Here is a 57,671-nt window from a genome sequence, read left to right as displayed (position 1 = left end):
TCTCACCGTTTCCAAACAGCGTACCCTCTATCTCCTCAGCTCCTGCAAGCACACCAAGCTCTGATGTGGCAACACCGCAGCCTCTGTCATTATGAGGATGTAAGCAAAGCACTACTCCGTCTCTGTACTTGAGGTGCTTGTTGATATACTCTATCTGTGTGGCAAAAACATGTGGCATGGCATTCTCTACTGTGGTAGGGATATTGATGATGGCCTTATTATCAGCCTTTGGCTGCCATACATCAAGCACAGCGTTGCACACATCAACCGCATAATCCACCTCAGTGCCCGAAAAGCTCTCCGGTGAATACTGGAAACGGAAATTACCGTCAGTCTCTGCTGCAAGGTCTCTCAGTAAAATAGCTCCGTCAACTGCAAGCTGCTTTATCTCTTCCTTTGACTTCTTAAACACCTGCTCACGCTGTGCAACAGATGTGGAATTGTACAGATGTACAACTGCTCTCGGTGCTCCCTCAAGTGCCTTGAAGGTCTTCTTGATGATATGCTCTCTGGCCTGTGTCAGCACATGTATAGTGACGTCATCAGGAATCATATCCCTCTCAATAAGAGCTCTCGTGAAATTGAACTCTGTCTCAGAGGCTGCCGGGAAACCTACCTCGATTTCCTTAAAGCCTATATCTACAAGCATCTTAAAGAAGTCAAGCTTCTCCTCAAGACTCATCGGCTCGATTAGAGCCTGGTTGCCATCACGTAAATCAACCGAACACCACAGTGGTGCTTTATCTATATAATCCTTCTTAACCCAGTCATAAGTGCATTCAGGAGGCAGAAAATAACTGCGCTCGTATTTTTCATATCCTTTCATCTTAAAACCTCTTTTCGTTTGAACTGATATAATTGTAACACATAAGCACAGTTATTGGAATGATTATATTTAATCACTTTGATTGATGTAATTTATTTTTTTATAAAAATATAATCAACTTTATTGATTTTGATTATTCTAATCAGATATTTAGGCTAAAATATCCGGCTAATCCTCTCTCTTATTACCCCAGAAAAACAATGCAACTGTTCCCGGACCGGTATGGCTTCCTATAGTCGTACCGATATCATTTATCTCTACTTTGCCCTTCATATTAGGGAAGGCAGCCTCAATCAGATCAGCTACGGCTTTAGCATCCTCATAGCATGCAGAATTTGATATATAGACCTTATCCGAATAATCGGCACCATCCTTGCAGAGTGCCTGCATCTTCACAAGCATCTCCTTTATTGCCTTCTTTTTGGTGCGGATTTTCTCACGCACAATAAGCTTTCCCTCATTGCTCACATTCATGAAAGGACAGATATTAAGCACATTTCCCACGAATCCCGCGGTCTTTGAGATACGGCCGCCCCTGATAAAAAATGTAAGGTCTGATGAGAAGAACCAGTGATTCACCTCAAGTCTGTGCTCCATGGTCCAATCAGCCAGTGTATCAATATCCATGCCACTATCCCTAAGGTCAGCGAGCTTATCCATCAAAAGACCAAAGCCTGACGATGCTGCCAGCGAATCAATCACATATATCTTTCTGTCAGGGTATTCCTCCTCGAGAGCCTCCTTTGCAAGCCTCGCCGAGTTGACTGTACCTGATATACCTGAGCTTAGTGTACAATGAAGCACATCATATCCCTCATCCAGAAACTGCCTGAAGTACTCCATGTACTCCTCCTGATTGATCTGCGAGGTCTTTGTCATGGCACCTGCCTCCATTGCCTTGTAGAAATCAGGCAGTGGCATGGACTGTCCTAAATCATCCATATACTCTTTACCGTCAAGCTCATAGTGAAAGCATGCGTACTTAATATTTCTCTCGAGCATATGCTCCCTGGTAAGATCTGCTGTTGAACAGCAGCTAATCACATAATTTGACATATTATTTTCCTTTACCTTTTGACCCTTTATCATTATATGTAGTCAGATACATATGGTATCTCATGATATAAAATATCGTCAAGCTTTGCAACAGCTTCATACGTAGTCTGTATTTTGCCCATCTGCAAAAGCTTCTCAGCACTCTTGTAGCCTAAAAGCAGTGTGGTAAACGTGCCAATAGACATGCTTAAGTGATACTGTGGATTTTTGTCGGTGAGAGCACAGTGCCCTTTCTCAAAATCAATGACAAATGTGCCATTGTTCCACGGAAGCAGGTCATCTGCTATCTCAAAACTAAAGCAGCCGCCCGGGCCATCCGGGTCACAGTTATACTGTGACATAAACTGCGCCACATCAATGATTCTGCCCATGGCGTATGGTCTTATTGTCTCCTTTATATCACTGTCATCGAGCTCAAAAGCAATGGGCTCGCTGTAATAGTTGTTGCCTCTGACCTCATCAATCATGGAATCGTGCGCATGAATGTACTCCCACAGCCCAAGCTGCGCCTCACGGTTTAAGTAGATGAGCTCCTTGATGTGCATGACATCGGAGCTGATAAGATACACCATATAGCCACACGGTTCATCATCCTCGTTATAGTAGATGGCGACCATCGTATCGTCCTCATCCCAGCGGAAGTACTCCTCCCAAGCCAGATTATTTCTGTACAGACAGCCGTGAGTCTTTGCGGCAAAGTGAGTATGAAGCTTCTTAAACTGCTCATCATCCCACTGCACACGGCGCACATAGCCCGGCTCCTTAAGCTTTGTAGGGATCTGTCTGTCCTTTATCACATATGTCATCTTGTTTGAGATAATCTCCCAGCCAAGCCCTCTGTAAAGAGGTATAGAGTATGGATACAAAAGAGCAAACGACTTGTTGCTATCGCGCATCCTCGTAAGACTCTTTCTCATAAGCTTTTTCATGAGACCATGACCTGTGTACTCAGGATATGTGCACACACTTGTGACAAAGCCTACCTCGTAGCGCTCACCATATATATTCATATCGAGCGGATATACCGCAAACTGAGCCACAAGCTCCTCTTTTTTGTCTATGATATTGAAGCAGCCGAGCACATCAGCTCTCTCAAGCACCGGAAACTTCGACTGCTTGATTTCATCATCCTTCCAACCGGTCTCGGCAAGATCTGCCTCTGTTACCTGAAAAGCATAACGAAGCAGTGCATTGTATTCCTCCGCATCGTCCTTGGTCAATACTCTTATCTTAAATTCATCTGATTTAAAAGAATGCATAGTGTCCTTTCTCGCCTGTCTTTACTGTATACATCAGATCGTCCGCCTTCTTAATAAGCTCGGTAATCTGGCTCTCACTGGTGACATTTCTCTCATATGAAATACCAATAGAACAGGTGATATTCTTCTTCTCATTAAACTCTACGTCATGATTCAGATATTCCTTTATCTGCCGGCTGAAGCCATCAGCCTCTGCAATCCTCGCATAGATGTCCTTCGCAATATTCTCAAGCTCGTATCTGGCACAGGACTCAATAACTATGATAAACTCATCACCGCCATATCTGCTCACAAAACCTCTGCCCTTAGCAACCTTCCTGAACACAAGGGCCATCTCCTTAAGTATCAAATCTCCCACATCATGACCATATGTATCATTATAATGCTTGAAGTTGTCCAGGTCAATAAACATAAGTCCCACATCCATGCCAACGGACGTCACACTTATGCGCTTTTCAAGCTTCTCAATCTCCTGATACATACCTGCTCTGTTGTATATGCCGGTCAGCATGTCTGTGACTGCTGCCTGCTGCAGACGTCTGTTCATCTCATTTGCCTTCTCATTAGCCTCAATGCGGGCAATGGAATATTCCAGTTCTCTGAATAGCAGCTTGAAAATGCTCAAATCATCCTCATTAAGCATATATCGCTCGATGGAGCCATGCCAGTTGTCCTTCATGCGCACATATGCAATGAGCACACTTGAAAGCGCATCATTCTTGATAAAAGGCACCGCTACAAATGAACATACATCATCCACACCGAAGTACGAAATGATATTTTCATGCTCGTAGAAGCCTTCTCCGATCTTTGATGTAGCAAAGCCCTCCGGATATTCCATCATGATATCACATATGCCCTTTATAACCTCATCTGTCATATCACATTCTGTATCATTATAAAGCACCTGCGGCTCCTTAGCGTGCAAATCTATAATCAGCGCACAGTCCAGACTGAAATGATTTATGAAATTGCTCATGGCATTTTCAATCATAGTCTCCTTCTTCTGGTCATTTACATCTACAATAGTCTGCCATAATGAAATAAACTCTATCTGGCGCTTTGAGCTCTGATAGTCCTTAGCAAGTCCCTGCTGCTTTACAAGCAGATTAATCTGTCTCTCATTTATAAAGCCCTCACTCAGTGACTGCAGATTGATGTTTTTCAACATATCAAGCGGAGCTGTGTCAGCTATTTGATGCATCCTTTTATTGTGTGCATCTAAGAGCATTCTCTCATGCTCTATAAGCTCATTTCTACCGAGCTGTTCAAACAGCTTCATCCTGCTTTTCCTATATATCGAATATGCGAAAAACTCATTGCCCTCCGCATTAACGAGATATCTCTCAGCATCCTCAAACTGCAAAAAGGCTTCTTCCTTTTTATCATCGTGCCACAAGAGCATAGCCGATGCAAAGGAGTACAGAAACATCTCATCATCGCACCTGGAATAATCATGGACAGCCTCTGTTCTTGTGGTATCAATTACTTTGCAGATGACATAATTAAGAAACTGCTTGCTGCTGAGCAGATAGCGCTCACAGCTGAATCTGTCACCTGAAAATATAGATGCAAGTGCAAGAAGCGCATATACCTTACTCGTATTGCACACTCTTAAGCTGTTTAGATGAAGCTTTATAATAGTCTTCATGGTAACTAAAAGTGCATGGACAGCCCCCTTGTAATTGCCCTGCATGATATAGTTAAGAGACTTGTTATAATACACCTCAGCTATATCCTCCGGCAGCTTCAGATAATATAACATATTGATTGCAGCATTGTAATAATCGTCAACAAGCTCATTTTTACCCATGGCACTCAGATTGTAGCCTATAGCCATAAGTACTCTCGCAACATATATATTGCCATGTTCCTTCATGAACTCGTATGTACGTATAACATATAAAAAGGCTATCTCATTGAGACCGCTTGTGCTGGCAAGCATAATGGTCTTTTGATATGCATCATACACAAGCTGCTCATTTCCTATCTTCTTTGCAAGCTCAAGTCCCTTTGTAAAATGCTTTAGCAATGATTCATCATAAAAGGACTTTTTCACCACATCCCGGCTATTGTCATATGCGTAAATATATATATGTGCCAAATGATTCCTGTATCCGTGCTTTATGAGCTTTTCTATAAATTCATCACTGACAGGTATATCCTGCACACAGAAAAATATATTGTACCAGCCCGACATCTTTATCATAACGGACAAAAGCTCTGACTTGAATTCAAGCAATTCATCATCCGCCAAAAGTGCATAGTCATAGGCTTTCTTTGCGCAGCCTTCAGCCTTCTCAAGCTTGCCCTGATACATATAGCAGGTACCCTTCATAAAATAATACAAAGAAAGATAATGCTCACTGTCATTTTCCGGTATCAGCGCCTTGTACTCATTCGTAAGCTCAATCGCTTTGGACATCTCTCCAAGTAAAACAGATGTCCTGGCATAGACCAAATAAAAACGTCTCAGACTCTTTTCATCAATCCATGCATTCTCAAACTTAATCTTGTGCTCTATAATCCGGCAGCCTCTTTTTGCCTGCTCATAATCCAGAAACTCCATTGTATTGGACGTTTCCTGAATGCTCTGCTCAAAATTCGTAGTGACATACAGCTCATCATCATCCGTAGTTCTTGTGCTGTTTTTAAGTGGTCTGGCGCTGCCTATATAGTAAATGGCACTCCTGTCCTCAAGTGACTCAACTATACGGTCCCACACCTCAACAACGCTGTCAGCACCTTTAACATTGGCATTAACTCCGAGCACTATGCCTATATTGGTACACGGATGGTCTATCAGATACTTGATGGTTTCAATAGAACTCTTCGATGCCAGCTGGAATCTGTTTATCACAATCATCAAAGGCTTTACTTCTGAAAGTCTTTTAAGCATTTCAACTATGGCGATTGTCATACGTCTCTGCTCATATGACACCTCATTTAACAGCACTGTTTCATCCCTGAAACACTCTCCTGTCTCATAATAACTGTTTAACACCTGTCTGTGTAGATAGTATATACCGCACTCCTTCTGGAAATCATCAAAGCTTCCGCCTATAAAGTGTCTGTGCATATTGCATATGATGTCCAAAAAAGGCTCATAAGCCCCGACCAGGGTATTGTAAGAAAACTCACTGTACGCAAAAAAGACGTTATCCTCATTGCTTTGATAACGTCTTATAACCTCAAGATTTTCAATCGAAAAATCATTGCTATAATTTGCCATTACGATATTTCGAGTCTCTTTTCCTATGCGACTGTATATCTGCTCGATTACCCCGCAATAATACTTCTCTATCATATAATTACCCCATCATATTTAAGATCTGACACTGAATAAATTATCACATGTAATCAGACTTTTCCGAAATAATTCTAAAACAATGGTAGCCCAAAGCTCCCAAAAAGTCAATCTTTTGACTCAATAATGATGAATTTTCCCCTATGGATATCAATCACTGCATGGTCATCAATTATTTCATTGGATATGCCAAGCGATGTAAATCTGTCAAAGGAATAATCAGTAACAGGATACTTAAAGCCCTTAAGGCTCACCTCATTGTCATCTGTCAATGCTATAAGAGAGACAAACCTGCCATACTGTGCTGACTTTCCGATGGTTACCGGCTTATCTGCCATCCTAATACGATTGTTTGCATCAATAATCCTGATATCAATTCCACTTTCCAGTCCTATTCCAAGAAGCGAAATATTGCCAAGTACATGGTCTATTCTGCAGCCTGTTGCACCAATCACCACTATGCTTCGTGCACCATGCTTTATCGCAAGTCTTATGGCATACTCTGTGTCGGTATCATCTTTTACCGGATTAAGCCTGTGTATCTCGGTCTGTCCCCTGCCCTCAAAATACTCTAAAACCGTTTTCGTGGCTGAATCAAAATCACCTACAATTATATCAGGCGTGACACCGTTTTCGTATAAGAAATCCATTCCACTGTCAGCCGCAATTATGGCATCTATTCCGTCAGTCTTTATCTCATTTAAGCCGAATTCCTTATCTATTTTTCCACCACAGACAATCAAATAACGCACTTTATCTCCCCCTCTCCTGAATAATATATCTTTCTGTTCTTATCACGGTTTAACCGGCAACAGCTACATCATAATATTAAGAAAACCGGTTACATTTTCTTCTATATCTCCGCTAAACACTGCACTTCCTGCTACTATGATATTGGCACCTGCCGCAAGCAGTGTCTCTACATTCTCCAGATTCACGCCTCCATCAACCTCAATATCAGCCTTATTTCCTGATTTTTCGAGAAGAGCCTTTAGGTCACGCACCTTGTCTACAGTGTACGGAATTAACTTTTGTCCACCGAAGCCGGGATTCACCGTCATGATAAGCACCATGTCCACCTTAGGCAACACATACTCAATTGCCGAGAGCGAAGTAGCCGGATTTAATGCTACACCTGCCAATATGCCTTTTTCCTTTATTGCCTCGATTGTCCTGTCAAGATGCTTACATGCCTCCGCATGAACAGTGATGATATCAGCTCCTGCTGCCACAAAATCATCTATGTATCTGCCCGGCTCATCTATCATCAGATGCACATCAAACATACGCTCTGTGCACTTTCTGATTGTCTTTATGACAGGCAGCCCAATTGATATGCTGGGAACGAAGCTGCCGTCCATAACATCTATATGCACATACTGTGCTCCGGCCTCGTCAAGCAGCTTAAGCTGCTCTCCAAGTATTGAATAATCCGCTGATAAAATTGATGGTGATAAACAGTTCATGTTTCCCTCCGTTTGATTATGCTTTAGTTTTGATAATGCTCTATTTTGCTTTAGTTTTGATTATATTTTAGTTGAAATGTATTATCTTAGTATACTTTTAATTAATATCTTTGTCTGTTTTTCAGCTCCTCATACAGAAGTTTATAGTTATCATAGCGCACCTGCGATATTTTTCCATCTGAAAGAGCCTCCTTCACGCCACAGTCCGGCTCGTTTATATGACTACAGCCTTTAAACCTGCAATACGGTTCATATTCTACAAACTCCGGATAACAAGTCCACAAATCTTCCTTTTTAAAGCCCGGCACATCCATCGAACTAAATCCGGGTGTATCCATGATATATGTGCCATCCTTTATCGGGACAATCTCAGAATGTCTGGTCGTATGCTTTCCGCGCTCTATTTTCTCACTTATATGTCCGGTCTCCATCTGCACATCATCCTGCAGACAGTTGATGATGGATGACTTGCCAACTCCCGAGGGACCTGCAACCGTGGTCGTCCTTCCCTCTAAAATGTGCTTTATCTCATCTATGCACTCACCTGTTTTCGTGCTGGTAAACAGCACTCTATAGCCAGCCGGCTCGTATATGCTTTTAAGCTCCTGCTGCTTTTGGGGCGTGATAAGATCCTTTTTGTTGAAGCATATGGTGACCGGCACATGCTGATACTCCATCATACACAAAAACCTATCAAGCAGGTTGAAATTGGGATCCGGCTTTGCGGATGCAAAAATAACCAGGGCCATGTCTATATTGGACACAGCCGGCCTGATAAGTTCGTTTTTCCGTGGCAGTATACGCTCGACATTGCCTATATGCTTTTCCTCGTCGAGGACTGCTATGTCAACTGTATCTCCTACCAGTGGCTTTATCTTTTGTTTTCTGAAGGTGCCTTTTGCTTTGCACTCGTATAGGGTGCCGCCTGTGGCATTTTCTTTTGCCCATTTGGTTTCTTCTACGTAAACGTAGTAGAAGCCGGCAATTCCTTTAATAATTTTTCCTGTCATGGTTTTCCTTGTGTGCTTTTGTATTTGCGGGAGTCACGCTTTCGGCAGGGTGCATGCCACGCTTTAAGGTTGTGTGAGTGGCGGGGGCAGGCATATATTCCTCTTAAAAAATATGAAGCCGGCCCCGGGCTCTCCTACGGACAGGCTATGGCTTGCTCTGCCCTGTTTTTTCCCCGGTAGGTTTATGGCATCCCGGGGCAATTCATATTTTTTTCTCGGAACACATGCCTGCCCCCGCTTCCTTACTTCCTCTCCGCGAGTTCAGGTTCTCGTCCGCGGGTTGGTGTGGTAGTGGAGTGCGGATAGCACCACTTTGTGGGTGCTATCCGGTGGCTACAATAAAGACATGTATTGGGTTGCTGCTTTGTACGCTATATGTGTATTGTGTGTATTTACAAATATGATGGCGATACGGAAAACTTGACGTAGCTGCGCTACGGCTCGTTTTCCTTGTGCTGCCCCACGCTATGACAATATCTACCTCTTTTTTGCTATTCCGGTTTATAATAATTATTTAACGTCTCTTATGCTTATGGCACGCTATACGTTACTGGATCAAGTGTAACAGTTGCAGGATTTCCTGCTTCATCTGTTTCCCCTGTCTCAATTTTCCAAGTAACCACAATACTTCCTGTAGCTTCTTTCATTGTTCCAGAAACTGTAAATGATGACGTATTTTCATATGACCCCTTATCGTATACAGTTCCACTTTTACCTACAAGCTTATACTCTACTTTAGCTACAGTTCCCTCTCCACTATAACTAATTTCTTTACTTACATTAGTTGATATCTCCTGCTTACCCTTACTGAGTGTCAGTGTGATTGTGGTGCCTGCGGCTACGGTTTCACCGGATTTGGTCTGGCTGATTACGCTGCCGGCGGCTACTGTGTCGCTATACTGGGAGTCGGCGTAGGTGTACTTGAGACCTGCTCCTGCGAGGGCGCTTTCTGCCTGTGTCTGTGTGTAGCCTACTACATTTGGCACGGTGATTGGCTTCTGACCAGGTGAGAGTGTGACTGTTACTGTGCTGCCCTTTGCGGCCTGGTTTTTGGCTGATGGTGACTGTGCTGTTACTACGTCTGCTGCTACACTGTCATTGTAATCTCCGTACTCAAAGTTGACATTAAAGCCTGCTGACTCAAGTGTGCTCTTTGCTGAGCTCTTTGTCTTTCCTATTACACTAGGTATCTTTACCATCTCTGATGTGTTATCACCTTTTCCTGCGATAACTACATTAATCTGAGTGCCTCGCTTTACCACATCTCCGGCCTTTACGTCCTGCTCCAGAATAGTGCCGTCCTCCTCATCTGACTGCCTTGTCTCATATGCAAATACAGTAAGATCAAGCTTTAATCTGTCGACTCTCTCCTGAGCATCATCCACTGACATTCCTCTGATGTCAACCATCTGTCCTTCTTTCTCTGTTTCTGACTCGAACTCTGATTCTGACTCTGATTCAGACTCTGTCTGTGTCTCTGTCTGCTGTGACTCTGAGTTTTTCTTTCCGGAAAACTTGAACACACCAAATACTGAAAGAGCAAGATAAATAATAACAATAACTATTATTACCGCTGTGACAATTCCCATAATTGTAATAGCCTTATCCATTTTCGGATTTAACAGCTTACCGTCATTCTCCTCATCATCTTCTTCATCATCATAATCCTCATCGTCAAGGAGTGAATCGTCAATCTCATCACTGTCATCATCTTCTTCATCATCCGTATCGTCCAGATTTTCAGCGACACCTCTTCCCTCTTTTATCTGTTCGAGCTCCTGTGGGCTTATAACTTTAGTTTTTCCATTATCAACCAATGGGGCAATTGTCACAAAATCCTCATCAGGATGTGCAAGCGAACGTCTTATATCCGCCAAAAGCTCTTCTATTGTCTGATATCTTCTGTCCGGAGTTTTCTGTGTACATTTCAGTATAATCTTTTCAAAGCTGATTGGCAGATCGGGTGCATATTTGCTTGGTCTGGCGATTTCCTCCTGTAAGTGCTGTAACGCAACCGCAACTGTCGTCTCTCCATCAAACGGTACACGACCTGTCACCATCTCAAACATCACAATACCGAGTGAATAAATGTCACTTCTTCCGTCAACAAATCCATTTCTTGCCTGCTCCGGTGATGCATAATGTACTGATCCCATCACGTCAGAGCTTATAGTATTTGATGATGTCGCCTTGGCAATTCCAAAGTCTGTTACCTTTACCTTGCCTTCTGTTGAAATAATAATATTCTGTGGCTTTATATCTCGATGAATGATATTTTTATTGTGTGCTGACTCAATTCCTCTTGCAACCTGAATTGCTATGCTCGCTGACTCTTTGAATGAAAGCTGTCCTTTCTTCTCAATATAAGTCTTGAGTGTGATTCCCTCCACATATTCCATAACAATGTAGTACAAACCATTTTCGCTGCCCACATCATATATGTTAACAATATTTGGGTGCTCCAGTCCTGCTGCTGACTGTGCCTCTGCACGAAACTTCGTCACAAATGAACTGTCCTCAGAAAACTCCTGCTTCAAAACTTTAATGGCAACAAAACGACTGAGGATATGATCCTTTGCTTTGTACACATCACTCATTCCGCCTGCGCCGACTTTACTTAGAATTTCATATCTATCCGACAAAAAACTTCCTACTTCTAACATTCCTTTACCTCGTTTTAAAATGGTTTAATAATCATTACTGTGATATTGTCACGGCCGCCATTTGCATTGGCCATTCCAACAAGCTGCGATGCTGCATCCTCAATATTGTCATTTTTTCTGATAATATCAAGTATTTCCTCATCCCTTACCATATTGGTAAGTCCATCCGTGCACAGAAGTATTTTGTCATCATCCGAAAGCTCAACCTCAAAAAAGTCTGCCTCCACATGTTCTGCTGCACCGACTGCTCTCGTGATAATATTCTTGTCTGGATGCACTCTAGCCTCATCAGCATTGATTTCACCCATTCTGACCATCTCGTCAACCAACGAATGATCCCTTGTTATCTGTCTAATAGGTTCTGTACTTCCCACAATATACAGCCTGCTGTCTCCGATATTAGCCACAAAAAGCTTATTTCCTATTATAGTTCCAATAACCAAAGTGGTACCCATACCACTTTTTGTTTCATCCTCTCGTGATTCCGCCACCAAAATCTCATTGGCCTTATTTATGGCCTCTTTTATGATGGAAACAGGCTCATCCCCACCATTTCTGGATACTGATGCCACTACACGCTCTATAGTATGTCTTGATGCGTAGTCACCTGCTTTGTGTCCTCCCATTCCATCTGCTACGATGAAAAGATTCGGAAGATTTCCTACTGCGGTATCTGATGAGAAGTAATAATCCTGATTCATCTCACGAATGATGCCTGCATCCGTAATGGAAAAAGTCTTCATCTAGTTTATTCCTCTCTCTTTATCTATATGCTTCTTGCGAAGCTGTCCACAGGCACCATCTATATCTCTGCCCATTTCCCTTCTAATAGTAACATTAATTCCGTTTTTTTCAAGTTTATTTTTAAAAGCCTCAATAACACCCTTGTTGGACTGCACGTAATCGCGCTCCTTTATAGGATTTACTGGAATCAGATTTATATGACAGTTCATGCCATGCACAAGTGCCGAAAGTTCTGCTGCATCCTCGGCTGTATCGTTCACTCCACCAACCAGGCTGTACTCAATTGTCACCCTGCGGCCGGTCTGTGCAAAATAATATTTGCATGCATCCACCACATCATGTATATCATAGCTGTTTGCAACCGGCATGAGAGCTTTTCTCTTTTCCTGGTTGGAGGCATGCAGTGAAAGTGCCAGCGTGATAGAAAGCTTTTCATCTGCAAGCTGTCTCATACGCGGTACGAGACCACATGTGGAAACTGTCAGATTACGCTGGCTGATATTGATTCCGTTTTCATCAGTAAGAAGCTCTATAAAGCGCAGCAGATTGTCGTAATTGTCAAGCGGCTCACCTGTGCCCATGACAACCACATTTGAGATGCGCTCCCCTATGTCCTTGCCTATCTGATAAATCTGGTCAATCATCTCGGACGGCCTAAGCCCCCTGACGAGACCATCAAGAGTGGATGCACAGAATCTGCACCCCATCCTGCAGCCAACCTGCGAAGATATGCACACCGAATTACCATGCTTGTACTTCATAAGCACACTCTCTATGACGTTGCCATCGTCCAGTGCAAAGAGATATTTTCTCGTGCCATCGAGCTTTGACACCTGCACCTCCTCTTTTTTTAGCGAGATGAGTATTGCATTGTCCTTTAATACCTGTATGAACTTTTTTGAAATATTGGTCATCTCATCAAAGCTGTCCACATGCTTCACATGAATCCACTCATATATCTGCTTCGCACGGAATTTCTTTTCTCCGAGCGATATGATAAACTCTGTGAGTTCATCCATATTCATTGATTTGATGTCAGTTAGTTGTTCTTTTATCTGTTCCATATTATTTTTATTAAATCTTCATTTAACTATTGTTTTATAATTCTACTAATTCGAACCCATTTATATTTATTAATTCATGATTTACTTTAATATCATAATTTGCTTTTTGTAAATCTTGCAATAAAGAATCCGTCACTTCCATGCTCACTGGGCAGCATCTGTTTCATTCCGGTGCCCTCAGCAAAGCTCTTATCCAGCTCAAACTCCGGATGCTTTTCAATAAACCAGCTCACATTGTCCTCGTTCTCAGCCTCGTCTATCGTACATGTACTGTACACGAGCACTCCGTTTGGCTTCACGTATGTATGCACGGTATCAAGTATCTGTCTTTGAAGAGCGGCAAGCTCATCTACAGACTCAGGTGTCATCTTGTAGCGGATGTCCTTCTTTCTTCCGAGCACTCCAAGCCCTGAGCACGGCAGATCACAGATGAGTATATCTGCCTTTCCCGCCGAATCAGCATCAGGTACTGTGGCATCCCACACCTCTGCCGACATATTGTTAAGACCATGCCTTTCTATATTTTCCTCAATCATATCGACCTTGTTATCGGTCAGGTCACGCGCGAGCACATGTCCGCTTCCCTGCAAAAGCTCAGCGATATGTGTGCTTTTGCCGCCCGGTGCTGCGCATACATCTATCACATAGTCGCCCTTCTTTGGAGCAGCAGTCTGGGCGACAAGCATGGAGCTGATATCCTGCACATAGAAAAGTCCGTCTCTGAAGCTCTGCAGGCCATTCAAATAATCAAATCCAGATATAACAAACGCATAATTAAGTTCATCAACCGCTGTGACCGTCACACCCTCTGCCTCAAGCATTGCACGAAGCTCATCCGGAGTACACCTGGTCAGGTTTGTCCTGATGCTTATTGTGCTCTTATTGTGAAAGGCCTTGAAAATCTCCTCTGCCTTCTTCTCTCCGTATGCTGATACAAATCTGTCCACTATCCACTGTGGCATGGAGTATCGGATGCTTAAGGTATCAAACTGTACTGAATCTATATTTCTTGCAATATTTCTGAGTACACCGTTTACAAAGCCCGAAAGCTGTGCAAACTTATGCCTCTTTGCAAGCTTCACCGCCTCATTGCATACAGCTGAATCCGGCACCGCGTCCATGTACTTTATCTGGTAGACGCTCATGCGAAGAAGGTTTCTGATGAAGGGCTTCATCTTCCTTACCTTTGTCTTTGAAAAAGAGTCTATGATGTAGTCGAGCTGCAGCATATACTCGATAGTGCCGTCAACAAGCCTCGTCATAAAGGCTCTGTCCTGCTTTGACAGATACTGATACTTGTCAAGCACACTACTAAGCACGATATGTGAAAATGCTCCACGCTCATTAATCTCAATAAGCATCTCAAGGGCAAGCTCACGCGTATCTACAGAGTGCTCATTATGCGCTGCCACATTTGATTTTGCCGGTCTGCCCGGTATATTATTTATGTTTATTTGGCTATTTTTATTACTATGATTATTTTTACTATGATTATTTATATTCTTATTCGATGTCATATAGATTAATCTACTTGCAGCTATTCAGAATCACTGAAATCAAAAAAACTTATGTATCATACTTTCATGAACGCAAAAGTTTTCAGTTACTCATGATGATGTTGCCGAATAGTTACATATACATTTAATTTTCTAACTAATATATCCAATTTGAACTGCCACCCTATAAAATCACAGGCAAACAGCAGCTACAACAGTATCAGTCGTCACGCCTGCGTCCGTTTGTGATGAGTATGATACGAAGGAGCTGTAAAATAGCAGCCGCCGCACTGGCTACATAGGTAAGTGCCGCTGATTTAAGTACCTTTCTAGTATACTTAAGCTCGTCATCTGCAAGTATGCCCTGTGTACGAAGCATGACAAGCGCACGTCTTGAAGCATCAAACTCTACCGGCAATGTCACGAGCTGGAAAAGCACTGCTGCCGAAAACAACAATATGCCTATATCAATAATAAGCCCTGACGAGCGTGTGTTAAAGAACAAGCCGATAAGTATGACAGGCCATGCAAGCATTGAGCCAAAATTAGCTATAGGCACAAGTGCACTCCTGATTGAAAGAGGTGCATAGCTTTTTGCATGCTGTATAGCGTGTCCACACTCATGGGCTGCTACGCCAAGTGCTGCGACCGATGTGGCATTGTACACAGGATCAGATAAATTCACTGTTTTGGTGCGCGGATCATAGTGGTCCGTCAGACTGCCGGACACATGACGCACCTGCACATCATATATGCCTGCCGCCTGAAGCACTCTCTGAGCTACCTGTGCGCCATTCATGCCTGACATGCTTCTTAGCTGCGAGTATTTATTAAATGTACCTTTAACTCTTGCCGATGCAATCATACATATAACTGCACCTATCACAACGAGTATATATGTCGGATCCCAGTAATAATATCCCATGTATCATCTCTCCTTGCTGCTTATTATAATGCGTGTAGTAGTTTGTCAATAGTTACTTATAATGATAACTATAATGTGAAGAACGAGCCCTCTTCCACATGACAGCCTCTCAAAAATGAACCTGTATCCATGCGCTTCTTGCCCTGGAGCTGTACCTCTACTAAAGATAATGCTCCTTTTCCTGTCTGTACATACATATCATTTTTTCCGATATGATAAATACAGCCCGGCTCATAATCATCGCTGCCGTCAATCACCTTTGCACTCCACACCTTAAATGTCTTACCGTTTAGGTTGGTGTATGCGCTCGGCCATGGATTAAGCCCCCTTATAAGCCTCTCAATTTCAACAGCCGGCTTTGTCCAGTCGATAAAGCCAAGCTCCTTACTAATCATTGATGTATGTGTGGCCTCCTCGCTGTTTTGAGGAGTATACTCTGCAGTGCCATCCTCTATCATCTTCATGGTCTCCACACACAGCCTTGCTCCCTCTGCTGAGAGCTTATCAAACAGGCTGCCGCCGGTCTCATCAGGTGCGAGTCTGACTGTACTCTTTGCAATCATATCACCGGTATCGACGCCCTCATCCATCCTCATGGTAGTGACACCTGTAAACTCGTCACCGTTAATCACAGCCCACTGGATAGGCGCCGCACCTCTGTACTTTGGCAAAAGTGAAGCATGCACATTGATACAGCCGTATCGAGGCATATCAAGAATACTCTTTGACAGAATCTGTCCAAAAGCAACCACAATTATTATATCTGCATTAAACTTTCTGAGATACTCTATATTAGTACTCTCTCTTATTTTAACCGGCTGGAATACCTCAATACCGTGCGAAAGCGCACACTCCTTGACAGGTGTATACTGCATTGTCTTGCCGCGGCCCTTTGGTTTGTCGGGCTGTGTGACAACCAGTGCCACCTCGTGCCCTGCCTCTATAATTGCCTCAAGTGTTCCCACCGAAAAGTCCGGTGTTCCCATGAAAATTACTCTCATCTTACTGCCTCCCAGATATTTTCCAAGCTCAGATAACAAATGTCATCCTAATGATTACTCCTGTGTATCCTCATATGTCACATCGTGAAGTGCGCCCTCAACCTTCTCCACATAGAGATGTCCGTCGAGATGGTCAAGCTCGTGGCATATACATCTGGCCAAAAGCTCTTCTCCCTCTATCTCATACTCATTCATATCCTCGCCCATGAAGCGAGCCTTTACATAATTCGGGCGGGTCACCTGTCCGGCCTTTCCCGGTACTGAAAGACAGCCCTCATCGCCGGTCTGCTCTCCGTCAGACTCGATAATTTCAGGATTAATCATCACGATTGGACCCTCGCCCACATCGATAACAACGATCCTCTTTAATATGCCAACCTGTGGTGCGGCAAGTCCTACACCATTAGCCTCATACATAGTCTCAAGCATATCATCAATAAGTGTTACTATCTTTGGAGTCACCTCCGTAACCTCTCTGCAGACCTTGCCAAGTACAGGGTCTCCCTCCACTCTAATAGTTCTAAGTGCCATAATTGCCTCCTTCTATATCTATCAAAATCCACTCATCGGATTGAAATCAAATGAGATATTAACATGTTTCATTGCCGTATCAGCTTTCACCGCCTGCTCTATGCCATCTTTTATGGAAATGAGCGCCGCATAGTCAGATGTCTTCATGTAAATCACCTTGCGGTATATGTCATTTACCTTGGCGATAGTCGCATCCGCAGGACCGATGAGCTGAATCAGATGCCTATCATCCGGGCTCTGATTTTCATCTGTATGCGATATCATTTGCGAAGCTATATCGTACACTTGCTGTGCCATGCTGCCGCACTCACTCTCATCAGGTGATGTGACATGTACTAAAAGCATATTCCATACAGGTGGATAGTTCATAAGCCTCCTGTACTCTATCTCCTTATCATAAAAAGCCTCATAATCCTGCTCTTTGGCAGTCCGGATGGCATAGTGGTCAGGGTCGTAGGTCTGGATAACCACATTGCCGGGCAGCTTTCCTCTGCCGGCGCGCCCTGCCGCCTGGGTCAGCAGCGCAAATGTGCGCTCCGCCGCATGAAAATCATTCACATGCAGTGACATATCCGCCGCCAGCACACCAACCAGCGTGACATTTGAAAAATCATGCCCCTTTACAATCATCTGCGTACCGATAAGTATATCGGCCTCATGATTGGAAAATGCCTGCAGAATCTTCTCATACGCATCCTTCGCCCTTGTGGTGTCATAATCCATGCGCAGTATGCGCGCCTGTGGAAAACGCTTTGCCACCATCGCTTCTATCTTCTGTGTGCCGGCCTTAAAGCCGCTAATGTACTTCGAGCCACAGCTCGGACACACCTTAGGCACCGGCTGTCTGTAGCCGCAGTAGTGACAGACCATCACTCCGCCGCTATGTTCACTGAGTGATACATCGCAATGAGGACATTTTACCACAAAACCGCACGCTCTGCACGACATAAATGCCGATTTGCCCCTTCTATTTAAAAAAAGCATGGTCTGCTGGCCATTTAGAAGCCTCTCCTCCATAAGCTCCTGAAGCCTGGTGGAAAGAATCGAGCGGTTTCCCTCACGAAGCTCCTGCCTCAAATCGACAACCTCACACTTTGGAAGAGGTCTGTCGTCCACACGCTTATCCAGCTCCAAAAGCCTGTAAACACCTGTCTTTGCCTTGTAATAGCTATCCACCGACGGTGTTGCAGAGCCAAGTACCACAATAGCATCGGACATGCGCGCATACTCTATCGCCACCTCTCTTGCATGATAGCGTGGCACCGACTCGCTCTTGTATGAATTCTCGTGCTCTTCATCTATTATGATAAGTCCTAAATTTGAAAAAGGTGTGAACAGCGCCGACCGCGGGCCAATCATGATATCAATATCACCATTCTTAGCTCTCTCAAACTGGTCATAACGCTCACCATTTGAAAGTCTTGAATTGATTATCGAAACCCTGTTCCCAAATCTGGCAAAAAAACGCATCACGGTCTGGTAAGTGAGGGCAATCTCGGGAATCAGCACAATCGTCTGACGCCCGGACTGTATACAGTGTGCGATAAGCTCCATGTACACCTCTGTCTTGCCGCTTCCGGTGACACCCTTAATCAGATAAGTATTTCTAAGGCCAGCGGCAATGTCGCCTTCTATCGCATCAACCACACTCTGCTGCGCAGCATTCAGTACCTTATCATAGGTGTCCACACTCATATGCTCCACAGGATTTCTGTAGCCGCTCTGTGTGATGACCTCGATAAAGCCGCTCTGCTCAAGCGCTCTTATAGTGGCAGCCGACACCGACAGCTTGCCTGTCACAAAGGAATACTCAAGGCGCGCCCCATCATCAGCATCAATCAGCGCACGGAAAAGCCTGGCCTTTGCCTTTTGTTTTTTTGCCTCGCAAAGCGCAAGCTGCGCCCTTGCCTTTACCTTGTCTATTTTCAGTGCAATACTGCGGCTCACCTGCTCCTTAGCCTGCTTCTTTACAGGTATAACAGTCTTAAGCGCCTGATTCATGGTAGAGCCGTAATTGCGCCGTATCCATGCCGCAAGTGCGATGAGCTTTGCCTCCACAGCCACAGAGTCTGCCTTTATCCCGATAAGAGGCTTTGTCCTTGCCGGGTCGTACTCAGGCTTATCCGTGACCTCAATCACATAGCCTGTGATAGTTCGGCTGCCAAATGGAATATCCACGCACACACCCGGACGGATGTCGCATAAAAGCTCATCCGGGATGCTGTACTGAAATGTCTTATCCAGTTTTTCGTGGGATATATCCACAATCACGTTGGCATACATAACTGATACTATTTAACTCCTTCGTATTTCTCCTCGCAGTACTTGCAGCGGTAGATTTCGTTTTTCTCATCGGAAAGCACGAAAATCTGGTCAAGCTCCTGCTCAATTGAAGTGATGCATCTTGGGTTTTTGCACTTGATGACATTTTTCACCTGATGAGGCAGCTTAAGCTCCATCTTGTCCACAATCTTGTCACCCTTTATCACATTTACAGTGATATTGTGGTCGATAAATCCAAGGATATCGAGGTCTAACGACTCTATCGGACACTCTACCTTGATGATATCCTTCTTGCCCATCTTGCTGCTCTTTGCATTCTTTATGATTGCAACTGTACAGTCGAGCTTGTCAAGCTTTAAATCCCTGTAAATCTGAAGACTCATACCTGCCTTGATATGATCGAGCACAAAGCCCTCATGTATTCCACTAATATTCAGCATATTATCCTCCTTTAGTCCTCAGCCAGTCCAAGCAATGTCAGAATAAGCGCCATACGCACGTAAACCGCATACTGTGCCTGCCTGAAATAGCATGCTCTCGGGTCATCATCCACATCAACAGAAATCTCATTCACACGTGGGAGCGGATGAAGTACAATCATATCATCCTTTGCAAGCTCCATCTTCTCCTTTGTCAGAATGTAGAAATCCTTCAGACGCACATAGTCCTCCTCATTGAAGAAACGCTCCTTCTGGACACGTGTCATGTAGAGCACATCAAGCTCTCCCATGGCATCCTCGAGCTTTTCTACCTCCTTGAACTCGATATTGTTGGCACGAAGCACATCATCACGCACATAGTCAGGCACCTTAAGCTCCTCAGGCGAGATAAGCACAATCCTCACATTGTCATATCTGATGAGTGCATTGATCAGTGAATGCACTGTACGTCCAAACTTTAAATCTCCGCAAAAGCCGATTGTGATATTATTCAATCTGCCCTTGATGGAACGAATTGTAAGGAGATCAGCAAGTGTCTGGGTAGGATGCTGATGACCTCCATCGCCTGCATTGATTACAGGGATACGCGATTTCTCTGAAGCCACAAGCGGTGCACCCTCCTTAGGATGACGCATTGCACAGATATCTGCATAGCAGGAAATAACCCTGATAGTATCTGAAACGCTCTCGCCCTTTGCCGCAGATGACGAATCAGCACTGTGGAAACCTAACACCGAGCCTCCCAAATTAAGCATGGCAGCCTCAAAGCTAAGCCTGGTTCTCGTGCTTGGCTCATAAAAACAGGTTGCAAGCTTCTTTCCATCACACTTGTGTGCATATTTCTCAGGATGAGCCTCTATATCATTTGCAAGATCCAGAAGCTTGTCCAACTCTTCTACAGAAAAATCCAACGGACTCATTAAGTGACGCATAATTTGCCTCCATTCTTTTTCGCGTAACAATTTTTATTACATTTTTTCTATCATATAATAACTTAGCGCAATATTCAAGTTGGCTTTTACACTTTTTTGTTGTAGAATATATGGCAGAATATAACTGTTCTGAACGCTTAGCAATTGTATTGAAGTTTTCATACAATTACAACAATTTCAACATCAAAAAGGAGAATAATATGTCTGTAAATGAATCACAAATCAAAAACACCACAGCCGGCGCAATCGATGATGACGATGCCGTAATCTTTAAGGAGAGAAAGAGACTGCTGTTTCTCGGTCTGCCGTGGACTTTCACAAAATATACCGTCACACCGTCCTTTATCACTGTAGAGTCCGGACTCTTAAGCACCACAGAGGATGACTGCTACATGTATAAGGTAGCTGATGTAAAGCTCACCACATCACTGATGGAGCGCATTTTTAAGCTCGGAACCATAGTCTGCTACACAGGCGACGTCACAAACCCTGAACTTAAGCTCGTTCACATAAAGCACTCACGCGAGATAAAGAGCTATCTGCTCAAGCAGTCTGAGGCCGCAAGACTTAAAAGACGCACCTTAAACACTGTGGATATCGGTGCGCACGGAGCAGACATGGCAGATTTGGATCATGATGGTATTCCGGATTCTATGGAATAATACAGCCGTTGCTGCGCAGCTGATTTTGCTCATATATGTGTGGATCTGAATAGTTACTTATGTCCATAAATAAAAGGGGATGTGAAAAAACTCAATCGAGTTTTTTCACATCCCCTTTTATTTTTCAGGTAACTATTCAGAATAATTCACAGATTAATATACCCGTCCATCATTCTGCAAATAATCAACCCAATAACTTGCACGAATTTCCATCTGTAACATCAGAAAAGCTTGACATCTAGCAGCAGAACATCTGCCAGCAAAAGAATGTGGCTAGCAGACTGCAGCACTCGTTTCCCCTGCTACTAGGGCGTCCGTATATGTCTCCCATATCCGAATACCACGAGCCACCATTTTCAATTATCTGCATAAACTGGCGGTACTGCATGTTGTTTGGCTCAAGCGACACTGCTCGCTGTATGTGTTCTATGGCAGTCGCTGTGTTGCCGAGCTTTTGGTTTGCGACAGCACTGTAGTAGTACCACCTTCCGCGTCTCTCAGCAAAAGGTACCTCCTCAAGCACCTTCAGTGCCTCATTGTAGTAGCCGTTGCTGATGAAATTGCCTGCTGCACGCACCTTTGGATTGTCATCCTGTGCACTGCTGCCTGCATTATTGTAGGTATAGCGGCCATAGAAACCACCAAACGGTCCACCTGCTCCCGGTCCACTACCATATGCTCCACCATAGGAGCTGCCGCCGTATGAGCTGCTGCTTCCCGCACTGCCATATCCACCGGCTCCGGCAGCACCGGACTGCTTTTCTTTCATTATCTGGTCATATGCCTGCTGCACCTGCTTAAACTTCTCCTCAGCCTGATCCTTGTTAGGATTGTTGATATTGGCATCAGGATGATATTTTCTGCTTAAGTTCCTGTAGGCCTTTTTTATTTCATCGTCACTTGCACTGCGGCTGACACCGAGCACCTGATATGGATCTATCATTTATGTTTCTTCCTTTTCTTCATCTGAATATACTCATACTTGCTCCACACACCGGAGTATAGAACATTTCTGATTATATCCGCATGTAAGAGAATTGGCAACCTCTCAAATATTTTTGCTGCCTCTGAAAGCATAGATGTCATCATAAGCCGACAGGATTTGTCAAATTTTTCCTGATCATTATTGCAGCAATGCATGAGCTGTATAAGTGGATTATATGACTTCTTTTTCACATCATCCCCTATGTCCTCATATGCATCCATTATATAAATAAATTTGCCCATGTAGCAGCCAAATTCCTTCAAATCCTTCTGCCACTCATCCTGCTTCCACGCAAAAAGTATGCCGAGCATCTCTCCTGTCAGCCCTGCAACTGCATCAATATTGGTATCATTACTCTTCTCGCACTCTGCAAGCCTTGCAATGTAGTCCTCTATCGCTTTAGCCTGTATCGGATAGCCTTTTTTTGCCTTCTCAAAGTCCTTCTTCAGCATCTCTGCGTATGTCTTCTTCGTCAGGCTTTTATCGTCCTTCCAGTCATCTATCAGATTGTAGTATGCAAGCAGTATGTTCATAGCTGCAGCATACTCTGTAATCTCATTGGTGCGAAGTGTACGCTTCTTCGTAGGGTGCACGCTGCATACAAATCCATCCCGCGTCACACTATCCGGCTCATACAAGCCTGTCAGAAGCACTATGAGAAAAGTCATGTCATAGTTTAGTGCCATCTGTGCACGCCTGCCATACTGCGACTTCATTGTCTGGCACAGCCCGCAATAATAGCTTTGATATATTTTTTTATTTTCCTCGGACAAGGTGTCCTTATTGACAGTTATATATCCAAACATTTCTCTTCTCCATGCTCTTATGTACAGGTATATATATTGACATACTAGCTGCGTCTCACGAACTGCTCCCGGCACTTCGGACAGGTTATACAGATCTTGCCATGTCCTCTTGGCACCCTGACCTCCTGCTTGCACATAGGACACTTGAAGAACTTGTACTGCTTCCTCTGTGCAAAGCGCTTTTTCCTGCGCTCTGCCTTTACGGTCCACTCATACCTGGCATTTAAAAACTTCTGATTCTCTGCATAGCGCTTGTTTACATTCCTTGAAAATACACGAAAATACATATGTATCATCAGTCCTATAGCCAGTATATCAAGTATCGCCGACCTTGTAAATATTGAAGCCACAAGTAATATCATTACTACCCATGACTCAGCCCTTGCAAGCTCGTCCATCCCGTTTCTTCCATTCATAAATCTGATAAATTTTTCTCTCATATTACCGCCTCGCCCTATATTTTCATTATAGCCAAATTCTTACCTCATACAGTGTCCACGCTATGAATTTGAGGTTTTAAATTGCTCTTTACATTATTAAGATAATATTGAAGATAAAAACCGTCAATAGACCTATCGTCTTTTAAGAAACATTTTATATTTCGTTTATTAAAGTTGGTAAAAGGGCTTGATTTTTAGAAAAATGCTTGGTATATTAAATAAATATGCAGGACAGGTGATCGCGGCTGCAGGTGTCGAAAGACCGCAGGTGAGGAAAGTCCGGGCTTCATAGGGCAGGATGCCGGTTAACGGCCGGTGGAGGAAACTCTAAGGACAGTGCAACAGAAATATACCGCCACTTTTGTGGTAAGGGTGGAATGGCAGTGTAAGAGACTACCGCCTCACTGGTAACAGGGAGGGCACATGTAAACCCCATCCGAAGCAAGACCGAAACAAAGCTTTGACGTGGCCCGCCAGCTTTAGGTAGGTCGCTTGAGGCGTCTGGCAACAGGCGTCCTAGATAGATGATCACTCAACGACATAACCCGGCTTATCGTCCTGCGTATTTTAATAATCTAAAGCCTATTGGCGTTTCGTAAAATAACTTATTAGTAACGTGCGCCGCAAGGTGCACCATTAAAAATGCAACTGAGATATCTCAGTTGCATTTTGTTATTTCCCGGTAACTACCATTTGCTGTTGTATGTAATATATTATACTGGTAACTATCACTTGCTGTTGTATGTAATAAAGTCTACCGCCATCTCTATCTGCTCCTCGAAAGCCACATCAGGTGTACCGTCTCCCTTTTGCAGACCATAGCTTCCAAAATAGGAATGGCACCCGCCATCAATGACATACTCATATGTATCCTCCGGCAGGTTTGAGCGGTATTTGCGGTATTTGTCCATATCAAGCACACCATCCTCTGAGCCATACACACTAAAAACCCTCAGATCTGAATCCGACAGGTCAGCGGTAGAATATGCTGCAAAAAGATATAGTCCATCAAACTCATCTGCATGCTTTGACACATATTCTGCAGCCATGGCTCCGCCTAAGGAGTGGCCTCCCATGTACCATTCCTGTATGGATGGGTATATTTCCTTGTATTTTTCAATGATACCGTCAGCTGCATTCTGGTCCAATACTGCGAGGTTGCCCGGCATATGTACAAGTATGCACACGAAATTATTCTTTGCAAGCTCATGCATCAGCGGCGCATACGCCGTATACTGCACCCTGCCTCCCAGGTAAAAAATCAATGCCTTTGTGGCTTTTTCCTTATCCTGCGGTGCAAAGGTTATCGTATAATTCTTAAGCTTTAAGTCGTACTGGGTGGCCTGTATACGCTTGTCCTTCTTTTCTATGGTAACAGAAATCTCTCTGTCTGAATCGATTGCAGCCTCCGCAATTGAATCTGCACGATAATAATTTCCCACATAACAATTTACGGCAATACCGCCAATAGCCATGACTGCAATTGCCACAAGCAGTATTCTATACACAGCCGGAATGCGTGATTTTTTAGTTTTAAACATTAAAGCAGCTTCCTCCTACAAACTCACGAAGCAGTGAATTGTTTGGTATGCCATCAGCCGGCATCGGAAGGAAGTAGTCTAAGAGCTTAAGCAGCCTCTTTGCCTCGAGATACTCCGGGCAGTCTCTTTCTATGCCAAAAAGCAACGGCTCCGCATACACCTTGAGTACCGCAAGCTCATACACAAGTGCAGAGTTAAACATCACATCCGCCTGTTCCTGGAAAGGAAAGATATTCTCCCTTTCACCCTTTCTGACAGACGGCCACATAGCGATGGTCTCCATGGCATTGGTACCTCGTGTGCGCGCATCACGCACAATCCGGCGTATCAGTCTTTCATCTGTGGTGGAAAGAGGATTGTGCTCGTCAATATTGAGCTGTGTAAGCGCTGAGATATAGATTTTGAACTTGTGCTCAGGCGGGATAAGCTGTGAAAGCCTGTCATTTAGGCCGTGAATACCCTCAATAACAAGTATATCATCAGGGCCAAGCATCAGCTTTCTTCCGCGGTACTCTCTCTTTCCTGTCTTGAAATTGAAGGAAGGCATATCAACAGCCTCTCCTTTAAGAAGCCTGTTCATATCCTCATTGAACAGCTTTACATCAATAGATTCAAGGCACTCAAAATCAAAGCTTCCGTCCGGATTCTTCGGGCAAAACTCCCTGTCCACATAGTAGTCATCCAGACTTAACGGATGTGGCTTTCTGCCCTTTGCGATAAGCTGGATTGACAGTCTGTTGGCAAACGATGTCTTGCCTGATGATGAAGGACCTGCTATCATGACAAATTTCTTTTTGTCATCCGAAGCAATCTGCGCTGCAAGATTTCCTATCTTCTGCTCCATCAGTGCCTCCTGAAGCAGCATGATTTCCTGTCCCCTGCCTGCTGCAATCGCATCATTTAGTGAGCCTATCGTGCCTATTCCAAGCATCTTGCTCCATTCCCTGGAATCATCCAGCGTGTGAAACAGCTTATTTGATGTCACAAGCGGCTCAACACTGCTGCTGTGAGCACCCGGAAAAAGAAGCACAAAGCCACTCTCATACGGCACTATATCAAAATATTTGAGCATGCCTGTCGAAGGTGCCATAAATCCGTAGAAATAATCCACCACACCATCCAGCTCATAGAGATTGACTCTGGAGCTTCTCCTGTAGTGCAATAACCTCTCCTTATCATGCAGCCCTTTTTCCTTGAAAAGCTGCTCCGCATACTGTGTTTTTGCACTGTGCTTGATAATCGTGAGGTCTTTTTCCACAAATGAGTACATGCTGCATACTATCCTGTCGATATCATGCTCTGTCACGCTTTTCACACTGTTTTCTCTGCTGCCTTGTAAGTCTGTATCTTCATTATATTTTTCCTGTTGGCTGTCCGCACACTCTACCGCTTTCTCAAGCTGACAATAATAGCCTTCTCCGAGCGAATGCATCACATGAAGCTGTGTCATGCTGCCATATACATCGTATATAGCCCTCTGCAAAAGCAGCACAACACTTCTTCTGTATGTACGCCTGCCATCCCTGTCAGCTGTCGTCACAAAGCTAAGCTCACAGTCACTTTTTATTTGCTTATTCAGTTCACGAAGCCTGCCGTTTACAATTCCAAGGATTATGTCATCCTCATAATAATCCTTGACTCTGTCTGCTACGGCTTCTAAAGTATCACTTTCTGATGCTGTCACTGCCATGACCTGTCCATCCGGCAAGGTCACCTTCACACTATATTCCTGCATTTCTTATTGCCCCCATAGTCGAATATGCTGCCTCATTGTATGCCATCATCTCGTTTATCTGCTCGATTCTGTCCATGATGGAATCACTCATCTCCTGTGTCCTTAGCTGCTGCATGATGGCAGCCAGCTTGTGGTGTTCCCTGACAAGGAACTTTCTAAGCACCGGATTGCCGTTTTTGATAAGTACCGGTCCGTACAAATCGCATACAGTAACCGTCGTCTCGTCCATATTGTCCCATGCGGAATTGTCCGCACACGGCACACATCTGAACATCGGATAGTATTTTCCGTCCTCCAAAATCATATCCTCATCAACTATCTTATATCCTGTGTTCCTTACATATTCACGGACTTTGCTCACTTCCGACTGTGGCTGCAGAATCAGCTCCTTTGCCGACCTGCACACTGTCTCCCCTGCGGTTAAAATGTGAATAACAAGCTCTCCTCCCATTCCTGCTATGACAATAGAGTCAACCTCTCCGTCGTGTATCGCTTCAAGCCCATTGGAAAACCTTGTGGTAATCTGCTCTGTCAGACCGTTTGCCCTTATATGCTCATTGGCGCGCTCAAGCGGTCCCTTATTTATATCAACAGCAATTGCCTTCGGTATTATATTCCCCTGCACCAGGGCAATAGGCACATAGCCATGGTCGGTTCCCACATCACACAGCGTGTAGCCGGCCGTGACCATTGATGCCACTGCCTTCATTCTTCTGGATAGCCTAATCATCTTACTCTAAGTAGTCCTTAAGCTTTCTACTTCTGCTTGGATGACGAAGCTTTCTTAGCGCCTTTGCCTCAATCTGGCGGATACGCTCACGAGTGACGTTGAACTCCTTACCTACTTCTTCAAGTGTTCTGGCTCTGCCGTCCTCTAAGCCAAAGCGGAGTGTGAGTACCTTCTGCTCTCTCTCTGTAAGAGTGCCAAGCACCTCCTCAAGCTGTTCCTTAAGAAGTGTGAATGCTGCCGCATCAGCAGGAACCGGTACATTATCATCCTTGATGAAATCACCAAGATGTGAATCCTCCTCCTCACCGATTGGAGTCTCAAGTGAAACAGGCTCCTGCGATATCTTGAGTATCTCACGCACACGCTCTACCGGCATGTTCATCTCCTTGGCAATTTCCTCTGGTGAAGGCTCTCTGCCAAGCTCCTGAAGGAGCTGTCTTGACACACGGATGAGCTTGTTGATTGTCTCAACCATATGCACAGGGATACGGATTGTTCTGGCCTGATCAGCTATGGCTCTTGTGATAGCCTGGCGAATCCACCATGTGGCATATGTAGAGAATTTGTAGCCCTTCTTGTAGTCGAACTTCTCAACTGCCTTGATAAGACCTAAGTTTCCCTCCTGAATCAGGTCAAGGAAAAGCATTCCTCTTCCCACATATCTCTTTGCAATGCTGACAACAAGACGCAGGTTTGCTTCTGCAAGACGCTTTTTGGCATCCGCTCCCTTGTCCACATCCCTCTGCAGTGTCTTTATTTCTGCCTTTATCTCAGCCTTTTCCTCTTCCGATGCACCATCAAGGCGGCCCTTTAGTACATTAATCTTCTCGGTTGCTACCGCTCCGTCCTCCATATTCTGGGCGAGCTCAATCTCCTCATCTGCAGAGAGAAGAGGTACCTTACCTATTTCCTTAAGATACATACGGACAGGATCCTCGACGCTGACTCCCTCCGGTACTGAGAGATCAATCTTTTCAACCTCTACCTCATCCTCATCATCGAGTATGATATCATCATCCACGTCATCATCATTGCTGATTTTAAGCACGTCTATGCCGTTTTGCTCAAGATAATCTATTACCATCTCAAACTTCTCCGGATCCAGATTTAAGTCCTTGAAAAAATCTGCAATTTCCTCATATTCGAGCATATTCTTTTTCTTTTTTCCAAGCTCAAGAATCTCAATAAGCTTCTGCTGGAATTTCAGTCTCTGCTCCTGCTCCTGTGCCATGTCTTTTTGTTCCTTTTTCTTTGCCATTTTATTTTCCTCTTTATTCTGGTATTTTTTGCAATTCTTCGAGTGCACGCTTATCCTCAATAATCCTCATCATGCCCTCCATATCTGTAGGTGCCAGATGCTTTGAACGGTAGTCTATGCTGTTTTGCTTGATACGGACAACGGTTTCCCTTAGTGCGGTTGCCTTGTCATTTTTGCCCTCCACCTGATGGATTGTGGCATTGAAAAGCCCTGCCACCTCACGCTGTTCGTCCTCATCAGTAAACATGCTTACTATCCTGGCTGGATTTACTGTATGCGTGGTCTCATACTGTGAAAAAACCTCCTTAGCCACCTTGTGGTACAGCTCTTCGGTAAAGTCATCTGCACTGATAAGCCCCTTTATCCTGTCAAAAAGTGAATTATCCTCTATGAGCCATGTGAGGAGAAGCTTCTGCGACTGCTTCATGCCATCCTCCTTTTTATTTTTCTCATTGATTCCACTTTTAAGTTTGGTCTGTGGCTTTACGATACCGCCCTTCATTGCCATACTGTTTACGAGCTTTCTTAAGTCGTCGTATGGTATGCTGTACTCTCTGGACACTGCCTGCGTATAGTTTGTCCGCTCAAGCTCCTCGGTAAAACCAAGCAGCTTCTTTGCGATTTCATTATAAAATGCGGTTTTCGACTCGGGATCGTCCATATCATAGCCTGCCTGCATGATCCGTATCTGAAACATAAAGCTGTTTTCAGCCTTTTTGATACGCTCCTCATACTCCTGTGCGCCAAGCGCCTTGATAAACTCATCCGGGTCCTTGTACGGCCGCATGTTAATGACCTTTGTTGTGATGCCTACCTCCTTGAGTATCGGAATCGCACGCAGCGCTGCCTTTACCCCGGCGCCATCACTGTCATATGTCAGATATACCTCATTGGTGTATCTCTTTAATAGTGAGGCATGTCCGCTCGTGAGCGCCGTGCCAAGCGACGCCACCGCATTGTCAAAACCCGCCTGATGCAGTGCTATGACATCCATGTAGCCCTCACACAAAAGGAGCTGGTTTTTCCTCGTGCTCCTTGCTATATTAAGTCCGTAAAGATTACGGCTCTTATCAAATATCTTTGTCTCCGGAGAGTTTAAATACTTTGGCTCTCCGTCCCCCATCACTCGGCCTCCAAAGCCTATGACACGGTTGTGCACATCCATAATCGGAAACATCGCACGATTCCAGAACTTATCGTGCCCGCCTCTGACCTCATCTATCGTCACAAGACCTGTCTCCTTAAGTATCTCATCATCATAGCCCTTGCTGCGCAGATACTTGTACAGATCATCACTGTACTGGTCCGAGTAACCAAGCCCGAACTTCTGCATTGTCTCATCGGACAGCTCTCTCTTTTTGAAATACTCATGTGCCTTCTGTCCTCTCGGTCCACGAAGCAGCATATAAAAATACTTTGCAGCCTCTTTATTTATCTCAAGCAGCTGTGTGCGCCTGTCTGCTTCTCTCCTTTGTGCTGATGTCATCTCCTGCTTGGGAAGCTCAATTCCCACACGGTCTGCAAGCTCCTGCATGGCCTCTGGGAAGGTAAAGTTCTCATACTGCATGAGAAATGTAAATACATTTCCTCCGGCTCCACAGCCGAAGCAATAGTACATCTGCTTATTCGGTGAGACTGAAAAGGATCCTGTCTTTTCGTTATGGAATGGGCATAATCCAAAATAGGTACTTCCCTTTTTCTGAAGATGCACGTAGCTTCCTATAACATCGACTATGTCATTTCGCGAACGTACCTCCTCTATAAGCTCGTCAGAGTAGTACGGCATTTTATCATCCCCTTACTGTTCATCTTTGTTGTCATTTGTGTCGCCCGGCGAGCGCGTCTGCAGTGCGGCACTTAGCTCTTACAACCGGCTAACGCTACGCTGCCAAGAGTCTGTACGAATTATGCCTGCAGTTTTTCTATGCTTGACGAAACCGTCGATACTCGCCATCCATGGCTCGATATCTCCTTGCCCCAGCTTCCATGCCGGTGCATTTCTGTGCTTCATGTGCATAATTCTACAGTCTCTAAGCAGCTTCGCTAGTCGCCTCTGCAAGAGCTAAGTGCCGCACTGCAGACGCGCTCACCAGGCGGTTTTTACAGAATTATAAATAATCTCAGTAACCATCGATTTCCCATGCTACCGGTACGAAATACTCGTGGAACTTCGTGGTGGCATACTGGTCTGTCATACCTGATATATAGTCGCATATGATGCGCCCCTTGTCATCACCCTGCCCTAGCATGACGAGATACTTCTGCGGCAGCTCCTCTATATGCTCCATATAATAGAAATAAAGCTGCTTGAGCATCGCCTTGGCCTTTTTCTCCTCGCTTTTTGCGACTGGATTGTTGTAGAGGTTTGCGAACATGAATTTACGCAAATCCTGCATTGCCTGCGCGGACTCTTTTGACATGCATATATCGTCCTTTCCCATGCTGTTTGTGATGATATTGTGCACCATATGATTGAGCCTGGCCTTGGTGCTGTGTCCAAGCGTGTTTCTTATCTCAAGCGGTATATCATCCTCGCACAGAAGCTGTGCGCGGATTGCATCATCAAAGTCTGAATTTATGTAGGCTATCTTGTCTGAAAGCCTGACTATTTTGCCCTCTAAAGTGTGAGGCATGAGCGAGGTCTGGTGATTTAGCATACCATCTCTGACCTCCCAGGTCAGATTGAGTCCTGCTCCGTCCTTTTCGAGCTTCTCCACTATGCGCACACTCTGCTCATTATGCTTAAAGCCACCCTCGTATATCTCATTGAGGATGCGCTCACCCGCATGTCCAAACGGTGTATGCCCCAGGTCGTGCCCCAGCGCTATAGCCTCCACCAGATCCTCATTCAGTCTCAGTGCCTTGGCTATTGTCCTGGCATTCTGCGACACCTCAAGCGTATGCGACATACGTGTGCGGTAATGGTCGCCCTTTGGCGTAAGAAACACCTGTGTCTTATTTTTCAGACGCCTGAATGCCTTGCTATGCAGTATCCGGTCCCTGTCCCGCTGAAAAACAGGCCTGATATCGCACTGCGGCTCATCATAGTCCCTGCCTCTTGAGTTGATGCTCAGGCATGCGAACGGACTAAGTATTTCCTGCTCACGTTTTTCTATCTGCTCGCGAATAGTCATTTATCTGCCTCCTCGCTGTCACAGTCGTTATGTTCTGCTGCTATTCACACACAAATGTAACAAATAGCGTTACATTCCACTAATAGTGCTCTACACTAGTTATTATTCGACGTGATTTTTAAAAATCCTTTTTTTATTTCTTTTTACTTTAATTTTCTTTCGGCAAAAATTAAATGCTATATCAATTACCGCCGAGCACATGGCGCAGCATCTGAAGCTGTCCGCCTGTGATTTCATTGTCGTAGCTTCCATAGTAAAATTTATCGTCTTTTGCCAGTATGCAGCCCACCCAAGTGCCCACATGACTGTCACTCTCTACGGCATCCTTCATGGATTTGTAGCCTTCTATTGTAAAATAGGCATCATAGCCCTTGAAGTCTGCCGGATTTATTTTCACTGCACCAAAGGTATCCTCAAGACTTTTTATGAAATCCTCATCGCACTCCGTATAGCCTGTGACATCCTTGCTGTAGCGCGACTCTGACTGCCACTCCTCATCCCACATGAGAAAAACGCTGCAGTCCTTCCATGAATTGCTTTTTTCAACTACAGACAGCTTCTTGTATGAATTTGATGCGTTGCCCGCCATCTGTAAATATGTATCGTCACCGTTCTTATTCATATATAAGATGTTTGATGCTGCAAACTCATAGTACCTGCTGCTATAGTCCTGATCCTTGTATACAATATAGCCAAGCGGACTGCCAGTCCCTGCATAGTCAAGCTCTATGTTTATCGGAATATACACCTGACTGTCATAAACCATAGGCCCAAGCCTGTCATCATTTGTGATACAGCTTGCGACCTTTTCATACTCAGCCGGCTCGTTTGAAGGCGACATAAAATATGTGTAAACAACAATAATTGCAATGACAACGACCGGCACAATGACTATTACAGCTTTTAATGTTTTCCTTCGGACCCTGCGTCTGTGAATGCGCACTTTCCTGTCTGCATGCTCATCGCAATACCTGTATTTCACCAGTCTGTATACAACGAAAAGCTCCAGCACAAGCAAAAGCACAGCAAAGGCCATCATACAGCCGGCCTGCCACATCACCTTGTGATTGACAAATTTCTTATCTATAAACCTAAGCGGTATGAGTATTATCGTCCAAAAAAGTGTAGTTCCCAACGCATACCGTGCATATATTTTCCTGCTTTTTATTACGGTAAGCGGAAAAAGTGAAACAATCACTGTCAGCATGAGCACAATTGCAAAAAAATATCCCCATATCTCTGACAGGGTTGAGCCGTACAGTGCCTTGAAATACTGCGCCGGACCAAGCTTTTTGATATTGCCCCAGCCTGAGTATTTTGAGATAAAGAGCACTACCGTGCCGATAAACCATGTCAGTATATAGATGCCCATGTAGCATGCCATATTTTTCCTTGCAAAGCTGCCATATCTCATAACGGAATATGACACAATCCCCCCTGCAAGCACAGGAAATCCACCCACTCTGCCAATCAAAAGATTTACATACTCCATAACAGCAAAGGACAAAACAAACACACATATTACATTAATATAAGATAGATTCAATCTCTTCACGCTGCAATCCCATCTCCAATATAATAATCAAATTCCTGTGACAGCTGTACCCCTCAGTGTGGCAGGCAACGGTTATAGACCATTAATAGCCAATAGGCTTTCAAAATTATCTGCACAAAATAAAATAGGAAGTCGTTCACCGACTTCCCTGTTAATGCAGGAGATGGGACTTGAACCCACACGATATTGCTACCACAGGCACCTGAAGCCTGCGCGTCTGCCAATTCCGCCACTCCTGCGAACAAGCATTATTCTACCAAAAAGTTTAGAATAATGCAAGCAAAATTTTTAAAAACTATACGAAAAATATAAATTTGTTACTACACCAGCTTTGATATATCTAAAACCAGTGCATCAACCTCCTCCTGTTTTGTGGCCCAGCTGGTGCAGAATCGTACTATAGTGCCCTCTTTTTCTCTTTCCATCTCTTCAAAATAGTACTTCTCGGCAAGCGTCTTCTTCTGCTCATCCGATAAAATCACAAACTGCTGATTTGTAAAGCTCTCAACCCAAAACGGTACCTTCTTCTGTTCAAATGCCTCTTTAATCTGCATGGCAAGCTCATCAGCACGCTTTGTCTTTTCAAAATAATCGCCATTCTCAAGCATAGTGGCAAACTGCAAGCCCATCAGCCAGCCCTTTGCAAGCACTGCACCATTTTGCTTCATATAAGCCTTAAAACGATACTTGATATCCTCAGCATTTATAACCAGCGCTTCGCCAAAGAGCGCACCACACTTTGTGCCACCGATATAAAAAACATCCGAAAGCATGGCAAAATCACAAAGTGTAAGGTCATTTTTATCTGAGCCCAGTCCATAACCCATTCTCGCACCATCAACAAACAGGTACATGCCGTATTTCTTGCAGACAGCACTGATATCGCAAATCTCTCTTTTCGTGTAAAGAGTACCCTGCTCAGTCGGAAATGAAATATAAACCATCTTCGGCTCCGTCAGATACTCAGGCTTTGCATTGTCATAATACTCTGCGGCACACGCCTCAATCTGCGCAGCACTGATTTTACCATCCGTGTTAGGAAGCGCAAGAATCTTATGACCTGTATTCTCAATAGAAGCTGCCTCGTGGCAATAGATATGTCCCGTATCCGCTGCAATCACGCTCTGCACCGGTGAAAGCGCCGCCGCAACCACAACATAATTCGCCTGTGTCGCACCCGGAATAAATTTAATCATGGAATCATCTCTGCCAATAAGCCCCTTAATAATCTGCTCAGCCTTATCGCACCACTCATCCTCACCATATCCCGGATAGCTAGTTGTATTTGTATCCGCCAGTGCCTTCAAAATGCAATCAAATGCACCGCGGTTATAATCGTTATTAAATCTAATCATAAAAATCTTTCCTTTCCTGTCTTATCATTATAAAGAGCCTGCCCCCGCAACAACCGGAGCCTTGCGGAAGATGGGTTGCAAGACGTCCGGGGGGACGTCTGCTCTGCAACGACCGAAGCGGAGCGGAGACCGCAAGACGTCCGGGGGACGTCTGTTCTGCAACGACCGAAGCGGAGCGGAGACCGAGTGAGGTCCGGGGGGACCTCATGCCACGAGCCGACCGAGCCGGAGGCGAGACCTTGAACCATGGGCGCCTGCCCCACAACGACCGTAGCCTTGCGGAAGATGGGTTGCAAGACGTCCGGGGGACGTCTGTTCTGCAACGACCGAAGCGGAGCGGAGACCTTGGACCCATGGGGACAAGGTTCGCTTCCGCTTTTAAAATCAAAAAGGGCTAAGCCCTAAGGCTTAACCCTTTTTAATTTTATAATGCGGAAGATGGGACTTGAACCCACACGATTGCAATAATCACAAGATCCTTAGTCTTGCTCGTCTGCCAGTTCCGACACTTCCGCATGTATTTTGTTTTCGCCGCTTGTCTCACGCGACTTATATATAATATCAGATCATTTTCAAAAATGCAAGCACTTTTTTCAAAAAAATCATATTTTTTTACAGACTCTTTTCATAGCACAAAAACGGCTGCCCAAACAGACTGCATTCACCCACTGTATCAAATCCAAACACTGCATACGAGCGCAGAGCCTTCACATTAAGCTTGTTGACTAAAAAATGCACACTTTTGTATCCTCTCCTTGCGAGCTCTTCCATCCCAAATACCAGCATTTGTCTCGCAATTTTCTGATTCTGAAAATCCGGATGAACCGCAAGTCTTGAAAGCTCAGCCCCGGGTGCCAGCTTATGGCTCCAGCAATCAAGCCTCTCCACCTGTGGATCATCATCAATTGAAATCGCTGCGATAATTCTGTCCTCTTTGCTTCCGGCATCAGCATTAATCTCCTGCCCATCAATCATTACAAACAAAGATTCTCTACCAAGATCAAACTCAATCTCCTTCATTCCCGGATAAGAATCGTCCCATGGACAAAATTCCCTGCCGAGCTGTATCTTATACAATTTTAAAATTTCTTCTTTATTTTCTTCTGTAGCTGCTACTATTTTTCTCATTCTGTTTCTCATTTCCAACTAAATATAATGGTCAAAGGGATTCAACCTTGCAAGCTTGAAGTTTGTACTCTAATGAACATGAAACTACCTTCTTATAAATGAAAAATCATATACATTTCTGAACTTTTGCGTTACTCTCTGATTGTGTGTATAACAATTATAATACGATAACCATACCCATTGCTTCGTTTCTTTTTCTAATCGACAATCCTCCATTTGACAAAATTTCACAACCCCATTTGGTAGACTGTTAGAATTTAATACTTCTGTCAATGCTCTTGAAAATGTATTTTTACATTCTCTAATTTCTTGAATATGTTTTGTTTTTTTCATATTTTCTTCCGCAATTGCTACTTTTTTAATCCGAATGGAATCCCAGATTGTTGATAATCCAACGTATATCCAAGGCGAATATAGTAAATGATACCATCTCGTTCAATAAAAGCACTTGATTTAATCAAATTCGTTTTTTCATTGTTTTTTATATCTCTTTTCATATAAACAATCTCATTTATATCGTTGTTGATTTCCATATTTCATTTACATCAAACCTAATCCATTAACTTCAAATTCGTCTCTCAGTATTACTGAAATTTATTGTTTAAAACTTCTAACAATAAAGTAAACCAGCCATTCTACCACTAATATGCCATAATAAAAGAATTCTACTACATGTAATGTTATAAAAAACTGACAGATAATCTACTTCCCATTTCTATGCTTATTTAGCAACAATATACTCCATTTCTTCGCTTTTAGAAAGAATATCTAAAAGCCTGAACACCGGTCCTGTCGGATGAGTTCTACCACCTTCCCATGCTTCCACTGTTTTAATTGAAACCCCCATATATGAAGCAAATACACTTTGAGTCATCCCCGCCTTTGTCCTAATATCACGTATTTCTTTTCCACTATACTCTTTGACCGGCAAAATCATATATGTTTTTACTCTCCCCGCTCCATATCCTTTCTCATAAGCTATAGCTTCCTCGAGTCCTTCTTTTAAATCCTCAAATAATGAGCTCATAGAAATCACCTCCTGTTTTTAGCAGCTTCCTCTCTCAACGATTTAACTAATTTCTTTAAAATGCTTTTTTCTTCCTCTGTAAGATTTTCCTGACTCTTTTTTTGGAATGCTGTAATCAGATATATTACTTCATACTCCGCAAAATCAGTATAACAAACTCGTACGCTACCACTTTTACCTCTATTTTGGAGAGGAAATCTGACCTTGCGAATTCCACCAGTTCCTTCCATTATAGGTCCTGACACAGGATCTTTAAGTAACATTATCTGAAGTGCTCGTAATTCATCCTCACCTAATCCAATCTCTTTCCATCTTTTTGAAAACAACGGAACCTCTATAAAAGGTCTTGTCATTTGTAATTTTCCCTTCTCTTTTTAACTATATTATACCCTATATTATAGGGTGTCAACACAATTCATCTTTATATATGCCATCCCTCCATTACTTCCGATTTTCTCTACTAATACCAATAAGTAATATTACTTAATCTCAAAAAATTCACTACAAGCATCCCTTAATTCTTTTGGAGCTTTCTTTTCACCAATTCCAACAACTTTCTTACCTTGTCTTCTTAATTCTTTAACAGTATCCGTATAACCTTTGTCAGATGCTTTCCTTAACTCATCTACCACAAAATAGATTTCATCCTCATCCCATCCATCCTTGTTTTCCTTATGACATTTTTCTAAATCTGATCTTGTTTGAAATGCCACATCTCCGATCAGAATACAACCACCCTTTTAATAATGTTTTTAATAATTGAATAAATTGAATTTTCTCATCATCTGTTAGGTGATGTAAGGAATATGTTGCAATAATAAAATCATATGCATTATAGCATTTTTGTAAATAGAGATTGATTCATCTAAAATTATTTTATTGTCGACTGTATTTTACTGCTTTCACGACTGTCTCAATGCAATTAATTGTTAATGCCAAAATGATGATTGATAGAAATACCTTATTGTAGTGTATAAAAACATGTGAAATACCTTCTGCATCCGTTCCAAGTAACTGCTCAATACCATCAAAAAATCCACTATTCATGATCCTATCATTTAACAGCCAAATGCTTGTTAATACTCCATCAATAATATTGGTAATAATGGTAACAAGCATCACTCTTTTGGTATAGCTGCCATCAATAAGTCTCACACTGTCCCTTGTAACACCCAAAATTCCAAATGCAAGAATGAAATACCATGTTTGTCTGATATATTCTAAATTAAAAAGTGGTTCATACACACCTACCCCATTTTTTACAAATGCAATGCATAAAATCTGTGGGCATACAAGAAATACAAGAGTGAAGATAACCGAAAAAACAATTCCTACAATCGCATCTACTTTTGAAATCCTATAAGACTTTTGTGGAACAGGAGGCAAATTATCTATTCCATCATTTAACCCATCCACCTTAATTCCTTTTTTATAAAAGAATGCAAATAATAATGTCACAAATGCAAATCCTGTCAATATACCGCCAAAAATCCCACCGATGGTTCTATAGATAGCTATATACCAGATTGTATGCGATGTTAATGCTGCCATAATTTGAGCAAGTAACATTCCTCCACTGATGCACACTGTCACAATTTTCAATACATACACATATAAACTGTAATACGGCTGTCCAATCAAACAATCCTGTGTTTCACCTTTATATTTCGAAGCCAACTCATTCGGTGTTCCCAGTTCCGTTAGAACAACTTTGATATCACGCTCCGTTGGAGTAACATCCTCACATCGTTCCTCCAACATATCTTGTATGATCGTCTCTAATTCCGCCGCCACGTCTTTTTTCATGGCGGATTTCATATGTTTTGTAACTGCATAAATGTATCTGTCGATCAAATCATTTTTTACCATTTATTCTTCCTCCATTAAAACATTGATTGACTGTGAAAATTTTTTCCAGTGTTCTTTAATTTTTTTATAAACCAGCTTTCCATCCTCTGTGATGATATAATATTTTCTTGGCTTCGTTGCCTCAGTTTCCCATTCACTTTTTAGCAGACCTTGACTCTCTAGTCTTCTCAGTAGAGGATATAATGTATTGCCTTCTATCGAAATACCTTTTCCTTCTAATTCCTTTACCAATGAATATCCATACATTGGTTTATTTAGTTGTGCTAACACTACCATGATGAGTGTGCCCCGTCTGAATTCTAAAATTAATCCTGAAACAATTTCATCACAATTCATCAAATCTCCTCCCTTCGGTATCCTTTATTTAAATTCACTGTGTTTATTGCACTGTATTGTGTGTTGCACACTATGTGTTTAACATAGTATACTGTGTATCACACATCATGTCAACAAGTTTATCCTTTGCATTTTAAATTTTGCATATTATACCCTATATTATAGGGTGTCAACACAATTCATGTGCTCCTTACATTTAATACAATAACGCTGAAAAATGTGGTGTCAGTGATGGGAATAGCCAAGGATTTTGATATAGGATTAGCGATAGTGTAGATAATACAAAAAGGACAGTGTCCTCTCAACACTGTCCTCCCTAACTTTACATGATTGAATTTTCATAATCTTGTAATTCGTGATATATACCTTCTATGATAACCCTATTTCCAGCCACTCTATAAACTAATAAATATCTATGCTTTGCAAAACTTATTTATCATATTGCTTTTCTGCCAACTCTGAAAGTTCTACATCAAACTTCTCATTTTCTTATTTCACCAGCATCTCATAAGTAACCCCGTACTTCTGCGCAATCTCGCTTGCATAGGATTTGCCCTCCGGAGGCGCCACTTCAATCTGATAGGAACGCTCTGTTCCCTTCATGTGCACGATCATGGAAAACGCTTTCCCATCTGTGTGCTCTGCCTTCTGTTGCTCTTCATTCATTTCCTCCACATCAAATGCCAGCTTATGCATATGTGTATTATAAATAGTCCTCATTCCCTTATGTAAAATCGCCCTGACACTATCCTTGGCAATGTAGTATCCCTCTTCAAACGAAGTGGTAGAAAATGATTCATTCATCAAAAGCAGACTCCTGCTGTCAGCATCCTCATATATTGCCTTAAAACGCTTACACTCTTCCCCAAGCCTTCCTAAATCCAATGTCTTGTCCTCATCTGCCGGGAAATGGGTGTAAATACCTGTAACAGGGGAAAATGTAAATGCTTTTCCCGGAATATATATGCCACCCTGCGCCAACACAAACAACTGCCCAACAGCCTGTGTAATTGTCGTCTTTCCACCTCGGTTGGCACCTGTTAAGATATACACTCTCCTATTCCGGTCGAAATCCATATCATTCGGTACAATATTCCCGAACTCCTCTGTCTCAAAAACAGCAAGCTTTAAATTGTAAATTCCACGTGCCTGCATCATATACGGATCAGATTCATTTTCTCCCTCTTTATATACAGAAGCTTTAGCAAAGGTAAAGCCCTGTTCCTGCAATTTTTGGATGTACTGCGCCCATTTGATATAGTAGAGCAGCTCCGGAATCAAGTCTGTCATGTCGGTAATGGTAATAGAAACATATTTGTTCAGTACTTCTCTGACTCTTTTCACCATATGGGAAATCATATGGTTGACGATTCGGTCTGTATAACGAGTCACATCCTTTGCCTGATCTCCCTCGGGAATCTTCACAATGCCACCCCGGCTTTCCGACCGCATAACAGCTGTATCCATCACTTTCTGCATAGGAGTGCTAATCACCGAATCTGCATTCACATCAAATGGCTGAAATTTGAAATTCTTTTTCCATATGGTATCCTCATTGATCCGATCCTTTGACGCAATATGGTCATAAAAATTGCCCAGAATTCCGGACTTGGTAAAATATTTGCTGTTTACAGATATCAGACCGATTCCATCCGCTTCAAAGCGGTCATTCAAGTTAATACCTACCGTAATGCTCTTAAGCTGTGAAGTATCCATTTTCAGTTCTGAGATATCTTTTTTCAGTTCTGCAAATCCGTTGTCCGCATAGATTTTCTCCACATAGGCTTTTAAACCCAGAAAGCCTGCGGAATGAATGTCCGAAGCTGCCAGACATGTATGAAGCGCATCCACGCACTTGATATAATCATTAAGCTCGTCCAGACGATGCAAAAGATCCCAGATGCAGGCACTCTCATCATATTCCCGGTTAAAGCTACCGTACTCCCTCAGAAAGCTGATGCGCTCGAGTATTTCCATAAGATCATCACGCATTTTTTTCTGTTGAAGGACATCCTCGAAAATATCGCAGCGGTACTGTGTCACCGCCGGATCTGCATACATACGCGCCATCACGTTTTGGATGTAGTTCTGCTCCCGCTCCTTTGCTGACAGCTTTTTGCAGATTTGATCCATCCCCAGATCATGCATAGTCACATCACTCAAGGTCCGGTATTGTGCATTTGTATCCGGGTATAATAAACTGTATTTTTTCTGGCTCATAAGCTTGTCCTCTCCTTCTGATCTAATATGCAATTTTGAGCGAAATCCGTATAATTTAGCTTACCCCATTTTAACGCGGAAGATGGAGTGCAGAGGCGAGACCTTGACCCATGGGCGCCTGCCACGCAACAACCGAAGCCATGCGGAAGATGGGGCGAGTGAGGTCCGGGGGACCTCATGCCACGAGCCGACCGAGCCGGAGGCGAGACCTTGAACCATGGGTTCAAGGCTCGCTTCGGCTTTGAACAATAAGACAGGGACCAAACGCTTTGCTTGGTCCCTGTCTTATTGTTCAATGCGGAAGATGGGACTTGAACCCACACGATTGCAATAATCACAAGATCCTTAGTCTTGCTCGTCTGCCAGTTCCGACACTTCCGCATATATTTGATTTTCTGTCGCTTGTCTCACACGACTTTGATATAATATCAAATCAAACCAAATATGTCAACACTTATTTCAAATTTTTTTATTTTTTCAGCTTATATTTTTAAAATACATTAAACATTAATTAAGAAACCTCTTTAATCAATCGAGTCCGTCTTCAATCTGATCCTGAATCTTAACCAGACATTTGAGCAGAATTGGATTAAACGTACCGCATTCCCTATTCAGAATCATCTGCATGGCCTTCTCATGCGAAAATGCCTTCTTGTAAACACGATCGCTTGTCAGTGCATCATACACATCTGCAACCGAGACCACCTGTGCAGATATCGGAATCTCATCTCCAACCAGACCATCCGGATACCCCTTACCATCATACCGCTCATGGTGCCATCTGCATATCTGCCATGCTGTTTTCAAAAGCTTTTCTCCCTTGAACGCATCAATATCATCAAGCATCTTTGAACCTATAATGGTATGTGTTTTCATTATCTCAAACTCTTCGTCAGTGAGTCGTCCCGGCTTGTTGAGTATTTCATCCGCAATGCCGATTTTACCAATATCATGCAGTGCCGACGCAGTAGAGATGAGCTCAATATCGCTGCCACTTATCGTGTATTTATCAGTCTCCACAATAAGCTCCTTTAAAAGCAAATCTGTAAGCTTGTTTATATGTATCACATGACTTCCACTTTCTCCGTTTCTAAACTCAACTATATGGCTCAAGATTGAAATCAGGATTTTATTATTATTCTCACGTCTGTATATCTGATCTGTCACCATCCTTATAAGCCTGCGCTGCTTTGTATACAGCTTAATGGTATTAACCACACGCTGATGTACAATCTTCATATCAAATGGTCTGCTTATATAATCTGACACGCCAAGCTCATATGCTTTTCTAACACAATTTTCAGAGTCCTCACCCGATATCATAATAACAGGAATATCTCCGATCCAGTGATTTTTATTCATATAATTAAGCACACCATAGCCATCCATGTTTGGCATAACAATGTCAAGCAGTACTATTGCTATTCCTGTGCCATACTGTTCGATTTTCTCAATAGCCTCGATTCCGTCTGTTGCCTCAATGATTCTAAAATCGTCATTTAACATTTCTGTCAGGATTTCACGATTAACCTTTGAATCATCAACTATAAGGACCTGCTGTTTTATCTCATCAATCTCTTTATTTGCTATATCCCCATCTTTTTCAGTAATTACAATATTTTTTCTGTTTTTAGCTATATACAAAAGAGAGTCCGCCTTAAGCATCGCATTCATAACAGTTTCATCATCACATATAATGCCTCCGATGCTCACATGAAGCTGGAGCTTTAAGAGCCCGGGAATAACCGTCCTGTTTATAGCTTCGTGAATATCATTAAGTTTTTTGCCAAACTCCTGCTCTGTCACATCATGTATAATTATAAGAAACTCATCTCCACCATAACGGATTACCATATCAGACTTTCTGATACTGCTTTTAATGACATCCGCCACTGCACAAAGAGCCATATCTCCTGCCATATGCCCGAGTGAATCATTGTACAGTTTAAAATCATCTATATCAAGCATCGCCACTCCGGCAGCCTTCATAATATTGTTTTTGACATTTTCCTCATAAAACCGTCGGTTATAGACTCCTGTCAGCGCATCACTGTACATTTTCTCCTTGTAGCTTACAATTTTTGATTCCAGCTTTTTCCTGACCTCTTCATCTGCAATTGTATTATTATCCATGCGGTTTACAAGCTCCATCACGTAATCTTCACCGTCAATATTATAATATCTGGAAATAACCTGATATGCGTCGAACCCGGAAAACTCCATCTTTATACGCTGTACTCTGTCTTTCATTGTCTTTGAAGATATACAATTTGCACATTGCTCGTTTTTCTTCCAGAACGAATAACATGGACATGGGTCTAGTTTATCCTCATTATCACAATCCAGCTCCATGCGCTCCATTCTCTTTTTGTCAATGAGGCGGACCACATCAAAGATTTCCCTGTAATCCTTTATTTTTTCCTCTATCTGCTCCATTGTATATTGCTTCTGCCCGACTATTTCTTTTTTCATGCTAATGCCTCTTTTAGATATATTTACTCTCAAAATCTTTTATACACATAGGCTTATCAAAATAATATCCCTGTATATAATCAATCCCAATGTTTTTGATTATATCATATTGTCTAGAAGTTTCAACTCCTTCTACACACACTTTTACTCCAATAGCATTGGCAAGCTCACTTACCATCCTCACAAATGCATTTGAAAAATCATCATCCCCAAGATGTTCAATGAAACATTTATCGATTTTAATGATATCTATAGGCATTTCTCTTATATGATTGAGAGATGAATAACCTGTACCAAAATCATCCAGTGCCACCGCAACACCAAGCGATTTTATTTCACTGAGTATACGTTTCATCCTGACCATGTCATTGATTGCAAGGCTTTCCGTCACCTCCAGACATAAATTACACGGTTTAATCTTCACCTCGTCTATCACCTTTTTTATCTTTTTTACAACATCATTCTGTAAAAGCTGGACAACTGAAAGATTCACATTCACCTTATAATCAGGATACCCCATATCATTCCAATATTTGCAATGTTTTGCCGCCTCATAGAGCACATGCTCCCCGATTGGATTGATAAGTCCAAGATATTCTGCAAGCGGGATAAAATCTGCCGGATTAATAAATCCAAGCATAGAAGAATTCCATCTGACCAGTGCCTCTGCTCCTGCGCAGGTATCCTCTCCGGTCACATCAATAATAGGCTGAAAGTAAACCATAAATTCCTCACACGCATTCATTGCTGCCTTTCGCATATGTTTCTCAAGGTCAAGCCTTTTAGTACTCTTTCCGTCTATCTTTCCGTCAAAATAAACTATGCGGTTCTTTCCTTCTTTTTTCGCATTAAAAAGTGCAATGTCAGCTTTTCTGATTACCTCCTCAACAGTTGTTGCATCCGTCGGAAAGAAAGCCACACCACCGCTGATTGTACAATAATAATCTTCACCCTTTAAATACCATGGCTTTACAAATATCTGCTGGATATCATTAAGAATATGCTCCAGTTGTGGCATTGACTCGCCTGTCACAATCACTATAAACTCATCCCCACCCATTCTGTAACAATGATTTTCTATACCATGCACATGCGTTAAGCTGTGGGAAATTGCTTTTAAAAGTACATCACCATACTGATGTCCGAGTCCGTCATTTATATGCTTGAAATCGTCCAGATCTATATAAATAAGTGCTCCCGTGCTACTGCTGTTTACTGCATCATTTATGAATCTGTCAAGATCCTGCTCGCATCTCATTCTGTTATAAAGACCCGTGAGAAAATCATTATTGGCCTGCGTTTCCATCTTTTGCTGATAACGCTTTTTCTGTGTTATATCATATAATGTCACAAGTCTGACCTGTCTGCCGTCTACCCATTTGATATCTGTCCGGTGCACGTCAAACCATTTGTCCTCCTCAACCGAATATATTTCCTCAAAGCTTTTAGCATTCGCAGCATCTAAAAGCACATGATTTTCAAGCTGGTTCTGCTCTATTGTATTTCCCAGGAGTGCCTTACACCAACTGTTCATATATAAGATCTCCTGCTTTAATACATCCGCAACATATATGCCACAGCCTGTATTCTCAAGAATGGCCTCGAGTGAAGCATATGAACCGGCAAGTGAATTGGTGGTTATTTTTTTGCCGAGCACGCTCTGTATTACGCATTTTGTATCATTCAAAAAACTGATATCCGACTTTTCCCATGTTCTTCCATCATTTCTGTCGTAGAAGCAGACATACATCTGGCAGTTGTTTTTTATATACATTGGCTGAAAAACTGCAGCATTTATAGCATATTTTCCCATGAAATTTCTGAACTTTTCCGGCCGTACCGAGTTCGATGAAATAATATACTGTCTGCCTGTAAAAAACGGAACCTCGCTCGTGCTTATCGTCTTAAGTCTGTTGTCTCCACTTGATACAATAACCTCAAAACTTGCTCCATCAACATTTTGTCTTATAATAAATGCCCCCGAAAGTCCCAATGCCTTTACTGTGCTCTCAAGTGCCTTTTCTGCTGTAGAAACAAAGCTATCATCCGGCTCTAAAAGCTTTATCACTGAATTGAGCTCCTCAAGCATATGACATTGCTGCTTGATTTCTTCATCACTCTTTTTTATTTTTTCAAGAGCCTCATTGGCAAGGCTCTCATTCTTCATAGTGATAAGAAGCTGCCTGGTCAAAAGCTCTAAAAACTCTAATGCGAGCGACACTCCCTGCTCTGTTGTGGTTAATGTTCCCTGAGGCAGCTTTTCCCTGACAGCATCCGGTATCTTTTCATCAATAAGCGCAAGTGCTGCCCACATAAGCTTCTGTTCCCCATCCACACTGACAGATACTCCATACAGCTTTGCATATTCAACATCAAGAGGCTCCTCTATCACGCTCTCAACAGCGCAATCCTCCAGCCTGCTCAGGAGATTCATATACCTGCTTTCTCCCGCAATACTGTGCAAAAACACCTTTTCGTTTTCTGTTCCATACGCCTTTGTTATAACACCATCTTCACGGTTCAGGCACGAAAGGTATACTCTGTTTGCCCTGCAAAAATAATCCTGTATTTTTTGAAAAAGTGTGGGTTTTGACATATTAATTCTCCTAAGTAAAATCTAATCCTATACCATATACCTGATTACAAAAAGATAAAAGCCTTTTTTGTCAAGTATACAAGTTTCCTGCAACAACTTATACTCCGGTCTGAGCCTTATCTGTTTCTTCACAAAACCAATCTCATTTGAATACATAACAATAATACCGCCCTTTGCCAGTATCTGCTTTGCCTTATCAAAGAACCTCTCATAAAACAGCTCCATTTCAGAACGTGTCTGTTTTCCTCTGACAGGCATATCCGTTATAAGCTCATCGAATTTATAGTCATGTTTGAAATCAAAGAAATCCCTATGTATAAAATTAATTCCTGTTTTAGCAATTCTTGCATTTTCCCTGCCCATTTCAATGGCATCACCGTATATATCCGTCGCATATATCTCCCTCGCCGGTACTGCGAGCTTACGCTCTATCAGCATTGTTCCCACGCCGCAAAAAGGATCCATGATCTGCGCATTTTCTTTTAGATATGGCTTTGCAAGCTCTACCAGAAGTGCTGCTGTTGATGGATGAATTGATGTGGACAAAACATTTTTACGATACGTAAATCTATCATCCTTAACAGAGCAAAGCCTTAAGCACGGAAAATAACTGCCATCTCTGGTCTGTATTAATTTAATCACGATTTCATAATTGTTTGCTGAGTTTATCAGCTTACCGCCGGAAAGTCTGTCTAATGCGGCAGAAAGGCGACTTTGAAACTCCCCATCTGCGCTGCTTTCTATCCTGTAATAAAAAGGTCCCGGTTCCCTGTGCATGCGTCTTAATATATCATACATATCTGATTTCCAGAGCTGTGATGCCATCTCCCTTTCATCACCTGACAGAAGGCCTTCTGTATTTATCATGAAATACATCTGTCTATATGTACGCACCTTCATGATAAGCCTGATATTATCTGTTTTTACAATCACGCCGAGCGGGTGAAGCTTTGTCTCCTTAACCGGAAGCTGGCGCCTGACAATCTCTCTGTGCAGCTTATTTGTGGTGAGCAAAAGCTCTGCTCTGACGCCCTCAAGTATTGGTGTATGCCGTTTGATTCCATTATATTTAATCAGGATTTTATTTATCTCACGCAGTTCTTCATCAACATGTTTTCTGTTTTCTTCAGTTATCTCAGTCTGTTCAAGAAGCTTTTTCTGGTCTACAAGCTTTGGGACAAGCTGCGGTATATCAAGCTGCAAAAGTGCAGTCAGATATGAGCTCTTCACAAAACGTGTATTCTCTGATTCATATGCTTTAAATAAATCATCAGCAAGATGTGAGATTTGTAAATCACCGATCAATAAAGCAGCATTTTTTCTGGTCTTCGCATCCTCCGATGCCAGAAAAGAAATAAGTAAATCATCATGTTCCTTAAGAAGCTCATAAGCCTGCACCTTACACTCCTGCTCCTTTATAAGGCTCCTCAATCTACTAAGATTCTGACGTGTATTTTCCTGTTTTAACAATTCTTCAATAACTTCTCTCATCTTTATTTAATCATCCTTTAATTATTTTCCGTCGAATTTTCCTTTGGCACACCATTTTCTTTGATATAGTTATCCAGATCCCTGTGAAACTGCTCCCACGCATCCTCATGCTCCACGAAGTAGAGCGGACACTTCTTTCCTGTCACATCGTAATGTCTTATTACATCATCCGCACTCAGATCATACCGTCCCATAAGCCATGTCGTGAGCTCTATAAGTGACTGGTATGTACTGTCATTGAACTTTCCGGTCTCATCCTCTATACAGCACTCTATTGATATGGTGTCATTGTTTCTGTTATTTGATGCATACGATATCTCATTGCACGGTATGCACTGCACTATCTCACCCTCTAATCCTATCACAAAATGTGAGCTTGCTTTGGTCTTTTTGGTCTCTGCCAGGCCGTTGAAATAGTCTCTGTTTTGTCTGGCTGTAGTCCCGGGATTTGCTGTGTAATGTACAACTATGCCGTTTGCCTTCTCAAGTGCCTTCTGTGGTCTGGAATACGGATTGGGTGTCAGCAGCTCTACATCCAGCTTTGGCTCTGTGGGATTGTAGAGAGTACTGGTCACCTCTGCCTTTACCTCTTCCTGCTTTGCCTTTCTGGCTCTTTGCACTCCCACTATGATTATCGCAGCAATTAAAATTATTATCATGCCTATCACAACGGCATCAGTTATGAGCTGCTTCCTTCGAACCTGTGCGCGGTGTCTCTTTCTATATGCTTCGCGCTTTTTCTGCCTTATCTTTTCGTACTCGTCCATTTAATTATCCCCGGTTATCTCTTTTGTTTGCTTTTATATCTCTACTCCAAGCTTTTATAAACATTTGCATATATATAAGAATATATTAGCACAAATCGGCTTATTATGCCACATAAAATAATACAAAAGCACCAGATATTACGACGTAACATAATACCCGGTGCTTTATTATAAATGTGTATTCTTATTATTAATCACACTTAATCTCGTGAACCCATCCATCCGGTCCATCAATGTGCCCCATCTGGATGCCTGTAAGTGTGTCACGAAGCTTCTTGGTGACAGGTCCCATCTCGTCCATACCGCTTGGGAAGCAGATTTCCTTGCCGTGGTCTACAATCTTTCCTACCGGTGAGATTACTGCTGCTGTTCCGCAAAGTCCACACTCAGCAAAATCCTTTACCTCATCAAAGAGCACCTCTCTGTGCTCAACCTTGAGTCCTAAGTACTTCTCTGCAACTACCATCAGTGAACGGCGTGTGATTGATGGCAGGATGCTGTCTGATTTAGGTGTAACAAATGTGCCATCCTTTGTGATAAATATGAAGTTTGCTCCACCTGTCTCCTCTACCTTTGTACGTGTTGCAGGATCGAGGTACATATTCTCTGCAAAGCCCTGTGCGTGTGCATCTACAATGGCATGAAGACTCATTGCATAGTTGAGTCCGGCTTTGATATGTCCTGTTCCGTGAGGTGCTGCTCTATCAAAGTCTGACACACGGATTGTGATTGGCTTTGCGCCACCCTTGAAGTATGGTCCTACAGGTGTTACAAGGATTCTGAACTGATACTCATCAGCAGGCTTTACACCGATTACTGCGTTTGTTCCCATAATATATGGTCTGATATAGAGTGTAGCGCCTGAGCCGTATGGTGGGACCCATGCTGCATTTGCCTTTACTACTTCCTCAACTGCCTTTACAAATCTATCCTCCGGGAATACTGGCATCTCAAGTCTCTCACATGAATCCTTAAGACGCTGTGCGTTTAAGTCAGGTCTGAAGCAGACAATTCTGCCATCCTCTGTCGTGTAAGCCTTAAGTCCCTCGAAGCATGTCTGTGCATACTGGAATACTCCCGCACACTCATTAAGTGTCACTGTATGATCCTTTGTGAGCTGTCCATCGTCCCACTTTCCATCTTTATAATTAGAAACATAGCTGTAATCTGTTTCCTGGTAGCCAAAACTAAGGTTTGACCAATCGATATCCTTCTTTTCCATCTTTATATCCTCCGTTTCTTTACGGATCCGATATAACCTAGTGTTATCATATATCGGGTCTATTATCATTTATGCTCATTCTAGTACAATAGGAAAAAAATGTCTAGTACTATTTTTTTATAATAACCATAACTTAAGTTTCTATATAATTTTTTAACCATTCAAAACTTTTTATCTTATAAAATAAGACCTGACTTTTTCTTACTTTTTTCAATTGCCGTATTGAGCTTTCCAAACGGGCACCCAAGCAGCAGACCAATCACCAGTGATACGGCTATAAATATAAGAAGGATTGCAAGATCCCTGCCATAATCAAAGCGGTACATGCCGCCCACGCACTCTCTTAGGGCATTCATGGCATAGTTAAACGGCATAAACTTATACAGCGCTCTGTACACCTGTGGCAGCACCTCAACCGGGAATGTGCCACCTGCGCCTGCCACCTGAATGACCATAATGACTACTGCTACAGCCTGTCCCACATTGCCCCAGGCTGCTGTGAGCGAGTACATAAGAAGCGTGAATACAAGGCTTGTCAGCGCGCTTGCGCACCAGAAAAGGAACGGATGCCTGCACTGTATGCCGACGAAGAACAAATCACCTAGTACCGTCACAAGTGTCTGCAGCTGTCCTATCACGAAAAATGTAATATATCTGCCAAAAAACTTATGTACGCTGTTTACTTTGCCAAGTGATTTTATATCGTCAGTGTCCTTTACCTTTGTTTTCACAAGTGCAACAGTTATCAGACCTCCCACCCACAGAGCCAGCACTGTGTAAAACGGTGCCATGGCTGAGCCATATGTGGATATCTCATATATCTTCTGCTCATCCATAGACAGCGGTGATGTCACAAACTGCGCAATGAGTGTCGGATCTGTCCGAAGCAGCTTTACAATCTCATTAAACTGCTCATCGTTTGATAAATTGTCAAATCCTGATATAACATTCTGTAAACCATCTCTGATCTGCTGTACATACTGTCTGGTATTTACAATATCGGCATTTCCTGATTTAAGAACTGCCGAATAATCATCGAGTGCTTTTTGTATATCCGGAAAGCTGTTGTCCAGAGAACCAAGCATGGACTGTGTCTCAATAAGTGCATATTCTATATCATATACCGCTCCTGTGAGATTCGGTGACACGCTGTGGTCAAATGTATTTTTAAGTGTATCTATTGCAGACTTGGCACTTGACACATCGGCTTTTATCGACTCCTTAAGAAGCTTTAGCTTATCTGCCGTCAATTCAGTATCAGACTTAAGGTCTTTTATCTGTGTTTTAATGCTTTGGATATTTTTTCTGACAGCCTCTATCTGCGAGCTATCCACTCCCTTTAAGCCTTGAATGGTGGCAAGCGTATTCTCAGCAAGCTGCTCTACCGTATCAAAGCCGGCCACAGAAACAGATATATCCGCAGTATCGGCATCAGCTAATCCCGACGCATTTAAGAGCTGTATGGAGTTTTCCAGCACATCGAGCTGGCTGTTTATGTTTGATAAGCTTATGTCGACCATCTGTGTGATGGTTTGTGCTGTCTGCGCCCCCGAGAGCACTGATGACTGCATGCCGCTTACCGATGACTGTCCCCCGTCAATCAGCCCCTGCACACTCGGAAGCAGTGACTGTGTCGAGCCTATCAGGCTGTCTGCTGAATCCGTCAGCATGGCAAAGGTATCGAGCATGCCTGCATATGTAGAAAGAGTCGTATCCATATCCTTTAGCTTGTCAACAACCGTTCCGGCCAGGTTATCGCCTGATTTGCCGTCTCCCACTATGAGCTCTCCCGACTTTGACGCTATCTCCGTAATCGTGCTCACCATTGAAGAGTTTACAGACTGCTGCACCGTGGTCTTGACCTTTGAGGTTATCTTTGTTGCTATGGCATTTTTCTTGCTGTTTTCATAGTATTCTATCTGCGGATTGACCGGCTCACCGCTTAGGAAGCTAAGCATATCAGCCGAAAAATCCTTCGGCACAATAAAGGCTGCATAGCACTTTCCACTATAAACATACTCCAGTGCCTCTTTACTGCTATCTGTGAAAATCCAACCAATTGCATCGTTTTCCTTCAGCCCCTTTATGACACTGTCTCCCATACATAGCTTTAAATCACTGATGCTCATCCCCTCATCCTCAGAATATACTGCTATGTGCATCTGTGATGTAGCTTCCTCTCCGTAAGGATCCCAGTTGGACATAATATTAAACCATGCGTACAAAGCAGGGATGATGCCAAGTCCCATAATAATGACTATGGCAACCACATTTGTAGATATGCGTTTCAGGTCAGCCAGATATATTTGAAATATTTTTTTCATTGCTCGGCATCCTCCCCTGTACTTTGCTGCATCGTATCAAATCTCTGCTCCACTCTTTCGGCTATTTCCTGCACCCTGTCCTCAATCTGCACGACAGGACTCACGCTCATATTCTGCGCATCACTGCCGCTTATCTCATTCATCTTCTCCTGCAGCTTATAGTCCACATACTCGACTCCGATTAAATACACTGCGATAGCAAACAGGCTCACTATCCACAGCACAAGAAAAATGATTTTTGAACTGTCCGGTACAATCATCAGCAGCACCAGAAAAAAGAGTGGAATGATGTATATGCACCTTAATCCTATTTTTATCCGTTTTTGATTCTGCTCATGTATGGTCTTTTCATATCCGACCAGCTTATCGTACATCTCGCGCAATCTCTTATCATCGGATAGTGGCTGCTCATTCACATTATTATTTGCATTGTTATTCATATCATTATCCATATTGGAATCTTTATTACTGTTTCTATCTTTATCCTGCATACTTTCCTTCCTGCTTTATAGCTTACGGCACATCAGAAGCACCATATTAATATGTCAATTATCAATTTATTAATTGTACATTTAACTATAGCATCTCAGTATCTTCCATACGCTTCTCTATAAAATGATTGAGTCTGATAAACGGCTTTCGTATCACAAGTCCTATCACCAAAGAGGTTGCACCAAAAAGTAAAAGCGTGATATAACATTTGCCAAGTGTATTTTCGTACATACCTCCTATACACTCCCTCATCGCATTTATCGCATATGGGAATGGGAAGAAAATATACACTGCCCTGAAAAATGACGGCAGCGCCTCTATCGGATATGTGCCGCCGCTTCCTGCAATCTGAAGCACCATGACAACCACCGCCAGTGCCTTTCCTATATCACCAAAGGATATGGTCAGTGAATATATGAGCAGTGAAAATGTAAGGCTTGTCACTGCGCCTGTCACAATAAATGAAACCGGATGCACACACTGTATTTTAAGCAGATATAAATCACCCAGCACAATGATAAAAGTCTGTACCTGTGACAGTAAAAAGAATGTCAGATATCTGCCAAAATAAAGCTGTGAAGGCTTTAGTTTCCCAAGTCCCTTAGTGTCTGCGTGAACCTTTACCAGTGAAACAAGTATAGTCATGCCCACCCATATGGCAAGTGTTGTGTAAAAAGGTGCTACTCCGGAGCCATAATTGGCTATCTCGTAGATATAATTATCTGATACCTGCACCGGCTCTGAAAAGAAGATGCCAAGCTTTTCAGGATTCCCCGAAAGAAGATTCACTATGATATCAGCTTTTTCATCCTCAGAGGCTACTTCAAGCTTGTCGAGTGTCGTATTTATCTTGTCAGATGCTGATTCTATGACTCCCTTAAGCTGTGTCATGCTCATATTGAGTGTATCAAGCGTACTGTCCACTCCGTCAAACACCTGCGCCATAGAGCCTGATGTCTGACTTAGATTGCCAAGTGTGGTCTGCATTGAATCAAGAACAGACGACATACTGCTTATCATGCCGTCCACCTGTGGCACTATCTGTGAGGTATATGTATCATTCACTGCTGACGCGGTCGATGAAAGAGCCGACATTACGCTCTTAAGTGTTTCTGCAGAATTCTGTGTCTTCCCCGATAAATCCACATACTGTGTGCTTTCTATCATGCTCTTTGTCTGTTCCTTGACAAGCTCTATATTGGAAATAATTGTGCCGACATGGGTATCGTCCATATCCGGCTTTATTTTGTTGATTTTGTCCTCAAGAGTGTCAATATTACCTTTCAAATCATCCGCTGACTGTTTAATATTTTGCACATCACTTTGAATAGTATTTACATCCTGTGACAGATTTGCATCTGAAATCTGCTTTGATATATCATCAATCGAGCTCTTCACCTTTGCTAATGCCGATGTGATATCTGCGCTAAAGCTGTCGAAAGATTGTCTGGTGGACTGCAGATCATTTTTACTCTCTTCAAGCCTGTCTGTGCCCTTTGCAAGCTTATCCTGTCCATCTTTGAGTGCTTCGCCCGTTTCTTTTGACACCTGTGATAATGCCTTATTTCCGTCAATAAACGTATCTATCATGGCATCGTACTGCGCAAGACTCTCAGATACCGCTTCAAGCTTACCTGTCATCTGCCCCACAGCATCCTTTTCCTTCACGTCATCGGATATTACGTTGGTCTCCTTAAATACCTGCTCTGCAAGCACCTTTATAAACTGCTTATTAATACTTGATTTAACAGCACTTGCTGCGCTGTCCGTTATCTTTGTCGCAACAGCATTTTTCTTGTCGTTGAGATAGTAGGTAATCCTTGGATTTTCAATATTGTCAGCTACACCATGATACATGCTGTAGGTAAACTGCTCATCTATGACAAGTGCAGAATAATATCTGCCTGACTTAACACCCTCAACAGCCTTTTCCTCTGATTTAACAAATTTCCATCCTATAGTATCCTTTTGCTTTAATGACTCTACCACACCATCGCCCATATTGACAGTTTCGCTGTCATTCTTCGTCCAGCCCTTGTCCAGATTGACTACTGCAATTGCTATATTTCCGGTGTTGCCATACGGGTCCCAGTTGGCATAGATATTAAACCATGCATACAGCGCCGGCAGCACGCACAGTCCAATAACTATAATGAGTACAAGCACATTTCGGAATATGCCGCACATATCTCTTTTAAAAATTCTTAAAATATCAGCCATGAATCATCCTCTTATATCCGGTGTTTATATCCGGTGCTGTTTAAGCTCCCCAATAAAATACAATGAGCCAAATGCAACATTTTTCGTATCTCTTTTCAGGTGCTTTCTTATCTCATCAACTCCTGAAAGCTCTGTTGCTTCAACTCCCTCTTTTCTGATAAAATCAGCAAGGTGCGATGCCTGCAGTGCCCTGTCTGAATCCGGTGTCACTGTATAAAACTCCTCAGCAAAAGGTAAAATCTCACGTATCATCACATCATAGTCCTTATCAGCCATGACTCCCATGAAAAAGCAAAATTTCTCACCCGGATACATCTGCATGAGGCTTTCCTTAAGCGCATCAACTCCATTGCTGTTGTGTGCTCCGTCCACTAGCAGAAACGGCTCCTTTGATACTATCTCCATGCGTCCCGGCCACACAGCTTCTTCAAGAGCGCTTTTTATCCTTTTATTCAGGTCTGTTTCCTCTCTCTTTGGCTCTGTCTTATCATATTGCATTTCGTATTCCAGCCCGCTATAGTGCTTTCCCAGCACATACCGCGCCGCAAGCTCTGCCGCTGCTGCATTCTCCCACTGAAATGTGCCACAAAGTCTCAGTGCGTAGCCGCTGCAGCGTGCTATATCGCTTTGCTCCACAGTGATTATCCTTGCATGCTTTTTTTGCGCTTCCTGCTCAATCACCTGCATAGCACGTTTATCCTGCTGTTCCACCACCACTGTGCCGTTTTCCTTTATGATACCGGCCTTCTCAGCCGCTATATCCGCTATATCACTGCCAAGGATAGCCATATGGTCATAGCCTATCTTTGTAATAACGGCACATTGCGGTGTGCCGATTGCATTCGTTGAGTCAAGCCTGCCTCCGAGCCCTGTCTCAATGACCATATAATCGCACTGCTGCTCCTCAAAGTACAAAAGAGCCATAGCAAGGCAGTAGTCAAACATCGTAAGCCCTATACCAAAATCTATATCAAGCAGATAGTTTCCAAGCCGTGTAACATCCTCCTTAGGTATCATACGCCCATCAACAGTGATGCGCTCCTCAAAATCCACCAGATGCGGTGATACAAACGTGCCTACCCTCATATGCTCTTTTTTTAATATACTAGAAAAAAAAGCGCACACCGAACCCTTTCCATTGGTGCCTGCCACATGGATATACGGTATTATGCGCTTTTGCTTTCCTTTTTCTCTCAGCACGTTTATTACCTGTGCCGTCACCACCACTCCGGGCTCATTGCCGAAACGGTGTGTGTTTTCTATTTTGTTTAAAACCTGTGTGTAATCTAAATTTCCCATGCCATCATTATAATATATCCGGCCGATAAAATAAAGGCCATATCCTTATACTGCTATAATAATGCCCCCGTCATTTGCATACATGCTTGAGATGCCGGCAGTATCCACAATGACAATCTTCTTAAATCTGGCAAGTTTCTCAAGGCATGCCTTCACATACTGCGCACGCTCCGGGCAGTTGCAGTGTGAAATTGCAAGAATCCTGTGCTCACAGTCCTTTGTGGCAGCCACAACATCCTCTACCATCTTGGCAAGTGCCCTCTTCATGCCTCTGGCCTGACCAAGCTGCTGGATTGAGCCTTCATCTGTTGAGCCCATGACAGGCTTTATATTTAAAGTGCTGGCCACAAAAGCCTTCAAGTTGCTTAATCGTCCTGCCTTTCTTAATGTATCAAGAGTCTCAAGCACAAAGAATGTATTCATGGAAGAAATATACTCCTCGGTCTGCTTTACAACCTCATCAAATGAAAGTCCACTCTCTTCAAACTCCTGTACCTTCATGCCGATTAGTGTCTCGCCTATAGATGCTGAGCGGGAATTGAATACATAGATTTGCTTGCCACAGTCCTCATGCTCCTCGTTGTACAGATTGACTGCTAAAACAGCGCTGTTGTATGAGCCGCTGAGCTTTCCCGAAAGTGTGACAACATAGATATGATCAGCCTCTCCCTCAAAGGACTGCATATATTCCTCAGGAGACGGGCATGACGACTTTGGTCCCTTTACACTCTCCTTTACTCTTCTTAAGAAATCATGCTGGTCAAAGCTCTCATCATCGCGGATTCTGTATCCGTCAACATCAAGCTCGAGTGCCACATTGCAAAAATGTCCATCCTTCTTAAGGCTATCTGTGAGCTCACCACAGCTATCTATTATAATCTTATACATATCTATTCCTTCCTATTCTGTCAAGCCTAAAATGTAGATTTTTCAAGGCTTTGACGTATTTTTATTACCTCTAAAACAGAGCCGAGGGTGATGAATATCGTAGTATCGAGTACCGA

At 43.0% G+C, this 57,671-nt stretch carries 47 protein-coding genes, 3 tRNA genes and 1 other RNA gene (1 of these 51 running past the window's edge); 2 read left to right on the top strand and 49 right to left on the bottom strand.

The genetic code is table 11. From position 1 onward, the window contains the following. The 17 genes from ACTQ1L_RS10525 to pyrB all read right to left on the bottom strand — a co-directional run. On the bottom strand, nucleotides 1–826 hold the start of the coding sequence (locus ACTQ1L_RS10525; RefSeq protein WP_109258151.1) for a 2-isopropylmalate synthase. 1,169 nt of this gene lie to the left of the window's left edge; only the first 826 of its 1,995 coding nucleotides appear in the window; the start codon lies at nucleotides 824–826; the stop codon falls past the left edge of the window. A 168-nt stretch (nucleotides 827–994) separates the two neighbouring features. Then, nucleotides 995–1,915, bottom strand: coding sequence for a DegV family protein (locus ACTQ1L_RS10520; protein WP_321110760.1), 921 nt, complete (start codon nucleotides 1,913–1,915; stop codon nucleotides 995–997). Next, complete coding sequence (locus ACTQ1L_RS10515) at nucleotides 1,915–3,141, bottom strand: GNAT family N-acetyltransferase (RefSeq protein ID WP_321110758.1); 1,227 nt, start codon at nucleotides 3,139–3,141, stop codon at nucleotides 1,915–1,917. The genes ACTQ1L_RS10520 and ACTQ1L_RS10515 overlap by 1 nt, the downstream gene beginning before the upstream one ends. Then, nucleotides 3,128–6,448, bottom strand: coding sequence for a GGDEF domain-containing protein (locus ACTQ1L_RS10510; RefSeq protein ID WP_441367036.1), 3,321 nt, complete (start codon nucleotides 6,446–6,448; stop codon nucleotides 3,128–3,130). Before ACTQ1L_RS10510 ends, ACTQ1L_RS10515 begins: the two co-directional genes overlap by 14 nt. 107 nt (nucleotides 6,449–6,555) lie before the next feature. Further along, complete coding sequence (locus ACTQ1L_RS10505) at nucleotides 6,556–7,200, bottom strand: thiamine diphosphokinase (protein WP_441367035.1); 645 nt, start codon at nucleotides 7,198–7,200, stop codon at nucleotides 6,556–6,558. A 63-nt stretch (nucleotides 7,201–7,263) separates the two neighbouring features. Next, entirely contained in the window at nucleotides 7,264–7,914 is a 651-nt protein-coding gene (gene rpe, locus ACTQ1L_RS10500) for a ribulose-phosphate 3-epimerase (RefSeq protein WP_441367034.1), read from the bottom strand. A 101-nt stretch (nucleotides 7,915–8,015) separates the two neighbouring features. After that, nucleotides 8,016–8,924, bottom strand: coding sequence for a ribosome small subunit-dependent GTPase A (gene rsgA, locus ACTQ1L_RS10495; protein ID WP_441367033.1), 909 nt, complete (start codon nucleotides 8,922–8,924; stop codon nucleotides 8,016–8,018). 530 nt (nucleotides 8,925–9,454) lie between these two features. Further along, nucleotides 9,455–11,587 carry a Stk1 family PASTA domain-containing Ser/Thr kinase gene (gene pknB, locus ACTQ1L_RS10490; RefSeq protein ID WP_441367031.1) on the bottom strand — a complete coding sequence of 711 codons (2,133 nt, stop codon included), beginning with the start codon at nucleotides 11,585–11,587 and terminating at the stop codon, nucleotides 9,455–9,457. A gap of 14 nt (nucleotides 11,588–11,601) precedes the next feature. Then, nucleotides 11,602–12,330 (bottom strand): Stp1/IreP family PP2C-type Ser/Thr phosphatase, encoded by a 729-nt coding sequence (locus tag ACTQ1L_RS10485; protein WP_308656666.1) that lies wholly within the window; start codon nucleotides 12,328–12,330, stop codon nucleotides 11,602–11,604. After that, nucleotides 12,331–13,395 (bottom strand): 23S rRNA (adenine(2503)-C(2))-methyltransferase RlmN, encoded by a 1,065-nt coding sequence (rlmN, locus tag ACTQ1L_RS10480; RefSeq protein ID WP_441367029.1) that lies wholly within the window; start codon nucleotides 13,393–13,395, stop codon nucleotides 12,331–12,333. Nucleotides 13,396–13,487: 92 nt separating this feature from the next. Next, a complete protein-coding gene (gene rsmB / locus ACTQ1L_RS10475; RefSeq protein WP_441367027.1) occupies nucleotides 13,488–14,912 on the bottom strand; it encodes a 16S rRNA (cytosine(967)-C(5))-methyltransferase RsmB in 1,425 nt (474 codons plus the stop codon). Between the two features lie 199 nt (nucleotides 14,913–15,111). Further along, on the bottom strand, nucleotides 15,112–15,816 hold the full coding sequence (locus ACTQ1L_RS10470; RefSeq protein WP_441367025.1) for a zinc metallopeptidase: 705 nt from the start codon (nucleotides 15,814–15,816) through the stop codon (nucleotides 15,112–15,114). A gap of 68 nt (nucleotides 15,817–15,884) precedes the next feature. Further along, the gene (gene fmt / locus ACTQ1L_RS10465) at nucleotides 15,885–16,817 is read right to left on the bottom strand and encodes a methionyl-tRNA formyltransferase (RefSeq protein ID WP_441367024.1); all 933 of its coding nucleotides are present in this window, start codon (nucleotides 16,815–16,817) and stop codon (nucleotides 15,885–15,887) included. Nucleotides 16,818–16,871: 54 nt separating this feature from the next. Continuing rightward, the gene (def, locus tag ACTQ1L_RS10460; RefSeq protein WP_012743174.1) at nucleotides 16,872–17,348 is read right to left on the bottom strand and encodes a peptide deformylase; all 477 of its coding nucleotides are present in this window, start codon (nucleotides 17,346–17,348) and stop codon (nucleotides 16,872–16,874) included. A gap of 21 nt (nucleotides 17,349–17,369) precedes the next feature. Further along, complete coding sequence (gene priA, locus ACTQ1L_RS10455) at nucleotides 17,370–19,631, bottom strand: replication restart helicase PriA (RefSeq protein ID WP_441367022.1); 2,262 nt, start codon at nucleotides 19,629–19,631, stop codon at nucleotides 17,370–17,372. Nucleotides 19,632–19,639: 8 nt separating this feature from the next. Further along, nucleotides 19,640–20,071 (bottom strand): aspartate carbamoyltransferase regulatory subunit, encoded by a 432-nt coding sequence (locus ACTQ1L_RS10450; RefSeq protein ID WP_012743176.1) that lies wholly within the window; start codon nucleotides 20,069–20,071, stop codon nucleotides 19,640–19,642. A gap of 11 nt (nucleotides 20,072–20,082) precedes the next feature. Further along, on the bottom strand, nucleotides 20,083–21,003 hold the full coding sequence (gene pyrB, locus ACTQ1L_RS10445) for an aspartate carbamoyltransferase (protein WP_321110316.1): 921 nt from the start codon (nucleotides 21,001–21,003) through the stop codon (nucleotides 20,083–20,085). Nucleotides 21,004–21,203: 200 nt separating this feature from the next. Here pyrB and ACTQ1L_RS10440 point away from each other — a divergent pair, with 200 nt between their 5' ends. Further along, nucleotides 21,204–21,665 carry a PH domain-containing protein gene (locus ACTQ1L_RS10440; RefSeq protein ID WP_321110315.1) on the top strand — a complete coding sequence of 154 codons (462 nt, stop codon included), beginning with the start codon at nucleotides 21,204–21,206 and terminating at the stop codon, nucleotides 21,663–21,665. A 238-nt stretch (nucleotides 21,666–21,903) separates the two neighbouring features. Here the strand turns inward: ACTQ1L_RS10440 and ACTQ1L_RS10435 are convergent, their stop codons facing one another. The 3 genes from ACTQ1L_RS10435 to ACTQ1L_RS10425 are packed head-to-tail and all read right to left on the bottom strand — an operon-like array spanning nucleotide 21,904 to nucleotide 23,896. Further along, entirely contained in the window at nucleotides 21,904–22,608 is a 705-nt protein-coding gene (locus tag ACTQ1L_RS10435; protein ID WP_441367019.1) for a DnaJ domain-containing protein, read from the bottom strand. After that, the gene (locus ACTQ1L_RS10430) at nucleotides 22,605–23,456 is read right to left on the bottom strand and encodes a DUF5685 family protein (protein ID WP_015517425.1); all 852 of its coding nucleotides are present in this window, start codon (nucleotides 23,454–23,456) and stop codon (nucleotides 22,605–22,607) included. Before ACTQ1L_RS10430 ends, ACTQ1L_RS10435 begins: the two co-directional genes overlap by 4 nt. Before the next feature lie 44 nt (nucleotides 23,457–23,500). Continuing rightward, a complete protein-coding gene (locus tag ACTQ1L_RS10425; RefSeq protein WP_321110313.1) occupies nucleotides 23,501–23,896 on the bottom strand; it encodes a hypothetical protein in 396 nt (131 codons plus the stop codon). A gap of 223 nt (nucleotides 23,897–24,119) precedes the next feature. Between ACTQ1L_RS10425 and rnpB the strand changes: the two genes are divergently transcribed. Continuing rightward, nucleotides 24,120–24,465, top strand: an RNA gene (rnpB, locus tag ACTQ1L_RS10420) — RNase P RNA component class A. 159 nt (nucleotides 24,466–24,624) lie between these two features. Here rnpB and ACTQ1L_RS10415 read toward each other — a convergent pair. The 29 genes from ACTQ1L_RS10415 to ACTQ1L_RS10275 all read right to left on the bottom strand — a co-directional run bounded on the left by ACTQ1L_RS10415 (nucleotide 24,625) and on the right by ACTQ1L_RS10275 (nucleotide 57,555). After that, nucleotides 24,625–25,437, bottom strand: coding sequence for an alpha/beta hydrolase (locus tag ACTQ1L_RS10415; RefSeq protein ID WP_441367016.1), 813 nt, complete (start codon nucleotides 25,435–25,437; stop codon nucleotides 24,625–24,627). Continuing rightward, the gene (locus ACTQ1L_RS10410; RefSeq protein ID WP_441367015.1) at nucleotides 25,430–27,172 is read right to left on the bottom strand and encodes a nucleoside kinase; all 1,743 of its coding nucleotides are present in this window, start codon (nucleotides 27,170–27,172) and stop codon (nucleotides 25,430–25,432) included. The genes ACTQ1L_RS10415 and ACTQ1L_RS10410 overlap by 8 nt, the downstream gene beginning before the upstream one ends. Then, a complete protein-coding gene (locus tag ACTQ1L_RS10405) occupies nucleotides 27,159–27,902 on the bottom strand; it encodes a tRNA (adenine(22)-N(1))-methyltransferase (protein ID WP_441367013.1) in 744 nt (247 codons plus the stop codon). Before ACTQ1L_RS10405 ends, ACTQ1L_RS10410 begins: the two co-directional genes overlap by 14 nt. 1 nt (nucleotide 27,903) lies before the next feature. Further along, the gene (gene rpoD / locus ACTQ1L_RS10400) at nucleotides 27,904–29,160 is read right to left on the bottom strand and encodes an RNA polymerase sigma factor RpoD (RefSeq protein ID WP_321110310.1); all 1,257 of its coding nucleotides are present in this window, start codon (nucleotides 29,158–29,160) and stop codon (nucleotides 27,904–27,906) included. 13 nt (nucleotides 29,161–29,173) lie between these two features. After that, nucleotides 29,174–30,946, bottom strand: a complete 1,773-nt coding sequence (gene dnaG, locus ACTQ1L_RS10395) for a DNA primase (RefSeq protein ID WP_321110309.1) — start codon at nucleotides 30,944–30,946, stop codon at nucleotides 29,174–29,176. Nucleotides 30,947–31,280: 334 nt separating this feature from the next. Then, nucleotides 31,281–32,294, bottom strand: a complete 1,014-nt coding sequence (locus tag ACTQ1L_RS10390) for a deoxyguanosinetriphosphate triphosphohydrolase (RefSeq protein WP_321110308.1) — start codon at nucleotides 32,292–32,294, stop codon at nucleotides 31,281–31,283. Between the two features lie 181 nt (nucleotides 32,295–32,475). Further along, complete coding sequence (locus ACTQ1L_RS10385; RefSeq protein WP_441367012.1) at nucleotides 32,476–33,849, bottom strand: hypothetical protein; 1,374 nt, start codon at nucleotides 33,847–33,849, stop codon at nucleotides 32,476–32,478. Nucleotides 33,850–34,004: 155 nt separating this feature from the next. Next, nucleotides 34,005–34,088 (bottom strand) — tRNA-Leu (locus ACTQ1L_RS10380). A gap of 81 nt (nucleotides 34,089–34,169) precedes the next feature. Then, nucleotides 34,170–35,204 carry a threonine aldolase family protein gene (locus ACTQ1L_RS10375; protein WP_441367010.1) on the bottom strand — a complete coding sequence of 345 codons (1,035 nt, stop codon included), beginning with the start codon at nucleotides 35,202–35,204 and terminating at the stop codon, nucleotides 34,170–34,172. Nucleotides 35,205–35,634: 430 nt separating this feature from the next. Then, nucleotides 35,635–35,719 (bottom strand) — tRNA-Leu (locus tag ACTQ1L_RS10370). Between the two features lie 97 nt (nucleotides 35,720–35,816). Beyond that, nucleotides 35,817–36,332 carry a GNAT family N-acetyltransferase gene (locus ACTQ1L_RS10365; protein ID WP_117993185.1) on the bottom strand — a complete coding sequence of 172 codons (516 nt, stop codon included), beginning with the start codon at nucleotides 36,330–36,332 and terminating at the stop codon, nucleotides 35,817–35,819. Nucleotides 36,333–36,682: 350 nt separating this feature from the next. Next, nucleotides 36,683–36,829, bottom strand: coding sequence for a hypothetical protein (locus ACTQ1L_RS10360; protein WP_441367008.1), 147 nt, complete (start codon nucleotides 36,827–36,829; stop codon nucleotides 36,683–36,685). Nucleotides 36,830–37,053: 224 nt separating this feature from the next. Next, the gene (locus ACTQ1L_RS10355; RefSeq protein ID WP_117719380.1) at nucleotides 37,054–37,359 is read right to left on the bottom strand and encodes a helix-turn-helix domain-containing protein; all 306 of its coding nucleotides are present in this window, start codon (nucleotides 37,357–37,359) and stop codon (nucleotides 37,054–37,056) included. 5 nt (nucleotides 37,360–37,364) lie between these two features. Beyond that, on the bottom strand, nucleotides 37,365–37,712 hold the full coding sequence (locus tag ACTQ1L_RS10350) for a type II toxin-antitoxin system RelE/ParE family toxin (RefSeq protein WP_441367007.1): 348 nt from the start codon (nucleotides 37,710–37,712) through the stop codon (nucleotides 37,365–37,367). 126 nt (nucleotides 37,713–37,838) lie between these two features. Beyond that, on the bottom strand, nucleotides 37,839–38,072 hold the full coding sequence (locus tag ACTQ1L_RS10345) for an NYN domain-containing protein (protein WP_441367005.1): 234 nt from the start codon (nucleotides 38,070–38,072) through the stop codon (nucleotides 37,839–37,841). 163 nt (nucleotides 38,073–38,235) lie between these two features. Then, entirely contained in the window at nucleotides 38,236–39,228 is a 993-nt protein-coding gene (locus tag ACTQ1L_RS10340; RefSeq protein ID WP_441367003.1) for a hypothetical protein, read from the bottom strand. Then, the gene (locus ACTQ1L_RS10335; RefSeq protein ID WP_012743197.1) at nucleotides 39,229–39,564 is read right to left on the bottom strand and encodes a PadR family transcriptional regulator; all 336 of its coding nucleotides are present in this window, start codon (nucleotides 39,562–39,564) and stop codon (nucleotides 39,229–39,231) included. Nucleotides 39,565–40,053: 489 nt separating this feature from the next. Then, a complete protein-coding gene (locus tag ACTQ1L_RS10330) occupies nucleotides 40,054–41,784 on the bottom strand; it encodes a MutS-related protein (RefSeq protein ID WP_441367001.1) in 1,731 nt (576 codons plus the stop codon). Between the two features lie 296 nt (nucleotides 41,785–42,080). Continuing rightward, nucleotides 42,081–42,165: transfer RNA gene (locus tag ACTQ1L_RS10325), tRNA-Leu, on the bottom strand. Nucleotides 42,166–42,312: 147 nt separating this feature from the next. Further along, nucleotides 42,313–44,256, bottom strand: a complete 1,944-nt coding sequence (locus ACTQ1L_RS10320; protein WP_441366999.1) for a diguanylate cyclase — start codon at nucleotides 44,254–44,256, stop codon at nucleotides 42,313–42,315. A 13-nt stretch (nucleotides 44,257–44,269) separates the two neighbouring features. Continuing rightward, a complete protein-coding gene (locus ACTQ1L_RS10315; RefSeq protein WP_441366997.1) occupies nucleotides 44,270–46,852 on the bottom strand; it encodes an EAL domain-containing protein in 2,583 nt (860 codons plus the stop codon). 27 nt (nucleotides 46,853–46,879) lie between these two features. After that, nucleotides 46,880–48,343 (bottom strand): TRM11 family SAM-dependent methyltransferase, encoded by a 1,464-nt coding sequence (locus ACTQ1L_RS10310; RefSeq protein ID WP_441366995.1) that lies wholly within the window; start codon nucleotides 48,341–48,343, stop codon nucleotides 46,880–46,882. Between the two features lie 17 nt (nucleotides 48,344–48,360). Then, complete coding sequence (locus ACTQ1L_RS10305) at nucleotides 48,361–49,110, bottom strand: peptidoglycan recognition protein family protein (protein WP_441366994.1); 750 nt, start codon at nucleotides 49,108–49,110, stop codon at nucleotides 48,361–48,363. A gap of 190 nt (nucleotides 49,111–49,300) precedes the next feature. Further along, nucleotides 49,301–50,401 (bottom strand): branched-chain amino acid aminotransferase, encoded by a 1,101-nt coding sequence (locus ACTQ1L_RS10300; RefSeq protein WP_321110301.1) that lies wholly within the window; start codon nucleotides 50,399–50,401, stop codon nucleotides 49,301–49,303. A gap of 107 nt (nucleotides 50,402–50,508) precedes the next feature. Beyond that, nucleotides 50,509–52,656, bottom strand: a complete 2,148-nt coding sequence (locus ACTQ1L_RS10295) for a YhgE/Pip family protein (protein ID WP_441366992.1) — start codon at nucleotides 52,654–52,656, stop codon at nucleotides 50,509–50,511. Further along, nucleotides 52,653–53,147: a hypothetical protein gene (locus ACTQ1L_RS10290; protein WP_441366990.1), complete on the bottom strand. Its 495-nt coding sequence runs from the start codon at nucleotides 53,145–53,147 to the stop codon at nucleotides 52,653–52,655. Before ACTQ1L_RS10290 ends, ACTQ1L_RS10295 begins: the two co-directional genes overlap by 4 nt. A gap of 85 nt (nucleotides 53,148–53,232) precedes the next feature. Next, nucleotides 53,233–55,368, bottom strand: a complete 2,136-nt coding sequence (locus ACTQ1L_RS10285) for a YhgE/Pip family protein (protein WP_441366988.1) — start codon at nucleotides 55,366–55,368, stop codon at nucleotides 53,233–53,235. A 24-nt stretch (nucleotides 55,369–55,392) separates the two neighbouring features. Further along, nucleotides 55,393–56,667 carry a bifunctional folylpolyglutamate synthase/dihydrofolate synthase gene (locus ACTQ1L_RS10280; protein ID WP_441366986.1) on the bottom strand — a complete coding sequence of 425 codons (1,275 nt, stop codon included), beginning with the start codon at nucleotides 56,665–56,667 and terminating at the stop codon, nucleotides 55,393–55,395. A gap of 45 nt (nucleotides 56,668–56,712) precedes the next feature. Then, the gene (locus ACTQ1L_RS10275) at nucleotides 56,713–57,555 is read right to left on the bottom strand and encodes a DegV family protein (RefSeq protein WP_441366984.1); all 843 of its coding nucleotides are present in this window, start codon (nucleotides 57,553–57,555) and stop codon (nucleotides 56,713–56,715) included. Nucleotides 57,556–57,671: the final 116 nt, after the last annotated feature.

Origin of the sequence: Agathobacter sp. LCP21S3_B2 (genome assembly GCF_052118705.1) — a bacterium.
In the GTDB taxonomy this organism is placed as follows: Bacteria; Bacillota; Clostridia; order Lachnospirales; family Lachnospiraceae; genus Roseburia.
This window is presented reverse-complemented; position numbering and strand designations above follow the sequence as displayed.

Excerpts from the sequence above, each read along its gene's own strand:
- ACTQ1L_RS10520 (WP_321110760.1), bottom strand. The coding sequence starts at position 1,915 with ATGATAAAGGGTCAAAAGGTAAAGGAAAATAATATGTCAAATTATGTG.
- ACTQ1L_RS10515 (WP_321110758.1), bottom strand. The coding sequence starts at position 3,141 with ATGCATTCTTTTAAATCAGATGAATTTAAGATAAGAGTATTGACCAAG.
- ACTQ1L_RS10510 (WP_441367036.1), bottom strand. The coding sequence starts at position 6,448 with ATGATAGAGAAGTATTATTGCGGGGTAATCGAGCAGATATACAGTCGC.
- rpe (WP_441367034.1), bottom strand. The coding sequence starts at position 7,914 with ATGAACTGTTTATCACCATCAATTTTATCAGCGGATTATTCAATACTT.
- rsgA (WP_441367033.1), bottom strand. The coding sequence starts at position 8,924 with ATGACAGGAAAAATTATTAAAGGAATTGCCGGCTTCTACTACGTTTAC.
- pknB (WP_441367031.1), bottom strand. The coding sequence starts at position 11,587 with ATGTTAGAAGTAGGAAGTTTTTTGTCGGATAGATATGAAATTCTAAGT.
- ACTQ1L_RS10485 (WP_308656666.1), bottom strand. The coding sequence starts at position 12,330 with ATGAAGACTTTTTCCATTACGGATGCAGGCATCATTCGTGAGATGAAT.
- rlmN (WP_441367029.1), bottom strand. The coding sequence starts at position 13,395 with ATGGAACAGATAAAAGAACAACTAACTGACATCAAATCAATGAATATG.
- rsmB (WP_441367027.1), bottom strand. The coding sequence starts at position 14,912 with ATGACATCGAATAAGAATATAAATAATCATAGTAAAAATAATCATAGT.
- ACTQ1L_RS10470 (WP_441367025.1), bottom strand. The coding sequence starts at position 15,816 with ATGGGATATTATTACTGGGATCCGACATATATACTCGTTGTGATAGGT.
- fmt (WP_441367024.1), bottom strand. The coding sequence starts at position 16,817 with ATGAGAGTAATTTTCATGGGAACACCGGACTTTTCGGTGGGAACACTT.
- def (WP_012743174.1), bottom strand. The coding sequence starts at position 17,348 with ATGGCACTTAGAACTATTAGAGTGGAGGGAGACCCTGTACTTGGCAAG.
- priA (WP_441367022.1), bottom strand. The coding sequence starts at position 19,631 with ATGTATGCCAACGTGATTGTGGATATATCCCACGAAAAACTGGATAAG.
- ACTQ1L_RS10450 (WP_012743176.1), bottom strand. The coding sequence starts at position 20,071 with ATGCTGAATATTAGTGGAATACATGAGGGCTTTGTGCTCGATCATATC.
- pyrB (WP_321110316.1), bottom strand. The coding sequence starts at position 21,003 with ATGCGTCACTTAATGAGTCCGTTGGATTTTTCTGTAGAAGAGTTGGAC.
- ACTQ1L_RS10440 (WP_321110315.1), top strand. The coding sequence starts at position 21,204 with ATGTCTGTAAATGAATCACAAATCAAAAACACCACAGCCGGCGCAATC.
- ACTQ1L_RS10435 (WP_441367019.1), bottom strand. The coding sequence starts at position 22,608 with ATGATAGATCCATATCAGGTGCTCGGTGTCAGCCGCAGTGCAAGTGAC.
- ACTQ1L_RS10430 (WP_015517425.1), bottom strand. The coding sequence starts at position 23,456 with ATGTTTGGATATATAACTGTCAATAAGGACACCTTGTCCGAGGAAAAT.
- ACTQ1L_RS10425 (WP_321110313.1), bottom strand. The coding sequence starts at position 23,896 with ATGAGAGAAAAATTTATCAGATTTATGAATGGAAGAAACGGGATGGAC.
- ACTQ1L_RS10415 (WP_441367016.1), bottom strand. The coding sequence starts at position 25,437 with ATGTTTAAAACTAAAAAATCACGCATTCCGGCTGTGTATAGAATACTG.
- ACTQ1L_RS10410 (WP_441367015.1), bottom strand. The coding sequence starts at position 27,172 with ATGCAGGAATATAGTGTGAAGGTGACCTTGCCGGATGGACAGGTCATG.
- ACTQ1L_RS10405 (WP_441367013.1), bottom strand. The coding sequence starts at position 27,902 with ATGATTAGGCTATCCAGAAGAATGAAGGCAGTGGCATCAATGGTCACG.
- rpoD (WP_321110310.1), bottom strand. The coding sequence starts at position 29,160 with ATGGCAAAGAAAAAGGAACAAAAAGACATGGCACAGGAGCAGGAGCAG.
- dnaG (WP_321110309.1), bottom strand. The coding sequence starts at position 30,946 with ATGCCGTACTACTCTGACGAGCTTATAGAGGAGGTACGTTCGCGAAAT.
- ACTQ1L_RS10390 (WP_321110308.1), bottom strand. The coding sequence starts at position 32,294 with ATGACTATTCGCGAGCAGATAGAAAAACGTGAGCAGGAAATACTTAGT.
- ACTQ1L_RS10375 (WP_441367010.1), bottom strand. The coding sequence starts at position 35,204 with ATGATTAGATTTAATAACGATTATAACCGCGGTGCATTTGATTGCATT.
- ACTQ1L_RS10365 (WP_117993185.1), bottom strand. The coding sequence starts at position 36,332 with ATGAGAAAAATAGTAGCAGCTACAGAAGAAAATAAAGAAGAAATTTTA.
- ACTQ1L_RS10360 (WP_441367008.1), bottom strand. The coding sequence starts at position 36,829 with ATGAAAAGAGATATAAAAAACAATGAAAAAACGAATTTGATTAAATCA.
- ACTQ1L_RS10355 (WP_117719380.1), bottom strand. The coding sequence starts at position 37,359 with ATGAGCTCATTATTTGAGGATTTAAAAGAAGGACTCGAGGAAGCTATA.
- ACTQ1L_RS10350 (WP_441367007.1), bottom strand. The coding sequence starts at position 37,712 with ATGACAAGACCTTTTATAGAGGTTCCGTTGTTTTCAAAAAGATGGAAA.
- ACTQ1L_RS10340 (WP_441367003.1), bottom strand. The coding sequence starts at position 39,228 with ATGGTAAAAAATGATTTGATCGACAGATACATTTATGCAGTTACAAAA.
- ACTQ1L_RS10335 (WP_012743197.1), bottom strand. The coding sequence starts at position 39,564 with ATGAATTGTGATGAAATTGTTTCAGGATTAATTTTAGAATTCAGACGG.
- ACTQ1L_RS10330 (WP_441367001.1), bottom strand. The coding sequence starts at position 41,784 with ATGAGCCAGAAAAAATACAGTTTATTATACCCGGATACAAATGCACAA.
- ACTQ1L_RS10320 (WP_441366999.1), bottom strand. The coding sequence starts at position 44,256 with ATGAAAAAAGAAATAGTCGGGCAGAAGCAATATACAATGGAGCAGATA.
- ACTQ1L_RS10315 (WP_441366997.1), bottom strand. The coding sequence starts at position 46,852 with ATGTCAAAACCCACACTTTTTCAAAAAATACAGGATTATTTTTGCAGG.
- ACTQ1L_RS10310 (WP_441366995.1), bottom strand. The coding sequence starts at position 48,343 with ATGAGAGAAGTTATTGAAGAATTGTTAAAACAGGAAAATACACGTCAG.
- ACTQ1L_RS10305 (WP_441366994.1), bottom strand. The coding sequence starts at position 49,110 with ATGGACGAGTACGAAAAGATAAGGCAGAAAAAGCGCGAAGCATATAGA.
- ACTQ1L_RS10300 (WP_321110301.1), bottom strand. The coding sequence starts at position 50,401 with ATGATAATAGACCCGATATATGATAACACTAGGTTATATCGGATCCGT.
- ACTQ1L_RS10295 (WP_441366992.1), bottom strand. The coding sequence starts at position 52,656 with ATGAAAAAAATATTTCAAATATATCTGGCTGACCTGAAACGCATATCT.
- ACTQ1L_RS10290 (WP_441366990.1), bottom strand. The coding sequence starts at position 53,147 with ATGCAGGATAAAGATAGAAACAGTAATAAAGATTCCAATATGGATAAT.
- ACTQ1L_RS10285 (WP_441366988.1), bottom strand. The coding sequence starts at position 55,368 with ATGGCTGATATTTTAAGAATTTTTAAAAGAGATATGTGCGGCATATTC.
- ACTQ1L_RS10280 (WP_441366986.1), bottom strand. The coding sequence starts at position 56,667 with ATGGGAAATTTAGATTACACACAGGTTTTAAACAAAATAGAAAACACA.
- ACTQ1L_RS10275 (WP_441366984.1), bottom strand. The coding sequence starts at position 57,555 with ATGTATAAGATTATAATAGATAGCTGTGGTGAGCTCACAGATAGCCTT.